The organism is Deinococcus radiotolerans (assembly GCF_014647435.1).
Lineage (GTDB): Bacteria > Deinococcota > Deinococci > Deinococcales > Deinococcaceae > Deinococcus > Deinococcus radiotolerans.
In genome coordinates, this window is sequence record NZ_BMPE01000027.1 from 1 (window position 1) to 44237 (window position 44237).

The following is a 44237-nucleotide window of genomic DNA, read 5'->3' on the forward strand; positions in this document are numbered from 1 at the left end:
TCGCAGAAATACCGTACAGGAGCCGACTTTCTGCTGCCTACTGTGCGTTTTGAAGGGTAGTCAGGTCAAAACGCGTAACGCCCCCTGCGGTCAGCCGAAGCTGAGACAGGAGGCGCGATCGCCTGAGTTGTCCATGCTTTACCCGCCCGGGAAGAGGCGTCTGAAGGCCATCTCGATCAGCAGGGCGGCGAAGGGGCTGTTCAGGAGCATCAGCAGCCACTGCGCGCTGGGTGGGGCGAACTCGCGCACCAGGGACTGCACGACCGCCAGCACGAACGCCGCGCGGGCCGTGCCCGCCAGGACCGGCTTGAGTTCCTGGGCCGCCTGCACCGCGGCTTCGATCAGGGCGCCCACTTCGGTCCAAGTGGCGCCGTCGCGAAGGGCCTGCGCCTTGGTGACGAGGTTGGGCAGGTGCTGGTCCAGCCAGGGCTGCACGATGGCCGTGTTCAGGGGCGCGCCCTGACGGGTGGCGGTGCCGAGGGCGACGAGGGCGGACAGAATCGTGAACTGGTTCATGGGGGACCTCAATGGGCGCGGCCCCCTGTGATGGGGGCCGGTGAGAGGGTGGATTGTCAGCGCCCCATGGGGCACGGCGGGCCTACTCGGTTCGTTCGAGCTGCAGCGCACCGTCCGGGTACAGGCTCAGGCGCGTGCCGTTGTAGATGGTGGGCTTCCCGTCCCACTGCACGTTCTCCCCGCCCGTGCCCCGCAGGAAGATGCGCGGAACGGGCGGGGACTCCGGCAGCGCGGCCAGCGCCCGGCAGTGGTACGCCTCCCGGTCCGGCAGGCCATTCAGCCCCCCGTTGATGCGCCGCGTGATGCCCTCGAAGTCCCCGGCGTCCGCCAGGATGTTCAGCTTCCGCTGATCCCAGTACGCGCAGGCGATCCGCGCGGCCGTGCCGGGATGGGCCGCCAGGTCCGGCTGCGCTTCCAGCGGCAGGCCCAGCAGCGCCCCGTACGTGCGGTAGTTGTGCCGCCCGGTGAGTTGAATCCAGCCGCGGCCCCGGTAGCGGTACCCGTCGCCCGGCTGCGTGTTGCCGAGGTCCGCGCGGCCCTCGTAGCGCCGCTGCGCTGGGGTGGGGCCCCAGAGCTCCTCGAGGTACCGGAATCCGGCCGACTCGTGCGCCAACTGTGCCAGGAACGCGGCCACGCGCGCCCGGGTGGTGATGCCCGCCCGCGCCGCCGGATCGGCGAGAGCAGAGGCCACCTGGGCGGCCTGAGTGGCGGTGAGCGTGGGCACAACGGTTCTGATGAGGTCAGGCGCAATCATATTCTTCCCTCCCTTGGTGAATGAGTCGGGCGCGGCGTTCAGTCATGCCCAGCACCGCCCAGATGCCGTCGAGCAGCGCCCAGATCACCATCAGCAGGCCCGCGCAGTTCCGGTACGTCTCCTCAATCGGGATGAACGGTGGGATGGGCGCGGCGTTCGCATGCCGCCACACGAAAAACACGCCCACCAGGGCGTGCACGAACACCGCGAACAGGCGGCGCAGTCGCTGCTCTGGCCAGGACAAGGCCATCAGGATCAGGCGGACCAGAGCGGACAGGAACCACCCGCCGGCCAGGACCGCCCACATGAGTTTCAGCCAGTACCCTTCGATGATCACGTGACGTCACCTTCCTTCTTCGGGGCCGTCGGACCGCCCGGACTCGTGAGTTCGCCGAGATCGACGTTGTACTTCTGCCCGATGAGCTTCACGGCGGCCCGCAGGGTCCAGAGGGGTGGGATCGCGCCAGCGAGCGTACCGATGGTGGCGCAGACGTAATCATCCAGGCTAGTGAGCTGCGCCAGGAGGACCGTGGTGCTGGCGCTGAACACCAAGGACAGCAGCAGAAAGCCATAGAGCTTGCCTTTGTCCTTGGCCATGTCCATGGCAAGGCTGGTGCCGAGTTGCGCGATCAGGCCCAGCGTGGCGGAGACGGCGGCAAGGAGCCAGAGCGGCGGGACGGCGGGTTTATCCATGAGGCTCCTGAGCATGAAGAACGCCCCAAGCGTGAATGCTGGGGCGGTACAAGAAAACGTGGTGTGCTGATGACCGGGTCAGCGCAGAATGGACGCTGCTATGCCCGATAATCAGTGAGCGGCCCATCATGACGGTGGGCCGCGCGTTCGTTGAAGATCGACTACCAGCATGATGAGCTCCTCAAAAACAGACGAATTGCACGAATGCCGAAAGCAACCATGCGTCATTTGCATTTCTAACAAGATTTCTCGTATAACGACCCTTATGGCCTACATGAAATTGAGTGAACAGGTTCAGAAACTCAGCAACCCCCAGCGGAGCGATGCGTTTATCAAACTGTTCCAGGAAGCGGTGCGATCCGGCAAGATCGACGGTGCGTACCTCCCCGAGCGCTTCACGATGCCCAAGCAGTTCACCCGCCGCGGCAGTGAGGACACGTACCAGAAGGACACGCGTGAGATGATCTTTGATCACACGCCCGCGTTCGATGAGTGGTTCGAGGAAACGAACCGTGATCTGGCGGCCGCACGCCGTGGCGGAACGGTCAAGCCCAGCCTGCAAGCGGTGGAATCCGGCCTGGTGGACTTTCAGGAGCTGGTGGCCCAGACGCGGCAGAAGATGCAGGCCAGTTACGAGAAGGGCCAAGCGTTGGGCAACAGTCGCAAAGCGGCGAGTAAGCCTACGGCCCCAAAACGCAAGACGAAGAAGTAAGAGTTTCAGATTCATTGATCAGTGACTGGGCTTTGAGTGAAGCCGGTTCACTGATTTCTGAGCGCCTCCTTCTCGGCCAGGGAATGGGAACCGCCCCTGGGCGGGGTAAGGTGGACGGCGCGTGGGTCGGATGGAGAGAACTCACCCCGCACTCGAACGCCGCGACCCTGGGGAGGGCAGCGGCGTTCAACATTCCCGCCAGGCGAGCGTCAGTCAGAGAACCTACACTCGGGGCCATGAGCGGCGAGGCCACAACGGATGACCTGATGCTGCTGGACCTGCATTTCTGAGGGCTCCTGCGGGGTGCGTTGGCGGACGAGGTGCAGGCGCGGTTGGAACACGATCCCGTGTTTCTGGCCTTGGCGGAGCAGTACTTGACGGACTGGCACGCGCTGCTGGATCTTCTGGACTCCGGTGGCCTGGTGCCTGACGGTGCTGAGGCGCGGTTGATGGCGCGACTGTCGGCCACTGAAGCCACCTGAATCGCCCCAGGAGCGGGAGGCCAGGACGGAGGCTAGGGAACGTGAACGTCGTCCGGGTCGGGCAGGGTGCAGCCGGTGGGGGGCACGCCGGGCCAGCCGAGATCCCCGGCGCTGCACCCGGCCGCCACGACGGCCTGCGCAACGGCGTCGGCATGCGCCTCGCGGGCCGTGCAGTGCCACGCGGGCTGCACGGCGCAGGGGACGCCTTCCCACTCGCGCATCAGGCGCTTGTGGTGCCAGGTCCAGACGTGCGTGAGTTCGTGGGCGATCAGGAACGTGTTGCTCGCGTGCCGCGCCTCGATCCGCACGCGGTACCCGTCCGCACGGCCGTCGAACGGATTGAGTGACCCGTCCGGCACCACCAGGGCGGTGTAGGGCACGCCCCACGCGCGGGTGGGGGACGAGGGCGGCAGCAGCTGGCCGCACCCGGTGAGGAGTGCGGCCAGCAGGGTCAGGCTCCAGCGCCGGTGTCTCATGCGGGGGGCAGCAGCGTGAGCCGCATCTCGTCGTACTGGCCGCCCGTCTGACTGACCGCGCGGACCTTGTAGGTCTTGGCCGGGTCGAGCGTCCAGGGGCTGGACTTCTCGATGTAGAAGCCGCCCTGCGTGAACGAGTCCACCACGGCGCCGTTCTCCAGCAGCTCGACCAGGAACGTCGCGCCGTTGGTTTCGGACTCCATCTTGACGGTGTGCACGCCCGCCACCTGCGGGTAGATGTCGATGCTGGTGCCCGCGCCCGCGCCCGGGAAGAACGACACCACGTCGTTGCTGACGGAGAGGAACGACGGCGTGGTGTCCATGTGCAGGTATTCGAACAGCACTACGCCTGCGCTGGTGTCCTCGGCCGGGCGGCTGATCTCCAGCTGCATGGTCGAGGCGGGGTTCATCGTGGGATTGCCCCCGTACTGGCGCGGGTAGATGTCGTTGTGGGTTTCCACGCCGTTCTCCAGCAGGCGCACGGTGTACCGCCCGCCGACCCGCGCCTGCACGTTCAGCAGGTAGGGCGCTTCCGTGTCGGGTGCGAGTGTGAACGTCTTCAACGTCTCACCGGGTGCGAAGGTCAGCGAGTACCGGGGGCCCAGATCCAGGGTGGGCGGCTCCGGAGGCGCGGGAATGGGGCGGCCCATCTGCCAGTAGTCCACGCGGGTCTGCCCGCTGATCACGTCCACGCGCAGCGCCTGCAGGAGTGCGCCGGTCAGCCCCCGCATGCCCAGGCCTGGGGTGTACTCCGGAGCGACGGTGGCGTCGAGCAGGCCCATGCGGGCGCTGCCGCTGGCCACGACCACGTCGGCGTGCGTCGCGCCGTCCGGGACGGTCAGCGACTGGGTGTTGCCCGCGTTCAGGATCTGCGGCGGGTACGCCTTGTTCGGACTGACGGCCTCCACCGTCTGCACGGGCAGGGGGTCGTCCACTGAGACAGGCGCGGCCGTGCCGTCCGCGCGGGCCCAGAACAGGAGGGTGACGAGGTGCTCGGCGCGCAGGAAGCTGGTGAGCTGTCGGATGAGGTTGATCATGGATCTCCTTTCCGGCGAAAGGGAAGGCCCCACCGCGCCGGACGACGGTGGGGGCCACGAGGGGTCGGGTTACTCAGCGGTCAGGGAAACGGACCAGAGCGTGCCGTCCCAGCGGCAGAACCGCAGGGTGGGGGCAGCGCTGGTGTCCTCGGGGTCCACGATCTCGAACCCGCTCAGTCCCAGCGCCGTGGGTGAGGCGACCACCCGCATCCCCCCTGCGCTGAGCGCGCCGACGCCTCGCCACTCGGGCAGCACGGCGCTCATGCACGGCCGCCCCGCCTGCAGGCCGGACGAGTCCAGGGCCTGCGTGTTGCTCCAGTTGCGCCCGGCGGTGCTCGTCTGATTGGTGGCCAGCAGCTGGACGTCCGCGCCGAACTCCACTTCCAGGTACCCGCCGCGCGGGATGGTCAGCGGGTACCCGGCCCCAGTCACGTCCAGCGCCGCGCCGCCCGGGTCGGTGGTGACGGCCACGTCCGAGCCGCTCAGGGCGTCCAGCTGCACGTCGTTCAGGTCGAAGATACTCACGCCGTAGATGTCGGCCGTGCTCAGCACCTGCCCGGGCGCAGGGCTGAGGTACACGCCGGTCACGCTCACCGGCTTCCCCGCGGTGCCGACACTCAGGCGGACTTTCCACGCTGTCAGCACCGTACTGTTCGGGCTGGTGAAGCCGGTCTGGGGCTGGGCGCTCAGGCTGATGTACCCGCCTCCGGAGCCTCCCCCAGGGTTCTGCTCGACACCGGTGAGGCGATCGTCGATGCCGTCCACCTTCGCTTCGAGGGCCACGTGCTTGCTTTTCGGGGTCAGAGGTTCAGTCATGTCAGGACGTCCTTTCGAGGGTCACGTACCCCTCGCTGTCGGTGGTGCTGCTGGCGTTGGTGACGGTCAGGTAGCCGTCCGGGTCGGTGGTGGTGGCGGCCTCCGCAAAGACCAGGAAGCCGCCCTCGTCCGGCGTGACGGTGAAGTCGGCGGGGGCATCGGTGACGGGCTGACTGGTGGCGTGCAGGACGCTCACGCCGGACGTGCCGTCCACGCGCTTGAGGCGTAGCGTCAGGCCTGCCGTGAGCGTCAGCGGGTAGGTCACGGGCGTGAAGGTCACGCCGTCACTGCTGCTGGTGACCGTGACGGGCACGCCGGTCACACCGTGCAGCACGTACCCGACCAGTCCGCCCGGGAGCGCGCCCACGATCTCCAGCGGCAGGCCCTCCTCGGGCGTGTCGGCGCCGATCAGCAGCGGCACAGCCACCGCGCCCACGAGCTGCCCGTCTGCGCCCTGCGGCCCGGCTGGACCGACTGGCCCCTGACTGCCCTGCGGACCAGGCGCGCCCAGGAGCTGAAGCATGGACACGTACGTCCCGCCCTGCCTCTGGTAGATGGTGCCGCTGGTGTCGGCCCACACGTCGCCATCACTGCCCACCGCGTCGTCCGGGGCACCCGGGCTGAAGCGCCACTCGCCCCCCAGGCGGATGTTCCCGCCGCTGCTGGTCCCGCTGCTCAGATCGGCCGTGCCATCCCCACTCCGGACCGCGAGATTGTCCACCCAGACGTTGCCCTGCTCGAATGAGTTCCCGCTGCCGCGCTGCGCGTACAGCACCGCCACGCGGCCCTGCGCGCCCATGGCGCTCGACCAGTCGGCTGGCAGCGGGACGTCCACGAGGCCCACGCCGCCGTCCTCCAGCTGGATGCGGCCCTGCGTGGTGTCCACGGTCAGGCGCAGGCGCTGCCACGCGCCGACCGGCACGCTGCGCCCGAGCGTGCCCCACAGCTGCAAGACACTGTTGGTGGTACCCCAGGTGAGCGTCTCACCCGTCCAGCGCAGCGTCTTGGTCTGCCCCACGAGTTCGAGCCCGGCAAGGGGCACCGTGGCGAACGAATTGCTCTGCCAGGTGTAGCGCCAGTCGAGTTGCACCTGCACGTCCGGCGAGTCCCACCTGGTGGTGGCCAGCGCGGCGCTGAGGGTAAAGGGAGTGGTGGTCCCGCTCGGGGCGATGGGGGTCATGGGGCCCAGCCGCAGCTGCTCGCCCTGCAGCGTGACGTTGGTGCCGGGGACCGTGTAATCCGGGCCGATGAAGGTCCGGTTGAACAGGTCCAGCCAGGACCACTGGGTGGGATCAGGTGGGGTCGGCGGGGGTTGCGTCATGGGATCTCCGGGGGTGGGTCAGGCACGAGCACGAGCGTCACCGTGCTGGTGAGCAGGCAGCGCGTCAGGCGGCGGTTGGTGGTGAGCTCCAGCGGGGCGCTGGGCGGGTAGTCGAGGGTCGTGACGATCAGGTACGGGTGCGTGCCGCGGCGCTGCCCCGCGTCATGCCCCAGCGGTCGGGGCGTGACGGCCGCACCGTTGACGCGGACCTCCATCTCGTCGCGGGGGCCGCTGAGGCGGACGTGCAGGACGCACACCGTGCGGAGTTCGATGACCGCCATGTCAGGTGACCCCGAACGTCAGGCGCAGGCGGCCCTGCACGCCGGTGCGGTCGTCGAGCTCCTCGGGCCACTCGGTCGGGGCATAGAGGATGCGTTTGTCCAGCGCGGCCAGTGCGTCCAGGCTGACGACCCAGGTGGCGGCGTCCTCATCCCAGATCTCGACCTGAGCGGGCCGGATCCAGGGCGCGTCGCCCTTGGCGCGGGGTTCGTCTTCGGTGGCCACCAGCAGGTCCGCCAGGGTCACGCCGAGCGGCAGGCGTGGGGCGTCGTCCCGCACGGCGTCCGGGGGCGGCGGTCTGCGCGGGCGGCCGGGCCAGCTCCACCCGTCCAGTTCGGGGGATTCCGGCACCTGCTTCACGCTGTCCCGCCAGGGGTTGTGGGCGACCAGGGCGTGGTCGCTGCCGTCCGCGCAGCGGGCAAAGGCCCACGCTTCTGGCCAACTGTGGAACGTCGCGCCGACGGGGCTGAAGTTCAGGAATGACCCGACCGGGGCGCGCAGGACCTGCGTTTCGAACACGGCGCGCGTGCAGGTCTCCGGTGCCCGCCCGGGCCGCAGCGCCGTGAACGTGCCCCCAGCCTCGTGCAGGACCAGGACCGGACTGAAGTCCCAGACTTGGGCCTCCTCGTCCCAGGTGGGCGTGTCACGCAACGCCGCCCAGCTGCCGCCGCTGAGGGTGGTCTCCCAGGCGGTCAGGCTCCGGCCGGTGAGGTCGGCCGGGTTGGACAGGTCGGGACCCTGCACCACCACCGCCCCGTCCGGGCTGCGGAACACCACACCCGGTTCACGCTCCGGGATGGGCGGCAGGGGGTCCCAGGTCTGGGATTCCAGTGGGAAGTCGGCGTCGCGGTAGGTGACGTCGCCGGGATCGTCGGGCAGCTCTCCAGCGGGCCACTGGTCCTCGAATCGGCCGTCACGGGCCACTTCAAACAGCACCGGCGTCCAGCCGTGGATCCCGGTGCTGTCCTGCGCCTGGAGTTCGTCGATGCGAATCCAGATGATGCGGCCCAGGTCGCCGGTCAGGCGCTCCCAGCGGGTCCGGATGCGCAGTCGGTCGGCCAGGACCCGGGCCGCCCCGGCGTACTCCAGGGCGAGGTCCGCGCGGTAGATGGTGCCGCTCGCACTCACGGACCCGGCGACTCGCTGCGCGGCCGGGCGACCGTCCCAGTACGCCGTGAGGTCCACGATGCTGCTGCTCCGCAGGCCGCGGCCCGGGATCGCCTGGATGTTGATCCAGAGGGCGTCCGGGATCTCAGTCCCGAACCCGTCAGAGAACTTCACCTCCTCCCCAGGCGTGGCGGGGATTGGGGCGGGCGTGCCCCCTGGCGTGTACCCAGGTGTGATGGTCGTGCCGCCGGACGTTCGGGCGGTCAACTCCCGCGCCTGGTGGTCGATGCGGCTGCCGAGGGTCAACCCGGCCAGCGTGCCGTCATCCCGGGCGTAGCGGGCCAGGGTGATCACCTCGGGCCACGCGGCCCGTGCCTCGCCCAGGAAGGCCCCTGCGTCGGTCACGCCGGGCACGTGGGCCGTGCCGAACGCCGCGGACCGTTGTGGGCTGTCCCACGAGGGCGGCGGCGCCACGAAGGCGGGGGCTTCGGTGGCCTGTGGAGGTTGCAGGGCCAGCGGGCGCCCGTGCACGGCGGGCCGGGTGGGCGCCCGGGCCCGGATCGGTTCCTCGTCATGGCAGCAGCACTGGCCCAGCAGCAGTTTGAGGATGGCACGGTCGCGGTCGTTCATTCCAGGCTCTCCTGCCCGTAGTTGCCGGTGGCGGTCGGGCCGTACCGGGGGTCATCCACCCACTCCAGCTCGTCGAGCGGCTTGGGGTACTGGGTGCCCGCGACCTGCACGAACACCGGCTTGAAGATGGGCGTGTTGCCGTTCCACTCGCCGGTGAACGCGTCCACGGTCACGCCGCCCTGCTGGCGGAACAGCACGATGTCCCGGCGGGCCGGGTCGTCCGGCTTGTACGGCACGGCCGTGGTCACGACGGGTTCCGACGAGCGGAGCGTGAGGCTGCTGCTCCCGCCACCCCCGCGTACCTCGAAGCTGGTGGACTGCACCAGGCCGCCCTGGGTGAGCCCACCGTCCGGCGTGACGCGGGCGCCCACGTGGAGATCCGGGACGCTCAGCAGCGTGCGGGTGCTCGTGACGCGCCGCGCGAGGTCCTGCGCCACCCAGCGGCCATACCGGGCGAGCGCAGCGCGGTCCTCGGTCCACGTGACGGTCCGCTCGACGTCCGTACCTTCCCGGCCGCCCTGCACCTCCAGGCGCACGACGTTCGGCACGGCCCGCTTGCGGGTCGCGCAGGGATCCGGGCAGCGGGAGGTCGGTGGTTGGGCGTCCATGGGGACCGAGCCGCTGGTGACGGTGCCGCCCCGGACGCCCATGCGGACGGCTTCGAAGCTGTCCGCGTCGTACACCGGGATCGGTTGCCCGCCGCTCTCGGACCACTCCATCCACCAGGACTGCCCGTCGTAGAAGTACCGCTCCAACCGCAGCCGCTCCACGTACTCGAACGCCTGAAGTGGCCCGCGGTCCTTCAGGGCGCCCTCGGCGTTCACCTGCTTGGTGCTGGTGAGTTTCTTCGTGTAGATCGCGCGGGCCTGAACCCAACCCTCCTCATGCCAGAACTGATCGGTGCGCTGGATCTCGTCGCCGAGCAGGTCCCCGGTCGGGTACACGCTCAGGAAGCCGTAGCGGCCGACGATCTTGCTGGTGGTCTTGGTGCTGGCCGTGTACCCCCATGAGGTCTTGCGGGTTTCCTCGCTCGTCAGCTGGTCCTTGCAGTACGGGTCGTACGTTCTGTCCGTGCTTTCCTCACTGATGAGCACCTTGCCGAAGTCCCTGGTCTCCAGTTTCCCGGCGACCTGCTCGGTCACCGTCAAGTCCTGCACGGCGGTGGTGTACGTCCCGATGATCTGGCCGCCGACCTTGTTGTACCCGGTGGTGGACTCGCCCTCGCCGCCGCTGCTGGGGGTGGTGATGAACCACTGAATGTCGGGGTAGACCTCCCGCTCGAACGTCTGCGGGTTCGGGGCGAGCTGGATGACGTCGGTGAGCGTGGGCAGGTCCACGAGGTGGTCGGCACCCTTGACCGTGACGGTCGCCGGCAACTGGGCGGTTTCGCGGCGGCGGCTGCCGCCGGCCTGCACCTCGAAGGCGCTGACGTCCGCGAGGCCCAGGTCCCCACCGGGCGGCAGCAGGAAGAGGATGTGACTGGCCGCGCCGATGCGCTGAATGACGGGGTGCCAGCCGATGGCGAGGTACGTGTCCTGCAGCACCGCCTGGGGGCTCTTGCCGCGCGTGCTGTACGGCGTGCGCCACTCGGTCCACACCTCACCGGCGAGCGGGTCGGCGTACCGCCCGAAGGAGAGGGTGAGCCCCGCGGCCCGCACGGCCTGCGCCACGACTGAGGACACGGCCTGCGTCTGGGGTCTGGGGCGGGCGCTGCACGGCACGCGCCGGTTCGCCCGGGGGGTGGGGCTGGCCATGAAACCCACCAGCTCGGGCAGGCGGACGCTGCCCAGGCGCGTGGCGGCCCGCGTGAAGCCGCGCACCGTGATGGTCTCCGCGCCGGGCGCGTCCTGAATCTCGTACTGGTCGTCGATGTCCAGGACGCGCCGCGCGCGGCGGGTGCGCACGCGGTAGGGCCGGGTGTTCGGGGCGGTGCCCACCTCGCCTTCCGCGCCGGTCGTCGTGACGTCCAGGGTCAGCGTGGGGCCGCCCGGCAGGGCCGTGCCGGGCAGGGTGACCGTACCGGTCGGGCTGCCCTCGTCGTCCGCGTACGTGACGATCAGGGCCGGTCCGGCGCTGGTCTGCGCGGTGACCGTGACGGGCTGCGCGCCGTAGATGACCTGCACGGGCACGCTGGGGCCGCCGCCGATCCGGGCGACGGCCACGTGGGTGAGGTCCACGGTGCCGATCACGCCGGCCTGCGCGGCGTGCACGAGTTCCGCCACGCCCGCCCAGCCACCCCGGGCGTAGTGCAGGATCTCGGCGATCCGCAGGCTGCTGGCCTGCGCGTGGTGCACCAGCTCGACGGGCCCCTGCGGGGCGATGATGAATGGCATTACTGGTGGTGCTGGATGCGCAGCAGGCCGTGATCCACGCCCGTCTCCGCCACGCCCGCAGGCGTGAGCCAGCTCTCCAGCACCAGGAATGCCTCAGTGGGCGCCAGATCCGGCAGCGCCGTCCAGTCGCCGGTGAGGGCCGTGCCCTGCACCGTCACGCGGTACTCGCCGTTGTCGGCGCTCTCGTTCTCGACGCGGACCCTGATCCCGGACACGGTCTCGTCCCCCGTGTTCACGAGGCGCAGGGAGCGGTTGGGCGCGGCCGTGCCGGGCGGGACACTGCCGAAGTCCGTGGCGGGAGCGGGGGTATCGTCCAGCAGCAGCAGGGCGAGTCGTTTCATGCGGGACCTCCGAGGACCAGGGCTTCGAAGCCGCTGTAGGTGAAGTACTGCTCGACCGGCACGCCGTCCGGTCCGGGCTTCACGGCGTGCAGGGTCGTGTCGAACGGCGCGGTGACGATGGCGTCCACCCAGACCCGGCCAGTGCTGAGCGTGTAGTTTTCCGAGATGGTCACGCGCTGCCCGGGCAGCAGGTTGCGGATGACGTCCGCGACGGCGTTCGGCACGGCGATGTTCGTGCCGCCCGCGACGGTGATGCGGGTGGCCGTGATACCCGGCGGCAGCTGCGCCAGGCTCAGGCCGGCCGCCGAGGCAATCAGGGTGAGGTTGCGTTCCGGTTTCGCCTTCACGAACCCGGTTTCCGGGTCGGGGGCGGCCACACCGAAGTGCGTGCCCCCGACGATCAGGTAGCGGTTCTGCCAGTTCATGTTTTGCAGGGCCCTCCGGCCCAGGCGGCGTTGCGCAGGGCGCCGTTGAGGGCTTCACCCAGGACCTGCTCCGCGATCTGCCGGAACTCCTGCGGGGTGGGCACGGGCTGGCCGTCCACCGTGACGGGGATGTGGAAGGTCGTGGTGTTGGTGATCGTGACGTTCTTGGTGCCCATCTGGGCGTCCGCGGCGTTGCCGGGGGCGGCGGCGCGGTTGCCCGTCCCCCCGGCCCGCTCGGCAGCCACGTAGGCGTCCAGGGCGGCCATGCTGTCGAAGCGTTTGTCCTTGTACGTGTAGGTGATCGGCGCGGCCTGCGGCGCGGGCCGGACGCCGCGGGTGAGTCCGGCGAGCAGGTCCACGCTGCTGTCCCGCATGAGCTTCGCGGCGTCGAGGAACGTGAGGCTGGACTGCGCGTCGAGCGTGGCCGCGTCGAGGCGCTTTTGCACGTTGATGGCCTCGCGGTCGTTCTGGATGCCCAGCGCGTCCACCTGATCGGCGAGCGTCTGCACTTCCTTCTCGCGGGTGAGCCCGACGCTGATGCCGTTCTTCGCGAGCAGGGCCTGCTGGTCCTTGTAGCGTTTCTCCTGGGTAGCCAGCGCCTCGGTCGCGGCGCGAATGGCGTCCTGGTCGCCGCTCGCCAGGGCGCGTTTGAGGGTGTCGATGGCCGCGTCGCGGCGGCGCTGGATGGCGAAGAACCGATCAATTTCGAGCGTCCCGTTGAATGCCGGACCTTTGTCTCCGTACGCGGCGCCTTTGAGCTTGTCGGACGCCTCGCGTACGCCGTCCATGCTGGTCAGGACGCTGCGGTACTGGTCGGCCAGCTTGCTCAGCGCGCCCCGCTGGTCGCTGATCGCGCTGGTCAGGGCTTCCGTGGCCGTTTTCAGGCGCTCGGTGGTCGCCTGGCTGGGGGTCCGGGCCGCGTCCGCCAGGGCCTGCGCGTAACTGCGTTCCGCCTGGGCGAGTTTCACCCGGGCGTCGGCCGCGCCGTTGCTGGCGTCCCGCAGGGCCACAGCGGCAGGGGTGCCCCCCTGCAGGGATCGATTCAGGCCCTCCTGCGCCTGCACGAGCCCTTCGAGCAGGGCCCGGCGGTCCCGCTGGGCCTGTTCGAGCTTGCGTTCCTGCGTTTCCTGCTGGGCGGTGAGGCGCGTGACCTCCAGCTGCGCCTCCCGTTCCTGCTTCGCGGTCAGCGTGCCGGACGCCAGGCGCGCCTGGGCCAGGGTGAGCCGCTGACGGGTGACGTCCAGATCCAGTTCTCCGGTCGCCACGGCGTCCTCTGCGAGCCCCTGGAGCTCCAGGGCAGCGCGACCCTGGGCTTCGAGGTGGTCGAGGGCCTGCACGGCCTGCTGGTCCTGCTCGTCCCGCACGCGCACGATGTTCTGTTCAACGGCGAGCTGGGCATTCGTCACGTCCACCCGGGCTTTCGACACCTCACTGGGCGTGCCGTTCGCCTCCGCGTCATCCAGCGCCGCCTGTTTGAGTTGCAGCTGCTGCCGGGCCGCGGTGAGGCTCTGCTGCGCGGTGGCCAGTGCATCGTCGGCGAGGCCCTGCTGCTGGAGCAGGAGGTTGGCCTGGGCCTGCAGGAGATCCACGCGCTCGGCGTCCGCCTGAAGCGGCGCCTGCGCGATGGCCTTCACCTGGGCGTTGATGCCGGTGACCTTCTGGACCCGCTCCGCCAGGAGGTCGTTGATCTGCGCCTCGGTCAGCCCGCGGGCCTTCGCGGTGGCTAGCTGCGCGTCGAGCTGCGCGAGTTCCAGACGGGACGTCTGAAGCCCCCGTTCCCGGGCGGCCTGCACCTCCTGCTGCGTGCGGGCCTGCGCGGCCAGCTGGGCGTCCTGAGCGGCGCGCAGCTTGACCACGGACGCGTCGAGCGTGTCCTTCCGGGTGAACGTGTCCCCGGTGACGCGCTTGCGTTCCTCGGCGTTGCTGGCCAGGGCCTGCTCCGCCTGGAGCCTGAGCTCCTCGCTGCCCTTCTGGCGGGCGAGGGCGAGTCGTGCGTTCCAGTACTGCCGGTCCTGGTCCAGCCGCGTGAGGTACGGGCCGCTGTCCAGGGTGGTGTCGTACTGGGTCTTGGCGAGTTTCAGGGCGTTGGCCTGGGCCTTGTCCTGCCGCTCGCGTTCGAACTGCTGCTCGGCCGCCAGGACCGCGCCGTTCCGTTCCCGGGAGGCCTGGCTCACGATGCGGGTGAGTTCCGCCTGCTGCCGGAGGTACTGCGCCCGCAGGTCCGGGGTGAGGTCGGTCTTGGACAGCTTGCCTTTCAGGTCGGCCAGGGCCTTCTCGGCATTCCAGATGATCTCGTTGAACGGGGAGGCCGCGCTGCTCCGAGCCTTGCCCAGCGGGGTCTGGTCGATGTCCGCGAGGCGTTTCTGGAGGTCGGCGGCGGTGGTGGCCGCCCCCTTCAGTTCCTCGCGGAACGCGCGGACGTTGTCCGCCTGGATCTCGTTGATGCTGGTCAGGGCCTTGTCGATCGCCGCAACCTTCGCACCCTCCCCGGCAGCGGCGGCGCGGGCGCGTTCGGCGGTCAGGACCCGTTCCAGCTGCCTCAGTTCGGCGGCCGTGGCATCTTTGGCCCCCTGGAGGCGTCGGTCGAGGCCCTGCTGGTAGATCGCGGTGCGCTGTTCCTGCACGCGCGCTTCCTGCTGCACCTGGGCGTCCCCGACTTTCTGCTGGTGGTCAAGTTCCAGGACGCGCAGCCCGTTGAGGTACTGGTCCCGGGCGTTGCGTTCCAGCTCGGCGCGCTGGTCGCCAGCGGTGGCGGCGTCGCGGAGCTGCTGCAGGTACGCCCCGCGCAGGGCGATGCGCTGCCCTTCGGTTTCGAGGTCGATCTGCTGCTGTTTCAGGCGCAGGAGCTGCGGCCCGAAGCGTTGCTCGATGGCCAGCCGGGCGGCGGGCACGTCCCCGGCCAGCTGGATCTCCCGGTCCCGCTGCCCCTCCAGCACGCTGATGGTCGCGGCGCTGACCCGGGCCTGGGACGCCAGGGTCTCCTGCTGCGCCGCGCGGACCTTATCCAGCCGCTCCTGCGCGATCCGTTCGAGGTCCTGATCCCGCTGGCGTTCCAGCGCCACGATCTGCCGGTTCTGAAGCTGCTGGAGCTGCCCCGCCTCGTCCTGGAACTTCCGGCGGTCGGTGCTGGAGATGGTCTTGTTCTGCGCGTTTCTCAGCAGGTCGCGGATCTGCGGTTCGTACGTGGTCTTCAGGTCCTGGATCTGCCCGTCGAGTTCCGCGCGGCGCTGCGCCACAGCGTCTTTGGACAGGGCGATCTCGGCGGCACGGACCTCCCGCTCGTGCCCCAGCCGGACCTCTTTCTGATCGTCCAGCGCGCTGGTCACGAGCGCGGTCTGCTCCCGGGCCTGCTGCGCGCGGATCTGCGCCAGGCCCTTCTGAAGATCCGTGCTGCTCATGTCCCAGTTGAAAGCGGTTTTGAGCTTGATGGCCAGCTCGTCGAACTGGTTGCCGAGCTGCTCGATCTGGCCGCCCAGCTCGGTCATGCCCTTGACCCGCAACTCCAGCGCCCGCCCGGCGAGTTCCTTGCGCAGGTCGCGCAGCGCTTCGGTCTGTTTCTTCAACTGTTCCGGATCGACGACCTTCACCGGAGGCGCGGCGCCGCGGCGGTTCGCTTCAGCCTGGAGGCGCGTGAGTTCCTCACGCAGTTCCTTCACGCGCTGCTGCGCCTTGGCGATCTGCGCGTCGTCGGTCTCGTAGATCCGCTCGCCGAGCAGTGTGGTGCCCTTCAGCGTGCCCTGGTTTGCGTCGGCGAGAGACTGCACGGCCAGCAGGTACTTGGCCTTGGTGTTGTTGAGCTCCCCCCCTTCCTTCGTGAGGCCCCGGACGCGCTTCATGGTGCTCTCGAAGCTGGATTGGTTCGCCGCGTCCATCTGGTCGTAGGTGTTGTTGATCTCGGAGAAGTGATTCTGGATGGCCACGGCCGCTGCGGTCGCGCCGGCAATCACGAGCAGCCAGGGGTTGGCGACCAGGAACGCCGCCGTCGCTTTCGCCGCGCCGATGATGGCGGGGATGTACGACAGCTTGATGACGTTCGCCGCCCCCAGCACGCCCAGCCGGACCGCGTTGAAGATCATGGGTGCGGACGTCCAGGCCTGGATGACGGCCGTTTTGATCATCTCCTGGCGCAGGTAGATGAACGCCAGTCCCACCCCGGCCACCACGATCCCCAGCTGTTTCATCAGGGTCTTGAGGCGCTCGCCGTCGTTCAGGAAACCCCGGGCGCCGTCCACGACGTTCCGGATGCCCTTAATGACACTGGTCAGCGCGGGCAGGAAGGTCAGACCGATCATGGCCGTAAACGACTCCCACTCGGCTTTCAGGACCTTGACCTGGCCGGCGTAGCTGCTCATGCGCTCGCGCGCCACGCGGGCCGCTTCGCCCTGCAGACCCATCGCCTTGATGTTCTCGTCGATGGCCTCGTTGGTGCTGCCGAAGAACACGCGAGCGGCGCGGCTGGCATCGTCCCCGAAGATCTGTTTGATGTAGCCGTTGCGGGCCTGGTCGGTCATCCCGGCGAGCTTGCGGCGTAGCTCCTCGAGGACTTCACCCAGCGGGCGGCTGGCTCCGGCGGCGTCGTAGAACGACACCTTCAGTTCGTTCAGCGCCTTTTTCGCCGTGTCGCTCGGGGCCTGGAGGCTCGTCAGGAACGTCTTGAACGACGTCCCGGCGTCGCTCATCTGTTTGAAGCCGCCCTGCGCGAGCGTGGCGGCGTACCCGGCCACCTGCTCGATGTTCAGCCCGGCGTCTTTCGCGGCGGGGCCCAGCGCACTGAAGAACTGGGAGAGGTCCTGTGCGCCCAGCACGGTGCGGTTGGCGAAGTTGGCGAACACGTCCGCCACCCGGGGCAGGTCCGCGGCGGCCAGTCCGAAGGTGTTCATGCCCGCCACGGCCAGCGCCGCGCCCTCGCCCGCGGTGACGCCTGCGGCGCCGGCGAGGTTCAGCGCCCCGGCGAGGCCGCCCCCGATCGCCTCACTGGCACTCAGGCCTGCCTTGTTCAGCTCCAGGATGGCCAGCGCCGCGTCTTTCGGTCCGACGCCCAGGTCGGTCCCGAGGTTCATCGCGGCGTCTTTCAGCTGGGTGAGTTCAGCGGCGGTGGGCTGCGTGAGGGCTTTGATGTTGACGAGCTGTTCCTCGAACGCCGCGCCGCTGGTGATGGCGGACTTGAATGCCGTGCCGAGCACCAGGATGGCGCTGGCTGTGGTGCCCGCCACGAGGGCCAGGGCTTCGGCACCCAGGGCGAACTTCCCGATCTGCACCGCGCCGTTCGCCGCCTCGCGCGCCACCCCACCGAACGCCCCGCCGCTGGTGCTGAGGCTCTGGCCGAGCTTGGGACCGAAGAACCCCTCAATCCGGCTGCTCAGGTTGCTGCTGGCCGCGTCGCCCAGGTCGCGGGCGGCCTTGGCCACCTGCCCCTGGTTGGACTTCATGCCCAGCGCGAGGCCCTCGGCGATGTTCACGCCAAACGCGGTGGTGACGCGGCTGGGGCTGCGGATCTGGAGGCGGGTCTTCAGACCGTAGATGACGTCGTCGCCGAGGTCCTGCGCGCCGCGCCCCACGGCGGGTTTCCCGGCGAGCATGCCGGTCAGGAGGCCCGCGTTGACCGCGCCGCCCAGTCCGGCGGCGAGCGCGCCGATCGGGCCGCGCACCCGGCTGAGCCCGTCGAGGATGGCGATGCCCGCGTTGTAGGCGAAGCCGCCCTTGGTGGCCTCGCCGCGGGTCTGGTCGAGGAGGCGCTGCGCGTCCGTGGCGACCCTGGTGGCGGCCAGCACGGCGTTCTGGCTGGCGCCCTCGGCCACGGCCAGTTTGAGCAGCTGGTCGCGCAGCTTCAGGGCGCTCTGCCCAGCTTCTTCGTCGGTAAGGATCTGAAGGCGCCACAGGCGGTTCAGTTGCGTGAGCCCCTGCCCGAGGGCCTTGACCTGCTGTTCCTGGGTCTGGAAGCCGGGCGCGCGGCCCGTGGCGTTCAGGGCGGCCTGCACGTCGGTGCTGGTGGTGACGATGCCGGTCATGACGCGGCTCAGGCGGGCTCCAGCCGCGCTGCCCTTGTCCAGGCCTGGGGCGAGCAGCTCGGCCTGCTGCGCGAGGCGGGACAGGCGCGTCTCGATGACCTTCAACTGCTCAGGCGTGGCGTCGTCACCCAGGCGTTTGAGTTCCTGCTGCGCGGTGCGCAGGCGGTTGCTGAGGCGGTCCAAGGCGCTGTCCTGCGCGCGCCGCTCGGGGCGGCTGCCAGCCGGTTCCTGCTGGGTGGGGAGACTGGGGAGTTTGAACTTGAGGGCGGGTGCCTCGCGCTCGCGGAACAGCCGCGTGAGGCGCTGTTCGACCTCTTCGAGGGCCCGAAGAGGCTGCGAGACGTCCAGCAGCATCGTGTCGCGGAGGTCGGCCATGTGATGAGCTCCTGTCAGGCGGAGGGGGTCGGTACCGTGCGGGGCGATGGGGTCAAACGTTCAGTGGGTGCCTAGAGATCAAGAAAAGCCGCCTGGTCGCAATCACCAGGCGGCTTTCCATACGCGTTTAGGTCACGGAGCGCACTTCACGTACTCCAATTTGCAGAAGATGGCTTTGTTCTTCAGGTAGTCAGCGACCGGGTAGGGAGATGAGCCACTGCTCTTCGTGATGGGGAGTCGCTTCGCCATGGCTGTGTCGTAGTCTTTCGTCACGATGGTCAAGCCGTTCCCAATGGATGGGCGCATGTCCCGTTGGAGATACGCTCCCTTGAAGGGACCGCTCGTGATGGCATACAGGTACTGGGTCTCGTCGAATTTCACACCCGTGTCTTTTGCCGTGTAGGCGATGCGGGTGGTAGCCAGGAGCTTGAGGCCAGGCGCCACGGTTTTCAGCGGGTACGCGGTTTCGTTCAGGACCAGTTGCCACTGCTGCGGTTGCTTGGTCAGCCTGGTGAATTGGATGCCGTCGGGCATGATCACGTTGTTCCACGTCCACTGTTCAACGGGGGTGCCGTCGCCGCGAACGCCGGTCTTGTCGGTGGTGGTCGGTTTGGCCTGCGCCGGTGCTTTCACCAGCTGGGCGAGTTGAGTGGGTGTGAATGGAGCGGCGGCCGCCACACCAAGGGTCAGCACGGGAAACATCATCAGCATTCGCATAGGTTGGACTCCAGGTCAGCGGGCGTCGCGGCCCGCCTTCGCGTCCCTACTGTAGGGGGGGCGGCTGCGACGCGCCGCCCCATATGACCGTAACCGCGGCGGACGGTTCGGGCGCGATGGACGCCCGGCGCTGTCCTTGATCAGGCAGGAGGCAGAGGGTCAGCGTTCCACCCAGAGCTCACGGCACTGCCGGGCGACGAACAGCGCGGGGCTGATCAACGGTCCGGGCAACAGGTACGCGCGGCGGCTGCGACTTCTTTGATTGGCTGCGAGAAGTCCAGCAGCGTCGTGCCGCGGAGGTCAGCAATAGGGTGCACGTACAAAGAGAACGGACCCCACCTATGGGGTCCGTTTCGGAACAACCGGTTAACTGTGTTCGAGTCGCCGAGGCGACTGTGACGGTCTCCACACGGCAGCGATGAAGGACAGCACGAGCAGCAGTGTGGACAGCAGGTAAGGCGAAGGTGCCTGTCGGTGGTTGAGGGTTCCGTTGAACACGTAGTAGTCCACGCTGACCAGGTTCAGGCTTCCAAGATGAACGGACCCGCCTTGAGCGAGGGCTTGTGACCACGTGTGCAGGAGCAGCCACTCACCTGCAACGGCGCTCAGTCCAGCCAGCGCTGAGCAGGCCACGGCCACGGGCGACTTCCGGTGAAGGTACATCTGTATGGCCGCGCAGAGGACGAATCCTGCTGCTGGGCTCAAGAGAAGCATGCTCTTTTGCGTTGAATCAACTCGGAGAGTGATCACCTGATGAGCAATTCCTTTCAGCTGCGCGTCACTCACCAGTGAGCCCAGGTAATTCGAAAGGAGGCCCACGATGACGGCAAGGAAGATGAGACTCGCAAGCAGAGTCACGACTTTTGACGTTTGAGAAGTCATAGGTGCCCCCGAAGATAGAGGTCAGGCGGTGAGGGGCATGAGCGGCCGGTCAGCAGTTATACAGCGAGCACGCGTCCGGCGAGTTGCTCCACACCAACGCGGTTCCTGCGGAGTTGAAGACCTTGAGTTTCCCGTACGTCATGTAGTCAACGATCTTGGCTTCAACGACGGTATCGGCGGCCGTGTTGGCCGGATAGTTCAGGCCGATGGTCCGTCCCTGACTGTTGTTGTAGTAGTCCATGTCGCGCGACACGTACGACTTCGCACTGGACGGGGGATTGTCCGCTTCATGCGCGTTGGCGAAATCCGTGGCCCACTGAACGCCGGCCCCACGCGTCATCAGGGCATTCCAGTACGTGTGCCGGTACGCGTCGATTTTGCCGTTCTGTTCACCGTTGCCGTACTTGGTTCGGGCCACGCGCTGCGCTTGATCTTTGTACAGCTTGGTTTTGTAGCAGTTGATGAGGTGCGCGTTGCACAGCGCGCCCTGGGCAGGGCCCAGTCCGGTCCACTCGCCGATGCTCCACTGGGTGGTGAGGTGGCCCGGCGTGTCGTTCAGGACGGTGAGGGCGTGGGCGTTGACGTCTTGGCCAGGGTGGTCCTGAGCCCACTGCTCACCTTCGGCCACCAGCTGCTGGAGTTGGGCTTCACTCAGACGGTTGATGTGGTCAGCCGTTGCGGCGCCGTCGGGCATGGCGGGCGCTGGTTGAGACTGCCCGCAACTGATGAGGCTGATGGTGAGCAGCAGTGTGGGGATAACGTATTTCATGACTCTCCTGTTGTTTGAACGGAACTCGGCACGTTCAAACGTCGCGGAGTGTACTGAGGATCTTGGCGGCGGGGAGAGGCATCTGGGTGATCCTGCCAGAGCCAAGTGTGCTACCGGTCATCACGCCAGAGGTCCTGCATCAGCTGCCGGACCCGCTGGTGCGTGCGCGCCCGGGCGGCGAACAGTGCGGGACCGATGAACGGGCCGGGCAGCAGGTACGCGCGGCCGCTGCGGCCGAACCGCAGCAGGCCGCCCGGGGGCAGCACTTCGAGGTACCCGTTGAGCTGCTCGGGCGTGAGACCCATGGGGCCGCTGCCGTACTCGATGACGCTGGCGTAGGGGGCGTCGGCACCCAACTGAATGCCGATGCTGCTGCCGTTCGCTTCCCCGTGGGCGTAGATGCTCTTGAGCAGGGTGCGGGTGCGGCGGTAGTGCTCGCCGCGCACCGTGTCGTACACGTTGAGCATCAGGCCGCGCCGGGCGTGCAGCTCGGCCGTGCGGGCGCCCTGGGTGGCTAGGGCGGGGAGGTTCTTCCGGAGGGCTTCAGCGCGCTGGCGGAACACGCCGGCGCTGCCGCGCTTGACCTTACCTTTCATCCCAGTCCCCTGTTTCGGCGGCGACGCTGGCGCATGGCGGCCCACTCCTGGTTCGCCAGCGTGATGGGGTCCTGCTGGTCCGGGGTGGGACCGCCCAGCCCCGCGAAGGTCCGCAGGGTGTCCATGTGGTTCTGCCGGACGCTGGTGTCGTACGCCCAGTCCGATTTGGGCGGGGTGCTGTTGCCTTTCCAGACGCCCTTGATGCCGTACTCCGGCGTCTCGACCATGCTCCAGTACCGGCGGGCCGCGTCAGCCCGTGCGGCCGCGGCCCGCAGGTCCTGGAACGAGGTGGCGGGCAGGTGAAGCACGCCCGGCCCGACCGCCACGATCAGGTCGGCGACGTCGTCGAGGTGGGCTCGCCTGGCGTCTCCAGCGCGCTGCTCTCCGCCTGCAGGAGACGCTGGTACAGGCTGAGGGGTTTTGCCGCCACGTCGTCCAGGCGGTTCAGGTCGTGAATCACCTGGAGGAGATTGCCGATGTCCGCAGCGTGGATCTGCGCGCGGTCCGCTTCGCTCTCCACGGCGCCCGTCACGACCCGCTCGATCAGCAGGTCCTGGGGGTGCTCGCCGTCCTCGTTGAAGACGGCGCGCTCGCGGAACGACCGGAGGAGCTTGCGGTACTCGGCGTACCGGGCGGCGAAGTGCAGGTACGGCCAGGGCATGACCGTGACGGTCGTGCCGTTGACGAGGTCGAGGGGGGCGCTGTACGTCATGGGATTCTCCCGGGGTGATGCTAAATGAATGTCCAGGCCAGGGCCCGCAGGCCCCGGCGCGTTTTGGGGGTGAGGCTCAGGCGTAGTACGCGGCGATCAGGTTGTCGATGATGGTGTCTGCGCCGCCGTTGGGGATGTTGAGGATGTCGTAGCCGCCGCTGACCTTCACGCCGGTGAACGCGCCTAGGCTCGCGGGCAGCTGGTAGTCATCCGCAGCGAGGATGGTGTACGCGAACTTCAGCGTGGTTTCGTTCTGCCCGTCGCGGCCGCTGCCGTAGCCGTCGCCGCGCAGGGTGATGTTCGGCGCGACGAAGATCTCGTTGGAAGCGCCGGTGATCGCGCTGGTCGTCACGTCGATGAGCATGCCGGAGAAGCTGGCGTGATTGCGGGGAATCACGATCAGGCCGCTGCCTGCGGGGATGGCCCCCTGGTCGGTGAAGGTCACGGTGCCGCTGGTGTTGGTGGTGCCGTCCGTTTTCCAGCTGACCGGCTCGCTGCCGCTGGTGGTGCCGGCCACAGTGACCTTGTAGTAGTGCCCGTTGGCGACGGGCGGCACCACCAGGTCGTTCAGCGCGTAGTCCGTGTTGGCCGTCCACGTTTCCGCGAGGACGCCGCCGTCCTGGTACACCGCGCTGCCCGCCCACAGCCCGCGCACGCGCAGGTCGCGGACGCTGGCGGTTTCGAACGCACCGGTTTCTTCGACTTTCGTGGTGACCTTCGTGATGGTCCGCATGAGCCCGGTCACGGCGGATTCGATGGGCTTCTCGGTGGGCGTGTACGTCTCGGTCGGGTTGCGGACGTGACCCAGGTTGATGTGCTTGCTGGCCAGGAAGAACGGACCGGTCTTCTCCGGCAGGAACAGGCGGTACCCGCCGACGAGGTCGACGGCGGTGGCTTTCAGGACGTCAGGGTTCTGGGCTTTGCTGAGGTCGTACATGGTCACACTCCGATGGCGCGGGTTTCGAAGGTCAGGACGACGCGCGTATAGCCGTCCTGTTCGTCGGTGAGTTCGTTGACGTAGCGGTACGGGGTGGGCTGCACGGTGCGGCCGCCCAGTCGGTTGCGGATCTGCGCGGCGAGGGCCTGCGCGGCGGGGAGGGTGGCGGCGATCGCCTCGACGTTCACCCGGCCGAGGTCCACGACGTCGGTCGCGTCGAAGACGTCCACGTGCCGCAGCTGCACGTACCCGGCTGGGGCGACGTGCTGGAAGTACGCGCCGAGGCCCTGTTCCCCCTTGGCTTTGCGGCGGCCCTGGTCGTCCCGTTCGGTCCACTCGCCGGGCGTGGTGGCCTCGCCGGGGGTCAGGACGGTCAGGCCGGTGAGGCGGCGCTGGAGGTCGTCGAGGAGCATGGGCGCGTCACCTCCTCAGGACGCAGGTGGCGCGGCTGATGCGGGTGAAGTCGCTCTCCTGCGCCCAGTCGAGGATCTTGATTTCACCTTCGAGTTCGCCGCTGAGGTTCACGTGGTTGGCGGTGGCGCCCACGGCGGGCAGCACCTGGCCGGGTTTGGGCGTGAGGAGGCGCACGTCGCGGTACGGCACCTCGAAGGACCGTGCGGCCGCTTCGGCCGCGGCGATGGCGCGGGGGCCGATCTGCTGCGGGTCGCGCAGCGAGTACTGCAGCTCCCACTCGCTGCCTTCCGCGTCCACGAAGGTCGCGGTGTGCCGGAAGGTCACGTCCGAGGCGCGCTGGATCTCGCGGGTCGCCTCGCGCCGCAGGGACGCCAGTTCCGGGCTGATCCGGCCGGTCATCTGAGGCCCCAGGGGTCCACGGTGGGGTTGGGGTTCGCGTGGCGAGGACCGGGCGAGGTGTCCGGCGGGGCGAGGCCCGCGTCGCGCTCCGCGGCGGTCAGCCAGCCCTGGAAGATGGCCACGCGGCCCAGGATGTCGCGCTCGGTGGTGATGTCCCCTTCAGCTCGGAATTTATCGGCGCGGCGGGTCTGCGCCATGATCAGGGCGGTCAGCGCGAGCGCCTGGGCGTGCGCGGTGCGCTGGGGTTCGGTGGCGGCCTCGCGTTCCGCCGCCAGTTCCTGCCACAGGGCGGCGCGGTCCCGGTACTGATCGCCTTCCAGTTCGAAGTCCTCGGCGGTCAGGCCGTACCGCGCTTCGAGCCGGGCCGTCAGGGAGAGCGCCACGGGTTACTGCCCCTGGAAGTGCGTTTCGACGGCCTGCACGATCTTCCGGGCCTGATCGTCGCTCACGTCGGGCAGCTGGGTGAGCTGCTCGGCGGTGAGGCCCTGCAGGCGCTCGTACGTGGTCAGGCCGAACGCGGCGAGCACCCCGCGGCGGCTGAAGTTGCTGGGCAGGTCCGTGCCGGGCGTGGCGGGGTACAGCGCGGCGTACCCGGCGCTCTGGGCTTTGGCGCTGGCCAGCGCGCGGTCCTTGTCGGCGTGGGCGCTGCGGCTGGTGTCCAGTTCGGTCTTGAGCGAGGCGACGGCCGTGCGCACCTGATCGACGCTGTCCACCTGGCCGAGCAGGGCGTGCAGGGGGCTGAAGTCCACGCTGGCCTGGCGCAGCTGCTCGTTCTCCTGGCGCAGCTTGACCAGTTCATTCTCCTGCTTGCGCGCCTGCTCGCGGGCGTCGTACGCGGCGGGATTCTTGCGGCGCTCGGATTCGGCTTTCGTCACGATGAACGCCTGCTCTCCCCCACTGGCGTACCGCTGCACCTCGCTCTCGCTGATGTCGAGCTCGTCGGGCGGGAAGAGCGTGTTCTCGTGGTAGTAGCGGCCGCCGTGCCACAGGGGTTTCACGACGACGTGGGTGTTCTTGGGTGCGGACATGGATGCCTCCTGGGCGGTGAAGGAACGCAGGCCCGTCCGCGCGGGCGGGCCTGCGGGGTCAGCCGGTCAGGCCGGGGCTGGGGGTCAGCGCTGGCCGCGGACGATGACGACGCCTTCTTTCGCGCGCACCTGGGCGGCGGCGACGTCGCTGACTTTCGTGGAGATGATGTGCTCGCCGAAAGACCCCATGTTGTCGAATTCCACGATGTCGGGGATCTTCGTCAGGAGGCGCGGGCCGGTTTCGAATCCGGCGAGCGTGGCGAACTCGACCGGCTGGAGGGAGCGGTCGGCGACGATCCAGTCGCGGTTGCTCATGCCGCGCGCGACGTCAGCCGCGTCGATCGGCGCCTCGGTGATGATGGCCTCGCTGTGCAGGTCGCCCTTCTGGTAGATGGGGTTGTCGTTGGGCACCTGGGTCACGGCGCCGCTCGCGCCGCCCACGATCTGCACGGTGGGGGCGGTCAGGGCGCGGCGGGCGACGGCGCGGTACGTGCCGGGCACGAACACGTCGGTCATGTTGGCGCTGAACACGCGCCCGTCAATCTGCTGCTCGCCGAGGTAGGCGTCGGCCGCTTCGAGGTTGCTGATGTTCGGCCCGAGGTTCGCGTCGGGCAGGTCCAGGAACGTGCCGCCGCGGCGGATCGCGTCGAGGATCAGCCACGCGCGGGTGCGGGCACCGTTCTGCCCGAGTTCGAACAGGGCGTCCTCGTACTCGCCGAGCTTGTTGTTCAGCACGGCCTCCCAGGTGAGGTCGAAGCCGTCTTCGAGGTTCAGCAGGCTGTACGTGGTGCCGCGTCCCACCCAGCTGTTGCGGGTGTGGGTGGTGCCCTCCGCGCGGATGTTCAGGAAGCGGTGGGCGAGGTTCACGCCGCCACCGGCCGTGATGGGGCTGAGGTCCGTGCGGGTCTTGCGGCGGACCAGCAGGAACAGGTCCGTGTTGAAGGAGGGCAGCGGGTCGAGCCGTTCGAGCTCGCGGGTGGCGCCGATGGCGTACGTGAGGTCGCTGCTGGTCAGGGTTTCCAGGGCGCGCACCTGGCGCTGCAGGCCGGGGAAGTCGCGGGTGTGCTCCGCGTTGCGCTCCAGGGCCGCGTCGTAGGCCTTGGGGTTGCTCAGGCGCAGCTCGGCGCCCTTGCGCAGCTGCTCTTTGAAGCGCGCGCCGTAGAAGCCTTCGTAGAAGCGCTTGGTGCCGCGCATGGCGAGGGTCAGCGCGGTGAGGCGGTCGGTGCTTTCGCCGCGGAGCAGGGGGCTGCTCTTGGCGGCTTCGCGCAGGCCGTAGCGCAGGCTGACAACATCGGTGTTCTGGTGGGACATGTGGGCCCTCCTGGGGCGGTGTGAGAGGCGGGACACGCAGACGCGCCGCCCGGGTGGGGGCGGCGCGTCAGGTCAGCGGGGCGGTTCAGGCGGGCGCGGTGTTGGCGGGAATGCCGACGCCCCAGCCGCTGCGGGGCGCGGCGATGGGCAGGGCGTACCCGACGAAGTCAGCGGTCGCGGTGAGGGTCAGGTCACCGTCCGGTTCGCGGTAGATGGCCTGCCCGCCCGCCACGCCGGCGGGCAGGGTGCCCAGGTCGAGCACCATGGTGATGCCGGGCAGGACGCAGCTGGCCTCGCCGTCTTTCAGGCCCTGCGGGACCTTGCCGACCGCGCGCAGGGCGGCGGTGGCGACGTCGGTCTGGGGCACGACGCGCAGGCCACTGGGGCCGTACGTGGTGGGGATGCCGTTCTGGGCGGTGGTCGGGAGGGGCAGCTTGATCTTCAGGCCTTCTCCGGTTTCTGCGGCGTACACGCGGTTCTTCATGGGTGCCTCCGTGGCGGTGAGGGGCGGTGGGTCGGTGCGGGTGCGGGGGCGTTCAGCCGCGCAGGCCCTGAATCAGGGCGTTTCCGAGCAGCGGGGTGGCGCTCTCGGTGGTGCGCTGCGTGGGGTTGTCGTTGTCACCTGCGGGCAGGCCGGGGCCGGTCGGGGTGGGGTTGCCGGCACTTTCGGTGGTGCGCGCGCCGAGCATGTGCTGGCGGACGCTGACCTGCTGCGCGACGATGCCCTGCGCGGCTTCGTTGCTGGGGGCGGTGGCGGCCGCTTCGACCAGCTGGTCGCGCCACTGTTTGGCGAGGTCGATGCTGGTCGCGCCTTCCTGGTAGGGGGGCAGGGTGGGGAGTTTGGCGGCCGTGATGGCGTCGTCCACCATGCGGGTGCGGCTTTCGCGCACGCCGTTGGCGCGTTCGGTCTGGAGGGCCTGGTTGGCGTTGTCGCGCTCGGTGGTGAGGCTGCTGACCTGGGCCTGCAGGCCGGGCACCTTGGCCGCCTCGGTGGCGGTGGTTTCAGTCTCGGTGGCGATTTCTTCCAGCACCGCCTGGTATTCGGCGGGGTGGTCGGCCTTGACCTGTTCGAGGCTCTTGCCCAGGCGGGTGGTGAGGGCGGTGATCTTGGGGTGCAGTTTCACGGTGGTCTCCTGTGCCGGCGCGGGGGCCGGACTTGGGGTGGGGGCAGGCTGAGGCGCGGGCTGGGGCCTGGTGGGGGGCGGGGCGAACCCGCCGCTCTCGGCCGTGACCTGCCCCACCGCGTTGGCGGGCATGGCGACGAAGTCGATGGTCAGCAGGGTCAGGTCGTCGCCGGTGACGGCGATCTCCATCTCGGGGTCGAGCAGGCCGGTCGGGTCGTCGATGCCGAGGTCCCCGAACCGTTTCCACCTGACGCTGCTGTACCCGTTGGTGCTGATGCCGACGAACACGCCGTCCGCGATCAGCTGCTGGATGAGCTGCCCGCTTTCACTGCGGGTGTACAGGCCCTCGCCCACCACGACGGCGTGCCGGGCGACGGTGCCGCTGCCGGGCGGCCACTCGATGTCCATGTCTTCGATGGAGAGCTTCGTCCAGCGGGCGCCGATGGAGTTCAGGCGGCCCTTCCACCCGTCATCCCAGCCGGGGTGTTCGACCAGGGCGGTGAGCTTCCCGACTTTCATGTCCGCCTCGGCGCGGGTGATGGCGCCCTCGTAGGCGGATCTGGGGTAGAAGCGCCAGTTGAGGTTGATGATGTCGCACACAGCGATGTTCGCCTTGAACGGCACCTGGTCGCTCTCGTCGGCGGCTTCGAGCGTCTGGATCTTGCCGAGGTGCACGGCGCGTTCGTGCAGGCTCACGCCGGTATTGGTCTGCCCGTCCGTCACGCCACGCTCGCGCAGCAGCTCGGGCGTGACGCGGGGCGGAGCGGCCGGGGCGCTCTCCTGCAGGAGGGTCATGCCGGGCGGCACGGGGCGAATGGACGCCGCCGCACCCAGGGCGAGTGCGGCGGTCAGGCAGGGACTGCGGATCTTCATGCGTGGAGGCCTCCTATTCGGTGAGGTGCTGCTGCCCGGGCAGCGTGGGGCTGCGCGTCGTGACGGGCTTCCAGCCGACGTCGACAACGTCGGATGAGCTCAGGTGCGCCCGAACCTGAAAGCCGCGCATGCTGAGGGTGCGGGTGAAGGCGAGCAGCTGCTCCGGGTTGAGATTGAACGGCCGGAGGTTCAGCTGCACGCCGGTCAGACCTGCGGGGCCGCCCGCGGCCTCGCGGATCTGGGCGTCGGCGTAATCCAGCGCGGGTGTGATGGCCTCGCGGTTGCGCTCCGCGTGCCCCTGCTGGGCTTTCGCGGCGAGCTGGGCGGCCTGGGTGGCGGTGAGCGGTTCAGTCATGGGTTACCTCGTGAGGGCAGGGGCTGCGGGCGCGGGGCGGCTCGGGGCGCGTCACGGGGCGCCTGGCCAGTGGGGGCAGCGCACGTCAGTACCTCCGGGTGGCGGGGCTGCGTTCCGGGCGGCGGTCACCCGGGCCCGGCCGCGTGGGCGCAGGTGTGGGCGGCGCCGCGGCGGGTGCCGGTGCGGCCCTGGGGAGGGTGAGGCGGGCCAGGACCTGGTCGATGGACCGCAGCGCGGCGCGCAGCTCGTACACGATCCGTTCCAGCCGGGTGGGCTGCACGCGGGTCAGCCGGTCGCTCTGCGCGGCGCAGCGCTGGCGGCAGCCTGGGCAGCGCCCGGCGGCGCCGCTCGGTTCGGGCAGGAAGGTCAGGGGCGTACCGCAGCCCCACGGGCACGGTCGGGTGGTCAGGGCCATGCTCACTCCTGGGGGGCGGGGACGGGCAGGGGATTGTCCTGCAGGGCCGGTGCGCCGCGTTCTCGCTCTCTGGCGGCGTCGAAGCCGATGTCGCCCGTGAGGGTCTGCGCGCTGGCGTACCCGTGCGTCGCGGCGAACTCCGCGCGCCGGATGATCATTTCCAGGCTTTCCTCGCGGATCTCAGGGAACTCAATGGGGAAGTCGATCAGGTCGATCGGCACGCGGCGCCGGCTGCCCTTGCTGGCCTGCCACTTGCGGTCGCGGCCGCCGCGGCGGACCACTTCGGCGCGGAGCATCCGGACGATGGTGTGCCGGAACGCGGCCTGGCGTTTGTTCGCGAGTCGGATGCTGGGCAGGCCCATCGCCTCGGCGGTCGTGCGGGTCGCGCCGCCGCCCTCGCCGAAGTAATGCTCGGGCATCCCACCGATCGTCAGGGCGACCATGCGCAGGATCAGCTTCATGTCCTGCGCGGCGTCCGACGCGCCCTGCGCGGGCCGGAGGAAGTCGAGGCTTTCGTTCACGCCCTCGTACTTCACGCCTTCTTTGTCGGTGAAGCCGGGCTGGTGGATCAGGGGGATGACGCCGCCCTGCTCGGGCAGCTGCCGGAACGTCATGGCCTTCATCCGCCAGCCGTGCACGCCGCCGTCCGGCACGCCGCCAGCGTCCTGGCCGTTCGGGTCGAGGAACGCCTTGTACACCGCGAGGATGCGCTGCTGCAGCTGGTGGACGTTCAGCCGCATGTTCATCATGTTCACGTAGGCGATGGAGAAGTCCGCGGCGGCCAGCGCGACCGGGAAGCCACGCGGGTCGTTGTAGAACGCGTTGTGGGCGTTCCAGACGAACTCCCCGCGTTCCCAGGTGAGGCGTTGCTGCTCAGCCAGTTCCAGCTGGAGGCGCTCGGCCATGTCGCTGGGCGTCGCGCCGCGCCGGGTGTTCACGTCCAGGGTGAAGCCGCTGAGGTCCACGTCGACCAGCCCGACCAGGGCGGGCAGGTCCGCCGGGGGGGCGTCCGCGCCGGTGGGGAACACCACGGCCTGCTCACCGTCGAGCATCCACTCGTTGATCATGCGGCTGCTGATCACGTGCTCCAGGCTGTTGGCCATCCAGAAGTCGTCGAGGATCTGCTGGAGGCCCTTGTCGGCCAGGGTGCCGTAGCGGATGGCGTCCCCGACGAGGAAGGCGGCGGCGAGCTCCACGGCAACCTGGAACAGGCCGTTGGCGTGGTAGAGGGTGCGGCAGGTCTGCCGGGCGAAGGCGCGGCTGAAGCCGTACCGGCCGTAGATCACGCTGCCGTCCACGTTGGGCGCGCCGTCGCGCCAGCCGGGGTTGAACATGGTCGGGTCGAGCGTGGGGGCCTGCCCGCCGCGGATCTGCACGGCGCGGGCCTCCTGCGAGGGCCGGAGCGGCTGCCCGTCCGGGCCGTAGAGCGTTGTCACGGGTGATCACCTCCTAGTCGAAGCTGCCGGGGCCCAGCTGGGCGGCGGCGGGGCGGGGTTTGGGCGCGGGTGCGGCGGGCGGTGGGGGCGCAAAGGCGTAGATGAGCGCCTCGGCGTGGTTGGGGCTCTTACCGCCCTCCCCTTTCTTGTTGACGGTGAGTTTGTCGCTGGTGCCGACGCGGCTGTACGTCGCCTGGGACAGCTGCGCGACCAGGGTGTTCAGCGCGTCCCCAGCCGGCAGTTGCGCGAGGCTGATGCATTCGTCGTCGGGGTGTTCGATGCCCTGCTCGACGCGCTCCCAGGTTTTCTGGAAGCGCAGGCGCAGGCGCCACCAGCATTCCGTGGCGAAGTTGGCGAAGCGCAGGTCCGCGGGCGTCTGGGAGTCCTCGTACACCGTCTTGCTGGGCACGCCGCCGTTGAACACGCCGCGCACCTCGTAGGCCCGGTCCGTGCGGCGGTCGACGGTCGCAGCGATGGACGCGCCGACGCCGTTGCGGTCGTACTGGAGGAGCGTGACGCGCTCACGCGTGGCGAGCTCGTGTGTGTCCTGGGGCGCCTCGGCGGAGATGAGGGCCTGGATGCGCGTGACGACCGGCCCGCTGCGGCTGGAGTAGACCGTGGCGTCCGGGCCGGTATCGCCCACGTCAAGCCCGGCGGTGGCCGGGGCGGTGGCTTCCAGGCGGAGCTTGAGGGCGGCCTGCACCCACGCGCCGAGAATGATCTGGTTTTTCGTCTCGGCGTCGTAGCTGATGTCGACTTCCTGCTCGAACAGCGCCTGATCGACGCTTTTGGACTTCTCGAACAGGTACCAGGGGCTCACCTGTTCCGTGCCCTTGCCGGTCAGGGCGGGCACGTTCAGCGCGTAGTTCTTGTCCGGGTTGTCGCGCCAGTGGAAGGTGAACACGTCCCACGGGTCGCCGGGGATGAGGTTGTGCGCGATCCGGGCGAACAGATTCGCGCGGCCGTGCGGGGTGCTGCCGTACACGATCACGTCGGTGTTCTGCGAGAGCGCGGCGTGCACGGTGTCGGCGCGGGGCACCTTGGCGTGCTCGTCCACGAAGTAGATGCTGCTGCGGCCCCCGCGGCCGATGTTGTCCCCACCTTCGCCCTTGATGTTGGCGTTGTTGGTGGGGTTGATCAGCAGCGCCTCTTTGCTGTGCAGCTTCTCGCTGAACCCCTGGGGTTTCAGGAACGCCGGGAGCTTCCGGACGATGAAGCGGGCCTTCTCGAACAGGGTGTCGAGGTCGCCGCTCTTATCGACGAGGTCGAGTTTGCGGCTGCCCAGGCCGCCGCTGAAGCCCGCCTCGTGCAGCCACGCCCAGACGTAGTAGCCGATCACGACCCACGTCATGCCCTCGTCGCGGCTTTTCTCCACCAGGCCGTTGCGGCGGTTGCGGCGCAGATCCTGCAGGTACCGGATGAACGCCACCTGCCGGGGCCGCAGCGTGAGGGGCAGCACGGCGGGCAGGCCGCGGCCCGGGTTGCGCGGCTCGTACAGCCACACCCAGTCGTTCAGGAACGTCACCGGGTCCATCCGCGCGGCCGCGGCCGCCACGACCCGCGCTTCGGGGTCCTGCACGCACCGCTGGAGGAGCTTCAGGCGCCGGCGTCCCTCGTTCTCAAAGCGGCGTTTCAGCTGGTCGCTGTACGCCATGACGGCCTCTTTGACCATCAGCGTGCGCTGGGCCTGCACGCTCAGGGCGTCACTCTCAGCGGTCATTTCTGGTCAAGGGTGGCCAGCAGCTTCGAGTACTCGTCCGCGATCTGCTCACCCGTGGCCTTCTCGGGGTTGAACGTCGTCTCAGACTGAATCGGCCCGCCGTTCGGTCCGGTGTGAACGTGATGCTCCCGGAACATCCCCAGCGCCTGCCCGGCCAGCTGGATCACGTCCTTGCGGCTGATCAGTTCAATGCTGCGCCCGTGCTGATTGTTCTTCACGTTCGAGATGAACTTCGATTTGCCCTCCTGGCGCACCTTGTCCAGGTCGATGTACGGCACGGCCTTGAGCACCTGCCGCTCCTCCATCACGGTCGCGCGCTCGTTCTTCCGGACCTGCACCGCCAGGACCGTCTCACGCCGCCGGAGCCTCGCCACTTCACCCTCCAGCACGGCCCGCTCGATGTCGTACGGGTCCGGCTCAGGTTCCGCGTCCCGCCCTCGCCCGCGCCTCGGCTTGTCCGGTGGGGGCGGCAGGTTGCGCAGCATCTCCTCCGCCACTTCCAGTTCCAGGCGAACGTCGGCCAGGACGGTGCTCGCCAGCACTTCCACCCAGTCCGTCACGACCTCATTCACGGAGGACATGACGTCGTCAGGGTCGAAGTCGATCATCTCCCGAATGGCGGCCAGGATGACCTGCGGCGAAAAGCCACGCGCAATCCAGCCCGCCTCGATCGCCGCCACAACGTGAACACGGGTTAACAGGCGCGAGCCCTGTTCCTTCGCCGTTCTGGGGCTGTACTCGGCGTCTTTTGCCGCCTGGGTGTTGCTTTTCCCGTCGAGTTTGGAGAGCACGAACTGCTGCTCCTGGCGGCTGCACAGGTTCAGCTTGTCCATGAACGCCTGTCCGGCGGGCGTGATCTGCGGGGCGGGCGGGGTGGGCGCCGGGGCGGGCGTGGCGCGGGCCTGCCTGGCCTTGGGCTTGGCGCCGGCCTTGGCTGCCGGTTGTGCCGCGGGTGTGGCCTTGGCGTTCCGGGCGGCGGGTTTCTTCGGTGCGGATTTCTTTGGGGCGGGTTTCTGGGGTGCGGCCCGGCCCCGCTTGGCGGGGGGAGCGTCAGTGGGTTTGCGGCGGGGCACGGTTCACCTCCTGGGGTGCGTCAGGTGTCCTGGTTGATGAGCTGGTCGTAGGCGGCCATGACGTCCTCGTACGGGGCGTCGGGCGGCAGCGCGGCCGGGGTGGGCGGGTGGAGGGGCTCGCCGTCTTTGCCGGTGACTTCCACGCGCTGTTTGCCCCACCTCTCGGGGTGGCTGCGTTCCAGGTACCAGGCGTCCGCTTTCCAGTCGCCTTTCTGGCCGCTGACGCGGATGCGGGCGACGCTTTCGATCTCGGCACTGGCGCGCGCTTCGAGCACGGCTGCGCGGAACTCACGGTAGATGGCGTTGCCGTCGCCGGACTTCTCGCCGCGTTTCATCCACTCGTAGTACGTGTCGGGGTTGATGCCGACGTAGTCGCAGCAGGTTTCAATCCAGTTCCCGGCGCGGATGGCGCGCAGGAATTTCGCCTGGACGTCGGCGGTGAGTTTGGTTTTCCGGCCGGGGGTGGCCACGGTGATCACCTCGCAGGGGTGCGGCGCGGCCCGCGCTCCGGGGTGGGAGGCGGGCCGCTGGGAAAGGTCGGGTCAGCTGGTGGTGATCTTCACGATCATGCCGTGCAGGTACCGGTGCTGGTCGGGGCGGATGCGCGGCCTGATGCGGTCGAGGTGGGCGAGCACGCGGTCGTGTTCGGCCTGGGTGAGCCGGATGCCCCGCAGGGCGCGTTCAAGGTCGGACGGGCGGTCCGGAAGGCGTGTGGGGAGGGCCATGTGGTTCTCCTGTGGGGCGCGGTCAGCGCCGGGGGGACCTGAGCTGCCCGAAGGCCCGGGCGGGCGTCCAGCCGTCGTTGGCGAGCGTGACCAGCTGCCGCACCTGCATGGTGCTCAGGCCAGGGTGCTGCTGCAGGTGCTCGCGGATATGCTCGGGCGACCAGGGGGTGCGCTGCTGGAGTTCACGCTGGATGTTGTCGTTCATCGGGCTCCGGGGGTGAGGATGGTGTCGCGCACGTGCTGGGCGATGGCGCACGTCATCAGGGGCGGGACGCCGTAGCCGTCCACCTCGCCGGGGCGCAGGCTGATATGCACCGTGACGGCGGTCCACTGCCCGGCCTGGACGGTGACGCGCTCCGGGGCGGGCTGGCCGTCCGCCTGGGCGATCAGCAGGGCGGCGAGCACGCCATACCCAGCGCGATGCGGCCGCTGGTGTCATCGATCAGGATCGGCCCACCGTACCCGTATTTTCCGAGGGAAGCGGCGATGGCCTCCAGGTCGTGCCGCCTTGGGTTGCGGTCCCACGCGAGCGTGGCGAGGTGCTGGATGTCGTGCTGGTCGAGGCGGTGACTCTGGATCTTGGCGGTCGTTGGCATGGGAACCTCGGGGATAGGGAACCGCCCGCGTGCGGGAGGCACGCGGGCGGCTGGGGGGGCGGGTCACACCCGGCGACGGGCGGTGGCGTAGGGGTCGGATCGTTTGCCGCTCTGGCGGGCACCGATGGTTAGAACGGTAACGGTGCTGCTGGCGCTGTCGATGTCGTACACGATGCGGTAGCGCTTGTTGGCCGCGTGATAACTGAAGAGTCCAGCGAGCGGTTTCTTGAGGGGTTTACCCGCGCTGGGATTGCTGGCCAGCCGCGCCAGGGCTTTGTCGATGTGAGCGCGGGTGGTGGAATCGAGTTTCTTCAAGTCCGCCTGAGCCTCGGGCTCGAAGGCGATGGTGTAAGTGGGCATGTGGCCCTCCTATAGTTCTGGCGGAGGGCCACATTAGGCACCTCCTAGTCGGGAACGGCTTCGGTCGAAGAACGTTCCCGATCAGGGGGCACAGGCTTGGATCGTGCGGAGGGTAACCGTCTTTCGTGCCGGCTGAATGCCAGTACTGATCGTAAATCGAGTCTTGATTAGGTTGTGGAGGAACACGCGCAGGTAAAGCGCGAAGCGCCGCACCACCATTCCGCTGAGCAAACCCGTACGCGCAAGGGCTGCGAGCACGTCGAGGAGGTCACGCGACCACTCAGAAATGAGGTAGTGAGCGTCAACCGCCCAATAGAAGGGACCACCCGCAGGCTCGCCCTTGCCCCTTTTTCGCCTTACAGGGCGACTGAAGAGGTCGGACAGGTATCCGCCGGAATTTTTGTGTGGGTCTGGGTTTAGTGCCAAGCCGAGAATGCGGCGGTGCATGGAACGACTGGCCTCTAGTTTCCGCTGCTCGTCCAGTCGCACAACTTCGAGCATGAACTTGAGGGAGCCATCAAAGAGGTGGAAAGTCTCCCTTGATTCTGCGTACTCGACGCATCGGCGAACCGCGTCAGCTGCTTCTGCGACGTCACTTCCTTGTTCCGCTTCAATGGCCTCGGCCATCCCGAGCTTGAACCATTCGCTGACGGTCACGGCGCACCCTGCCTTTCCCGGCGCCGCTTCAGTCTGTCCAGGATGTCAGGGTGATCATCGAGCACGGCGTTCGTTTCCTCATCATCGGTGTAGGGCACGCCTGCACCGGTCGTCCGCAGGGAGACGGGTTCGGGTTCACCGGTGAACAGGTCGGCCACGCTGACCTTTTCGCCCGTCAGGGCGCTCAGCGCGGCCACGACGTGGTTCAGGTTCTCCAGATCAATGCGCTTAACGCTGTCGCCGCGTGCCATGGCGAAGATACTGCCGCGCGCGACTTTTCCCTCGGTTTCCTTGACGAGCCGGTAAGCCGTCAGGCCGTGGTCGCGCAGGTAGTGGTCGAGGGAGAACCGAATCATAGTGACAGCAATCTAGCACGGTGTCAGATACCCGTCAACTCTCCCCTTTTCGCCTGCGCGAACGTGACGCCGTCCTGGCGGGTGGCAATCATGCCGGTGGCATCCTGCGCGCGGCGGATGATCTGGTCGCAGTAGTGCGGGTCCAGTTCGTTCAGCGCGGCGCGGCGGCCGATCTTGTGCGCGGCGATCAGGGTTGTGCCGCTCCCGCCGAACGGGTCCATCACGACGTCGCCTGGCTGGCTGCTGTTCTCCACGCAGATCTGCACGAGCTGGACAGGTTTCATGGTTGGATGCAGGTCGTTCCGGGTGGGTTTGTCCACGTACACGACCGTGCTGGCGTCGCGGATCTGGGTGAGCAGGTCCACGAGTTCGGCCTTGTTGAGCTTGTTCAGGTCGAGTGAATCGTCGAGCACCGTGGTGTTGGTGAAGTCCTTGCCGAAGTAGTGTGCCGCGCCCAGCTTCCAGCCGTACAGCATGGGCTCGTGCCGCCAGTTGTAGTCCTGGCGGCTCATCACGGCGGCGTTCTTGACCCAGACGATGGTCTGTGAGTACTTCAGTCCGGCCGCGTCGTAGCCCTGCCGGAACGCCACGCCTTCCAGTTCGGCGTACGCGACGTAGATGCACGCGCCGGGCTGCATGACGCTGGCCGTGGCGCTCAGGGCGGCCGCGATGAACTGCCGGAACTGCTCCGGGGTCATCGCGTCGTTCTGGATCTTCAGCCGGTCCTTGGTTTTGCCCTCGTAGTTCACGTTGTACGGCGGATCGGTCCAGACCAGCCGCACCTGGAGGCCCGCGGTCAGCCGCTGGAGCTGGTGCGGGTCGGTGCTGTCCCCGCAGCTGACGCGGTGCTCGCCGATCGTCCAGATGTCGCCGGGGCGGGTGACGGGCGTGGGCTGGAGGGGCGGGACGTCATCCTCGTCGGTGAGGAGTTCGCGCCGCACCTCGCCGTCCAGCTCAGTCAGCAGCGCGTCGTGGTCCGCTTCGGTGTACCCGGTGCCGTCCAGGCCCGGGCCGTCGCGCAGCTGGTCAAGCAGGCGGCGCAGCGCCTCCGGGTCGCGGGTGGCGCGCTCGGCGTAGCGGTTGTCCGCCAGGAGGATGACGCGGGCGCGGTCGTCGTCAACGTCCACCCAGAACACCGGCACGTGCGTGAGCCCGGCGAGGATCGCGCCGCGCCAGCGGTGCTCGCCGACCAGGATCTGCCCGGTGCTGCGCTGCACCGTGACGGTACCCCACCAGCCCGAGGCGCGTATGCTCTCGGCGATCTCCTCGGGATTGTTGCGGTTCGGGTTGAGTGGGTGAGGTTTGAGGTCGTGCACCGGCACGAGTTCGGTCTGGTCGTTCAGCAGGTGGGCGGTCGGGGTCATGGGCTCCAATGGGGACCGCCCCGCCGGCGCGGTGGCGGGCGGGGCGGGCGGGGGGAAGGCTCAGTTGGTGTGCCGGGGGGGCCGGTCGATGAGGCCCGCGACGGTCAGGACTTCGCGCAGGCTGCCCGCGACGGTGCGGGAGTAGGGGTTGTCGCTGCTGCGCTCCAGATCGTCGAGCACGGCCGTGGCGGTGGTGAGGTGCATGTTCATCAGCACCCGGTACTCTCCACTTTCTCTGTTCCAAACGACGTCGATTTCGACGGCCCTCTCGGGGCCGCCGCTGCTGCTATCCTCCACGGTGATTCCTCCAACCTATTTGGAATCCCGAGGCCATCGCTGCCAGGCATCTGGCCTCGGGTGAGGCCATGTTACCGGGCAGACGTGACCGCGTGTGGTCGCGCTTACATGCATGCAGGACAAACCGTAAGCGCGTGAACGTGTGAGCATGAGATCAGGACGACACGCGGTCAGGCGTGCAGAGCAGTGGAACGCTCCGGACAGCAGCACAGGCACGCGCTGGGCGTGCCTGAGAAAAGACTGATGGCAGATTAATGCGAGTGTACGGGAATGTTCGGGCGTGGTCAACGTGACCCCGACAGGCTAACTACTCCTCAAAACGGTTAACTGGCGGCAGGACGCCGGCGTCTGTACGGTGTTTCTGCAATGCAACGGCCACCGTCTATAACGGCTTCAGTCTCCCACTGATGTGGACCCTCCTCACTCACGGGTGAAATTCACGCTGCTGAGATCAAACGCAAGAAACACGGACACCGCACGGTGTCCGTGTTTCGACTCGGGCTCGCTCACATCCAGGTTCTCTTCCTGCATCCGTCGCCGCTCTCATGGCGCAGTTTGACCACCCTGATGCGGTGTCTTGGGCGTCGTCAGACTCCCGTTCTCACAGGACCTTGAGACCGGCTTGTTGGCGTGCTTTTCTTCAACGTCACCAAGACGTACAGACACTGACGCGTCCCCCTCAGCAAGTGTCCCCAGATGCGCCATCCGCATCCCTGCTCTCACTGTTTCAGATCCAGCTCTATGGTGAGGGGGCATGCGACCTCTCGAGGACGAACTCCGTGATGTGTTCACCCAGTCCTGGCGCCCCGAAGACGAAGAAGCAGTGTCCTGGAAGGATGACATCACCGCGTATGCCCCTTTGAATGTGCCACTCCAAGGGCACGTGATCCGTCAGCTCGCGGGCCGGGAACTTCAGGTGTTGCCCTTGCTTCGACAGGACAAGGATGAGGTGTGGACCTATACACAGAGTCGCTGGCTGGTCTACGTTCTTGGGCAGTTCGACGGCGGCGTCCTGGCACTCCAACGCCTGGCCTCCGATGAAGGCGGCCCGTACTGCAATGGCCGGGATGAGGATGCCGCCCACCTCTTAGCAGCCCGCAACGACCGCCAACACTTCCCTTTTTTCCGGTCCCTGGTGCTGAATCGCAGGATTAGCAGTACCGTTCAGAAGATCGCACTCCAGGCATTGGTGAACGCCAACGACACCGATAGCATCAAGGCCCTGCAAACCTTGTCGTGGTGGAGTGACGACATTCCACTCGCCCGGGTGCGGCTTGGTGACATGACCGCCCTGCGCCCATTGATTCAGTCAAGGACCTCGGATAAGGCTCACCAGGCCATAGCGGCGCTGGAAGAGCGTCTGGGTGGGCTGACGCCTCTTCTGAACGAACTGATTTCGGTCAACCCAGAAGCGCTGCAGGAACCCAATGCTGACCCGATGGAACAATTGGCGCATCTGGCCCTCCACGACCCCATGGTGGAGGTGCAGGCCTGGGCCATCCGGCAACTGGCTACCCGTGCCCGGCAGCGGTTCAGTGGGTTGGTGCCCGCCCTGCTGCAACATCGTGCTTGGCAGACCCTCACCGCGCTCAGTGACGTGCTGGCCAGCATTCAACCGCCACCTGCCGAGGAACTGAATGCGATTCTGAAAGCGCGGGAACGTCCGAGATCCATGCGGTTGTGGGCGGCACTGACTTTGCTGCGCGCCAATCTTCAACCCGATCTGTCAGACCTTGAGGACGTCCGCATTGCGCTGCCCCCCGAGGTGCCGCAGGACGCCCGGGACGCGATCGTTCATTACTGGGTTCGTGTCCGAGAGGGAGTGGAGGCGGGGACCGACGTCCGCTGGTTGATCGAAGGATACACTTTTGGATGGGACTGGCCAGATGTGACAGAGGAGCATGAGGCGGTCGTGGCGGCGATACAACGTGAAGGGCTCACGACCACGGCGCCGGTCGAGGCAGGCGTGTGGCATCAACAGGGCAGCGGGAACTACGTGATTCTTGAGGTGGAAGGTCAACCCGTCTGGATCAGTGAGATTGCGCGGTTTGTGTGGACCTCGCATCCGCAGGCCGCGACGTGGGCCGCTCTTCGTCCTCGCCTGGAGCAAGCCCTGGCTCCCATTGGGTGGAAAGTCTTGTCGGAGGAAGCGGCTGGCGTGGTGTTTCCTGGCTTGAATGTCTATTACTTTGCGCGCCGGACGAGTCAACCCCTCCGAAATCTGCTGTTCTACTGGCAGGATTAAGAACGCACCGACTTACGGTCAGAACGCTTGAGCGTTCAGCGCGCCTTGCTCCTATGGCGTCGCTCTGCGATGAATCTTGAGTGTCAACCTCAAAACGATCAGCCGTCTTCTGCACAGCCGTTCGCCTGCGCCTCAGACAGAGGAGCGTTGGACAAGTTGGAAGCAGCGTTTCGAAGGGTAGTTAGCCCTACAGGTCCTCGTCACTGAACCCGACCGGCACGGCCTTCACCGGGTACATCGCTTCGGCCAGTTGCATGACCAGGTCGTCGACGCGGTCGTCCTCCCGCTCGATCGGGTCGCTGATCGCGTCATACACCCACTGCGGCGTTTTGGCCTCCCAGTGGGGGTCGTCCCCTGCTGGCCCCTTGCGTTTCTCCGGCACGGGCGAGAGGGTGCGGCGCAGCGCTTCCAGGGCGTGCACCGCGCGGGGGTAGTGGGCCTTGATGTGGCGGCGCAGGCTCAGGCCTTCCCCGTCGCGGTGCCACACCAGTTCCAGCGGGTCGGGCGCCTTCCCGCTCTTGGCGGGGTCGTCGAAGCGGGTGAGCAGGTCGATCAGCTGCCGCCAGCCGTCCACGCCGACCGGAATGCCGCTGTCCCGCTCGATGTCCGGGCCGTTCAGCACGGTGAGGTTGCGGCTGCCGACCTGCACGCTGCTCTCCCCTGCCCCGGGCCGATCGGTGCGCCCGGGCAGGGTCAGCGCTGTCCCCCACACGGCGAGGAATTCGAACTGGAAGCGCCTGAGGACGGGCGGGGCGGGCGGCTGGCCGGGCGGCACCGGCACGGTGACCGGCAGCCTGATCCAGAACCGCTCCGCGTTGTGCCAGCGGCCCACCTGGGCGTCCGCGCGGCGGGCGCGCTTCACCGCGCGGGCGTGCCCCTGGTACGCCGCGTTGGCCGCCAGGGCGCGCTCGGCGAGGCGCTGCGCATCCGCCATGCGCCCCAGGCTGATCTGCACGCAGGCCTGGACCGCGAGGTTGTGGCCGGTCATGAACGCCTCGACCATCCCGGCGCTGTTCGGGTCCGCGGTGCGGACGGCGGGGCTGGAGCGGCCGCCGTCCGTGAAGGCCTGCCCGGTGATCAGGGCGTGCGCGATCAAGTTGTGCTGCTCCCGGTCCTCCTGACTGGGGCGCACCTTGGCGAGACTCCACTCACCCACGGCGCTGCGGTGCGCTTCGAGCAGCGCGGCGCGCGCACAGGGGCAGGGGAAGGGATGCGCGGCGCGGCTTGCCGTGATCTGAATCTGGTGCGGTTCGAGGTGCTCGGTGCTCTCCCCTGCCCGGCGTACCACGGCGCCGCAGCCGCGAACCGGGCAGTGCAGATGGGTGGGGGTCGGGGTTGATTTCATGCGGGTGCGGGTCATGCGGGCGCCGATGTGTGCAAGAGAGCAGGAACGTGTGTGAGCACGGGAGCATGATAACGGACGTGCATGATCACGCGCGCACAGGTTTGACGTTACTCGGCGTCGCTGTCGCCTGGACGGAACGCGCGTGCTTTCACGACCTCACCGATCCAGACCGAGTCGACCGCCTCGCCGGCCAACTGAGCGAGGCGCTTCTTGGCCACGATCTTGCCCTTGTGCTTGACAATGACCTTGGTGGCGATCAATTCGATTTCGATCCGGATGTCGTACTGGTCAAACAGGGTGTAAGTCTCGGCAAACTGCACGTAGTACCTGCGACCCTTGGCCAGCGTTTCTGCCGTGCTCTCGTTCATGCCGGACTTGAAGCTGAGTGTGAGCAGCGTGCCCACGACGGCCTGCGTGATCACGCGGGCAATAAACGTCAGGTTTTCCTGGTCAGCCTGTGAGAGGGGTTGGTCTTGAGGGATGTCGATTCGACCGTACTGCAATTCCTGCTGGAGGTAGTCTGTGATCGTCAACAGCCGCAGGTGATGCTCCGCCATGAGCAGGGTGCGGACCTTCTCGGGACGGTCTGGAATGCGGACTAGGACCTCACCCGACTCCACGCGCTGAATCAACGCGTCCCCGAGCGCGAGGAGCCGGATGGCCTGCAGGGCGGCCTTGTCCCGCTGTCCGACCGGGGGGTGGCTGCTGCTCCGAGACACTTTCCAATCAAACCGGTCATCGGTCAAAATTAGCTGGAAGGTCAGCCCGTGCAGGTCGACCAGTTCCACGGTCAATCTGCCCGCAGGCTCCACTGTGAGGCGGCCGTTGACTTCTATTTCCTCCAATCCAGAGCGGACGCGCAGGCGCTCAGTCAGCACCAACGGCTTGAGACCAAGCCGGATTTGTCCGGGCCGGTCCAGCTGGAGCAACTCGTCCAGTTCAGGACTCCCGGCGGTGACGGTGATGTCGCTGCGCGCGGACAGGTCAATGGTGATCTCACGTCCCCGGGCCAGATCCTCATGCAGGGCCGCGAGCTTTGCGCGAGCCCGCGCTGGCCCGCTAATTCGCAGGTGGATGTGCCCCTGGATCCGCATGGTGTTGTCCGCCGTGACCTGCACGCGGGCGTCCGCCAGATTCGAGTCGCGCAACATGGCGGAAAGGGTGGCCACCGCCACAGCCGGGTCGCGGCTTCTCAGCCGTTCAGCGTCGAGTTCCCGTTCCAGCCGCTCGACGTTGGCCTGCTTCAGGAACTCCTCCGCCTTCAGGCTCCCTTCGAGGCGGCTGCTGCTGCCCTCGATGATGATCTGCTTGAGGAGAAACGAGACGGCAAGCGTGATCTGGGCAGGAGTGAAGCCCTCATCTTCGAGGTGACGCCGCACGGTGAGTTCAATTTCCCTCACCTCCTGGTCCAGCACGGCGTGAAAGACATTGCTGGACCGCACCGTGGCAGTGATGTGCTGCGCGATGAGATCGGTGACGTGATGGGCGGTGAGGTCGCGTTCCAGGGCGCTCAGCATCCGGGCCTGCACCTTCCGGTCTGTCAGGCGCTTCAGGCCCTTGGCCCCGCTGAACTTCAGGAAATCCCAGGCGGCGTTGGGCATGAGATTGGTCAGCAGGGTGGTGGCGATTTCGAGACCGGGCACGTGTTCATGGTATGCGGCGCTCGCTCCAGCTCAGGCTCATCTGAGCCCCCACTGTTTGCGTGTGAGCACGACATCACGAGAGTGTGCTAGCTCGTACACACGCAAGCAGGCTCACCGCTCACGGGCGAAACTCCAGGATTCCGCGGGCGAGTTGCTCCAGGTCCTGCAGGTCGCCCAGGGTCTGGTGCACGGCCGGGAAGTCAGGATGGGCGGTCCGCATGCTCTCGCGGGCGAGTTCCAGCAGCAGCCACTGCCCGGTGGTTAGGCCGTACGCGGAGTGCGCGTCGCGCGGCCGCTCGGGCAGCGGCGTGGGGATCAGCGAGTCCGGCAGGGGAGGGGGCGGCGCCACGCGGCGCAGCAGGATGTCCATCCGCGCGTCTGGGGAGGTCGGCGCCGGAGTTAGCGGTTGCGCCTTGAGCGGGGTGGAGGGAGTTGGCGGTTGCTCAGACCGGATCCGCGTGTCGGGTGGCGTTTGATCGGTCGGGGCGCGGCCGTTCCACTGCTGGATGTCTCGTTTGGTGGCGCGGCGCTGGGCGCCACTGCGGCGGCCCATCAGCGGCCGACCGAGAGGGAGGTGCGGACTGTGTTCGTGGGATACCTCGGGTAGGGGAGAGGCGGTAGGGCGTGGTGGGGGCGGCGCTGGGCCTGATGGCGTTCCAGATGGCCGCGGCGCGCCTTCGGGCGGGGCGGACAGGTGGCCGAGTTCCTGGAACAGGTCGAACCGGAGGTGCAGCCGCCCGGCGTCGTCGAGGGAGAGGTGATCGCCGGGCCGGGGTGATCGGCGCCAGATCTCTAGCAGGTCCTGGCGCGAGGGCGTGAGCCGGGCCTGCACGCCTGGGCCGTGCTGACGGCGCCGCGCGGCGCGTACGGGGTGGAGCCGGAGGCGCGGGGGCGTCGGGCCGGACGGCGTGGAAGGTCATGACGAGACCGCCGTCCATCACGTCCACGGCGTAGTCCATGCCTCATTCATCCCAGTACACTTCTATGCTCACCTGCTCACGGGATGTCAAGTGGGCTCGCATGGGTGAGTGTATGGGTCCAGGCTGACGAGCATTTTGCCCTCGTCTGCGGTTGCCCAGCGGCTCCGGAGGAAGTCCTGCCCGGGCATGTGCATCAGCCCGGGCAGGGCGCTGTCGCTGATCTCCACCACCTCACACACGCGCCGGCTCGGGATAAGCACAGCGCGCTGATGATCGTCAACCGACGTACCGGCGACCTTCAGAAGATCATGCCCAGGAATGGGAAAGTGAACTGCGAGATACGTTGCGTCAGGTGGAGCACGAGTAGAAACAGGGCCACCTGACCATTCTGGCGCGGACGGCAATTGAGCGACGGCTTGATGCGTTGCTGGAAGAGGCACCTCAGGTGAATCCTGAAGTGCCACCGGTTCTCAGACGACGCGGGCGGTAATCACCTGAGCGGAATCTGGCTGTGCGGTGCTGCGCTTCCTCCGTGACAGGCGCGTGCCATTCGATAACAATCAGGCAGAACGTGATGTGCGCCCGTAGTGCGTGAAACCTGACTACCCTTCAAAACAGGGCATGAGTGTGCTCAAGGTGCGCCAGGATGCGCCGGACGGATGC

Annotated in this window: 50 protein-coding genes and 1 pseudogene; 5 read left to right on the top strand and 46 right to left on the bottom strand. The window is 68.1% G+C overall.

The genetic code is table 11. The features are described from left to right. Positions 1–138: 138 nt before the first annotated feature. From IEY63_RS20520 to IEY63_RS20535, 4 genes are all read right to left on the bottom strand, one after another. Positions 139–516 carry a hypothetical protein gene (locus tag IEY63_RS20520; protein WP_189070867.1) on the bottom strand — a complete coding sequence of 126 codons (378 nt, stop codon included), beginning with the start codon at positions 514–516 and terminating at the stop codon, positions 139–141. Positions 517–598: 82 nt separating this feature from the next. Beyond that, on the bottom strand, positions 599–1270 hold the full coding sequence (locus IEY63_RS20525) for a glycoside hydrolase family 19 protein (RefSeq protein WP_189070868.1): 672 nt from the start codon (positions 1268–1270) through the stop codon (positions 599–601). After that, positions 1257–1607, bottom strand: coding sequence for a hypothetical protein (locus IEY63_RS20530; RefSeq protein ID WP_189070869.1), 351 nt, complete (start codon positions 1605–1607; stop codon positions 1257–1259). The genes IEY63_RS20525 and IEY63_RS20530 overlap by 14 nt, the downstream gene beginning before the upstream one ends. Then, positions 1604–1963: a hypothetical protein gene (locus IEY63_RS20535; RefSeq protein ID WP_189070870.1), complete on the bottom strand. Its 360-nt coding sequence runs from the start codon at positions 1961–1963 to the stop codon at positions 1604–1606. Before IEY63_RS20535 ends, IEY63_RS20530 begins: the two co-directional genes overlap by 4 nt. Positions 1964–2228: 265 nt before the next feature. Here IEY63_RS20535 and IEY63_RS20540 point away from each other — a divergent pair, with 265 nt between their 5' ends. Continuing rightward, on the top strand, positions 2229–2675 hold the full coding sequence (locus IEY63_RS20540) for a hypothetical protein (protein WP_189070871.1): 447 nt from the start codon (positions 2229–2231) through the stop codon (positions 2673–2675). A gap of 308 nt (positions 2676–2983) precedes the next feature. Next, positions 2984–3157: a hypothetical protein gene (locus IEY63_RS20545; RefSeq protein ID WP_189070872.1), complete on the top strand. Its 174-nt coding sequence runs from the start codon at positions 2984–2986 to the stop codon at positions 3155–3157. 32 nt (positions 3158–3189) lie between these two features. On the opposite strand, the gene IEY63_RS20550 is transcribed toward IEY63_RS20545, so the two are convergent. The 39 genes from IEY63_RS20550 to IEY63_RS20740 all read right to left on the bottom strand — a co-directional run bounded on the left by IEY63_RS20550 (position 3190) and on the right by IEY63_RS20740 (position 37334). After that, a complete protein-coding gene (locus tag IEY63_RS20550) occupies positions 3190–3633 on the bottom strand; it encodes a hypothetical protein (RefSeq protein ID WP_189070873.1) in 444 nt (147 codons plus the stop codon). Then, complete coding sequence (locus IEY63_RS20555; RefSeq protein ID WP_189070874.1) at positions 3630–4670, bottom strand: hypothetical protein; 1041 nt, start codon at positions 4668–4670, stop codon at positions 3630–3632. The genes IEY63_RS20550 and IEY63_RS20555 overlap by 4 nt, the downstream gene beginning before the upstream one ends. A gap of 69 nt (positions 4671–4739) precedes the next feature. Next, on the bottom strand, positions 4740–5486 hold the full coding sequence (locus IEY63_RS20560; protein WP_189070875.1) for a hypothetical protein: 747 nt from the start codon (positions 5484–5486) through the stop codon (positions 4740–4742). A 1-nt stretch (position 5487) separates the two neighbouring features. Next, positions 5488–6807 carry a hypothetical protein gene (locus tag IEY63_RS20565; protein WP_189070876.1) on the bottom strand — a complete coding sequence of 440 codons (1320 nt, stop codon included), beginning with the start codon at positions 6805–6807 and terminating at the stop codon, positions 5488–5490. Further along, complete coding sequence (locus IEY63_RS20570) at positions 6804–7088, bottom strand: hypothetical protein (RefSeq protein WP_189070877.1); 285 nt, start codon at positions 7086–7088, stop codon at positions 6804–6806. Before IEY63_RS20570 ends, IEY63_RS20565 begins: the two co-directional genes overlap by 4 nt. A gap of 1 nt (position 7089) precedes the next feature. Continuing rightward, positions 7090–8823 carry a hypothetical protein gene (locus tag IEY63_RS20575; RefSeq protein ID WP_189070878.1) on the bottom strand — a complete coding sequence of 578 codons (1734 nt, stop codon included), beginning with the start codon at positions 8821–8823 and terminating at the stop codon, positions 7090–7092. Then, positions 8820–11156 carry a hypothetical protein gene (locus IEY63_RS20580; protein ID WP_189070879.1) on the bottom strand — a complete coding sequence of 779 codons (2337 nt, stop codon included), beginning with the start codon at positions 11154–11156 and terminating at the stop codon, positions 8820–8822. The genes IEY63_RS20575 and IEY63_RS20580 overlap by 4 nt, the downstream gene beginning before the upstream one ends. Further along, positions 11156–11497, bottom strand: a complete 342-nt coding sequence (locus IEY63_RS20585; protein ID WP_189070880.1) for a hypothetical protein — start codon at positions 11495–11497, stop codon at positions 11156–11158. Before IEY63_RS20585 ends, IEY63_RS20580 begins: the two co-directional genes overlap by 1 nt. Further along, on the bottom strand, positions 11494–11922 hold the full coding sequence (locus IEY63_RS20590; RefSeq protein WP_189070881.1) for a hypothetical protein: 429 nt from the start codon (positions 11920–11922) through the stop codon (positions 11494–11496). The genes IEY63_RS20585 and IEY63_RS20590 overlap by 4 nt, the downstream gene beginning before the upstream one ends. Continuing rightward, a complete protein-coding gene (locus tag IEY63_RS20595; protein WP_189070882.1) occupies positions 11919–18305 on the bottom strand; it encodes a phage tail tape measure protein in 6387 nt (2128 codons plus the stop codon). The genes IEY63_RS20590 and IEY63_RS20595 overlap by 4 nt, the downstream gene beginning before the upstream one ends. A gap of 132 nt (positions 18306–18437) precedes the next feature. Further along, complete coding sequence (locus IEY63_RS20600) at positions 18438–19022, bottom strand: hypothetical protein (protein WP_189070883.1); 585 nt, start codon at positions 19020–19022, stop codon at positions 18438–18440. A gap of 366 nt (positions 19023–19388) precedes the next feature. Further along, entirely contained in the window at positions 19389–19904 is a 516-nt protein-coding gene (locus IEY63_RS20605) for a hypothetical protein (RefSeq protein ID WP_189070884.1), read from the bottom strand. 49 nt (positions 19905–19953) lie between these two features. After that, positions 19954–20673, bottom strand: a complete 720-nt coding sequence (locus tag IEY63_RS20610; RefSeq protein ID WP_189070885.1) for a DUF6973 domain-containing protein — start codon at positions 20671–20673, stop codon at positions 19954–19956. Between the two features lie 110 nt (positions 20674–20783). Further along, positions 20784–21269 carry a hypothetical protein gene (locus tag IEY63_RS20615; RefSeq protein ID WP_189070886.1) on the bottom strand — a complete coding sequence of 162 codons (486 nt, stop codon included), beginning with the start codon at positions 21267–21269 and terminating at the stop codon, positions 20784–20786. Next, entirely contained in the window at positions 21266–21577 is a 312-nt protein-coding gene (locus IEY63_RS20620) for a hypothetical protein (RefSeq protein WP_189070887.1), read from the bottom strand. Before IEY63_RS20620 ends, IEY63_RS20615 begins: the two co-directional genes overlap by 4 nt. Positions 21578–21597: 20 nt before the next feature. Beyond that, positions 21598–21981: a hypothetical protein gene (locus tag IEY63_RS20625; protein ID WP_189070888.1), complete on the bottom strand. Its 384-nt coding sequence runs from the start codon at positions 21979–21981 to the stop codon at positions 21598–21600. Between the two features lie 76 nt (positions 21982–22057). Beyond that, positions 22058–22918: a hypothetical protein gene (locus IEY63_RS20630; protein WP_189070889.1), complete on the bottom strand. Its 861-nt coding sequence runs from the start codon at positions 22916–22918 to the stop codon at positions 22058–22060. Between the two features lie 2 nt (positions 22919–22920). After that, positions 22921–23331: a hypothetical protein gene (locus tag IEY63_RS20635; protein WP_189070890.1), complete on the bottom strand. Its 411-nt coding sequence runs from the start codon at positions 23329–23331 to the stop codon at positions 22921–22923. A 7-nt stretch (positions 23332–23338) separates the two neighbouring features. Continuing rightward, the gene (locus IEY63_RS20640) at positions 23339–23731 is read right to left on the bottom strand and encodes a hypothetical protein (RefSeq protein ID WP_189070891.1); all 393 of its coding nucleotides are present in this window, start codon (positions 23729–23731) and stop codon (positions 23339–23341) included. Further along, complete coding sequence (locus IEY63_RS20645) at positions 23728–24114, bottom strand: hypothetical protein (protein ID WP_189070892.1); 387 nt, start codon at positions 24112–24114, stop codon at positions 23728–23730. The genes IEY63_RS20640 and IEY63_RS20645 overlap by 4 nt, the downstream gene beginning before the upstream one ends. Positions 24115–24117: 3 nt before the next feature. Further along, positions 24118–24759, bottom strand: a complete 642-nt coding sequence (locus tag IEY63_RS20650; protein ID WP_189070893.1) for a hypothetical protein — start codon at positions 24757–24759, stop codon at positions 24118–24120. Positions 24760–24843: 84 nt separating this feature from the next. After that, the gene (locus tag IEY63_RS20655) at positions 24844–26070 is read right to left on the bottom strand and encodes a phage major capsid protein (protein WP_189070894.1); all 1227 of its coding nucleotides are present in this window, start codon (positions 26068–26070) and stop codon (positions 24844–24846) included. An 85-nt stretch (positions 26071–26155) separates the two neighbouring features. Then, a complete protein-coding gene (locus IEY63_RS20660; protein ID WP_189070895.1) occupies positions 26156–26554 on the bottom strand; it encodes a hypothetical protein in 399 nt (132 codons plus the stop codon). A 52-nt stretch (positions 26555–26606) separates the two neighbouring features. After that, entirely contained in the window at positions 26607–28067 is a 1461-nt protein-coding gene (locus IEY63_RS20665) for a hypothetical protein (protein ID WP_189070896.1), read from the bottom strand. A gap of 13 nt (positions 28068–28080) precedes the next feature. Then, positions 28081–28422 carry a hypothetical protein gene (locus tag IEY63_RS20670; RefSeq protein ID WP_189070897.1) on the bottom strand — a complete coding sequence of 114 codons (342 nt, stop codon included), beginning with the start codon at positions 28420–28422 and terminating at the stop codon, positions 28081–28083. A gap of 85 nt (positions 28423–28507) precedes the next feature. Next, positions 28508–28837, bottom strand: a complete 330-nt coding sequence (locus tag IEY63_RS20675) for a hypothetical protein (protein WP_189070898.1) — start codon at positions 28835–28837, stop codon at positions 28508–28510. A 2-nt stretch (positions 28838–28839) separates the two neighbouring features. After that, complete coding sequence (locus IEY63_RS20680; protein WP_189070899.1) at positions 28840–30273, bottom strand: hypothetical protein; 1434 nt, start codon at positions 30271–30273, stop codon at positions 28840–28842. A gap of 13 nt (positions 30274–30286) precedes the next feature. Continuing rightward, entirely contained in the window at positions 30287–31993 is a 1707-nt protein-coding gene (locus IEY63_RS20685; protein ID WP_189070900.1) for a terminase, read from the bottom strand. Beyond that, positions 31990–33066 (bottom strand): terminase small subunit, encoded by a 1077-nt coding sequence (locus tag IEY63_RS20690; RefSeq protein ID WP_189070901.1) that lies wholly within the window; start codon positions 33064–33066, stop codon positions 31990–31992. The genes IEY63_RS20685 and IEY63_RS20690 overlap by 4 nt, the downstream gene beginning before the upstream one ends. A 20-nt stretch (positions 33067–33086) precedes the next feature. Further along, positions 33087–33536 carry a hypothetical protein gene (locus IEY63_RS20695; RefSeq protein ID WP_189070902.1) on the bottom strand — a complete coding sequence of 150 codons (450 nt, stop codon included), beginning with the start codon at positions 33534–33536 and terminating at the stop codon, positions 33087–33089. Between the two features lie 72 nt (positions 33537–33608). After that, complete coding sequence (locus IEY63_RS20700; RefSeq protein WP_189070903.1) at positions 33609–33791, bottom strand: hypothetical protein; 183 nt, start codon at positions 33789–33791, stop codon at positions 33609–33611. Positions 33792–33813: 22 nt separating this feature from the next. Beyond that, on the bottom strand, positions 33814–33996 hold the full coding sequence (locus IEY63_RS20705; protein ID WP_189070904.1) for a DUF4132 domain-containing protein: 183 nt from the start codon (positions 33994–33996) through the stop codon (positions 33814–33816). After that, the gene (locus tag IEY63_RS20710; protein ID WP_189070905.1) at positions 33993–34196 is read right to left on the bottom strand and encodes a hypothetical protein; all 204 of its coding nucleotides are present in this window, start codon (positions 34194–34196) and stop codon (positions 33993–33995) included. The genes IEY63_RS20705 and IEY63_RS20710 overlap by 4 nt, the downstream gene beginning before the upstream one ends. Next, positions 34178–34387: a ParB N-terminal domain-containing protein gene (locus IEY63_RS20715; RefSeq protein WP_189070906.1), complete on the bottom strand. Its 210-nt coding sequence runs from the start codon at positions 34385–34387 to the stop codon at positions 34178–34180. The genes IEY63_RS20710 and IEY63_RS20715 overlap by 19 nt, the downstream gene beginning before the upstream one ends. 63 nt (positions 34388–34450) lie before the next feature. Next, positions 34451–34747: a type II toxin-antitoxin system RelE family toxin gene (locus IEY63_RS20720; RefSeq protein WP_189070907.1), complete on the bottom strand. Its 297-nt coding sequence runs from the start codon at positions 34745–34747 to the stop codon at positions 34451–34453. An 81-nt stretch (positions 34748–34828) separates the two neighbouring features. Further along, a complete protein-coding gene (locus tag IEY63_RS20725; protein ID WP_189070908.1) occupies positions 34829–35404 on the bottom strand; it encodes a hypothetical protein in 576 nt (191 codons plus the stop codon). Beyond that, a complete protein-coding gene (locus tag IEY63_RS20730; RefSeq protein WP_189070909.1) occupies positions 35401–35760 on the bottom strand; it encodes a hypothetical protein in 360 nt (119 codons plus the stop codon). Before IEY63_RS20730 ends, IEY63_RS20725 begins: the two co-directional genes overlap by 4 nt. 23 nt (positions 35761–35783) lie before the next feature. Beyond that, complete coding sequence (locus tag IEY63_RS20735; protein WP_189070910.1) at positions 35784–37124, bottom strand: DNA methyltransferase; 1341 nt, start codon at positions 37122–37124, stop codon at positions 35784–35786. A gap of 60 nt (positions 37125–37184) precedes the next feature. Further along, on the bottom strand, positions 37185–37334 hold the full coding sequence (locus tag IEY63_RS20740; protein WP_189070911.1) for a hypothetical protein: 150 nt from the start codon (positions 37332–37334) through the stop codon (positions 37185–37187). A 510-nt stretch (positions 37335–37844) separates the two neighbouring features. Here IEY63_RS20740 and IEY63_RS22660 point away from each other — a divergent pair. Together IEY63_RS22660 and IEY63_RS20745 are read left to right on the top strand one after the other, a co-directional pair. Beyond that, positions 37845–38036, top strand: a pseudogene (locus IEY63_RS22660) (hypothetical protein); the annotation flags it as partial. Positions 38037–38175: 139 nt separating this feature from the next. Then, complete coding sequence (locus tag IEY63_RS20745; protein WP_189070912.1) at positions 38176–39666, top strand: hypothetical protein; 1491 nt, start codon at positions 38176–38178, stop codon at positions 39664–39666. A gap of 187 nt (positions 39667–39853) precedes the next feature. On the opposite strand, the gene IEY63_RS20750 is transcribed toward IEY63_RS20745, so the two are convergent. The 3 genes from IEY63_RS20750 to IEY63_RS20760 form a co-directional block, all read right to left on the bottom strand. Beyond that, positions 39854–41026 carry a hypothetical protein gene (locus IEY63_RS20750; protein ID WP_189070913.1) on the bottom strand — a complete coding sequence of 391 codons (1173 nt, stop codon included), beginning with the start codon at positions 41024–41026 and terminating at the stop codon, positions 39854–39856. A 92-nt stretch (positions 41027–41118) separates the two neighbouring features. Further along, positions 41119–42654 carry a hypothetical protein gene (locus IEY63_RS20755; RefSeq protein WP_189070914.1) on the bottom strand — a complete coding sequence of 512 codons (1536 nt, stop codon included), beginning with the start codon at positions 42652–42654 and terminating at the stop codon, positions 41119–41121. A gap of 118 nt (positions 42655–42772) precedes the next feature. Next, positions 42773–43024 carry a hypothetical protein gene (locus tag IEY63_RS20760; protein WP_189070915.1) on the bottom strand — a complete coding sequence of 84 codons (252 nt, stop codon included), beginning with the start codon at positions 43022–43024 and terminating at the stop codon, positions 42773–42775. A 1066-nt stretch (positions 43025–44090) separates the two neighbouring features. Here IEY63_RS20760 and IEY63_RS22665 point away from each other — a divergent pair. After that, complete coding sequence (locus IEY63_RS22665) at positions 44091–44162, top strand: IS66 family transposase (protein WP_189070916.1); 72 nt, start codon at positions 44091–44093, stop codon at positions 44160–44162. The last annotated feature ends 75 nt before the right edge of the window (positions 44163–44237 follow it).

Excerpts from the sequence above, each read along its gene's own strand:
- IEY63_RS20520 (WP_189070867.1), bottom strand. The coding sequence starts at position 516 with ATGAACCAGTTCACGATTCTGTCCGCCCTCGTCGCCCTCGGCACCGCC.
- IEY63_RS20525 (WP_189070868.1), bottom strand. The coding sequence starts at position 1,270 with ATGATTGCGCCTGACCTCATCAGAACCGTTGTGCCCACGCTCACCGCC.
- IEY63_RS20535 (WP_189070870.1), bottom strand. The coding sequence starts at position 1,963 with ATGGATAAACCCGCCGTCCCGCCGCTCTGGCTCCTTGCCGCCGTCTCC.
- IEY63_RS20540 (WP_189070871.1), top strand. The coding sequence starts at position 2,229 with ATGGCCTACATGAAATTGAGTGAACAGGTTCAGAAACTCAGCAACCCC.
- IEY63_RS20550 (WP_189070873.1), bottom strand. The coding sequence starts at position 3,633 with ATGAGACACCGGCGCTGGAGCCTGACCCTGCTGGCCGCACTCCTCACC.
- IEY63_RS20555 (WP_189070874.1), bottom strand. The coding sequence starts at position 4,670 with ATGATCAACCTCATCCGACAGCTCACCAGCTTCCTGCGCGCCGAGCAC.
- IEY63_RS20560 (WP_189070875.1), bottom strand. The coding sequence starts at position 5,486 with ATGACTGAACCTCTGACCCCGAAAAGCAAGCACGTGGCCCTCGAAGCG.
- IEY63_RS20565 (WP_189070876.1), bottom strand. The coding sequence starts at position 6,807 with ATGACGCAACCCCCGCCGACCCCACCTGATCCCACCCAGTGGTCCTGG.
- IEY63_RS20570 (WP_189070877.1), bottom strand. The coding sequence starts at position 7,088 with ATGGCGGTCATCGAACTCCGCACGGTGTGCGTCCTGCACGTCCGCCTC.
- IEY63_RS20575 (WP_189070878.1), bottom strand. The coding sequence starts at position 8,823 with ATGAACGACCGCGACCGTGCCATCCTCAAACTGCTGCTGGGCCAGTGC.
- IEY63_RS20580 (WP_189070879.1), bottom strand. The coding sequence starts at position 11,156 with ATGCCATTCATCATCGCCCCGCAGGGGCCCGTCGAGCTGGTGCACCAC.
- IEY63_RS20585 (WP_189070880.1), bottom strand. The coding sequence starts at position 11,497 with ATGAAACGACTCGCCCTGCTGCTGCTGGACGATACCCCCGCTCCCGCC.
- IEY63_RS20590 (WP_189070881.1), bottom strand. The coding sequence starts at position 11,922 with ATGAACTGGCAGAACCGCTACCTGATCGTCGGGGGCACGCACTTCGGT.
- IEY63_RS20595 (WP_189070882.1), bottom strand. The coding sequence starts at position 18,305 with ATGGCCGACCTCCGCGACACGATGCTGCTGGACGTCTCGCAGCCTCTT.
- IEY63_RS20600 (WP_189070883.1), bottom strand. The coding sequence starts at position 19,022 with ATGCGAATGCTGATGATGTTTCCCGTGCTGACCCTTGGTGTGGCGGCC.
- IEY63_RS20605 (WP_189070884.1), bottom strand. The coding sequence starts at position 19,904 with ATGACTTCTCAAACGTCAAAAGTCGTGACTCTGCTTGCGAGTCTCATC.
- IEY63_RS20610 (WP_189070885.1), bottom strand. The coding sequence starts at position 20,673 with ATGAAATACGTTATCCCCACACTGCTGCTCACCATCAGCCTCATCAGT.
- IEY63_RS20615 (WP_189070886.1), bottom strand. The coding sequence starts at position 21,269 with ATGAAAGGTAAGGTCAAGCGCGGCAGCGCCGGCGTGTTCCGCCAGCGC.
- IEY63_RS20625 (WP_189070888.1), bottom strand. The coding sequence starts at position 21,981 with ATGACGTACAGCGCCCCCCTCGACCTCGTCAACGGCACGACCGTCACG.
- IEY63_RS20630 (WP_189070889.1), bottom strand. The coding sequence starts at position 22,918 with ATGTACGACCTCAGCAAAGCCCAGAACCCTGACGTCCTGAAAGCCACC.
- IEY63_RS20635 (WP_189070890.1), bottom strand. The coding sequence starts at position 23,331 with ATGCTCCTCGACGACCTCCAGCGCCGCCTCACCGGCCTGACCGTCCTG.
- IEY63_RS20640 (WP_189070891.1), bottom strand. The coding sequence starts at position 23,731 with ATGACCGGCCGGATCAGCCCGGAACTGGCGTCCCTGCGGCGCGAGGCG.
- IEY63_RS20650 (WP_189070893.1), bottom strand. The coding sequence starts at position 24,759 with ATGTCCGCACCCAAGAACACCCACGTCGTCGTGAAACCCCTGTGGCAC.
- IEY63_RS20655 (WP_189070894.1), bottom strand. The coding sequence starts at position 26,070 with ATGTCCCACCAGAACACCGATGTTGTCAGCCTGCGCTACGGCCTGCGC.
- IEY63_RS20660 (WP_189070895.1), bottom strand. The coding sequence starts at position 26,554 with ATGAAGAACCGCGTGTACGCCGCAGAAACCGGAGAAGGCCTGAAGATC.
- IEY63_RS20665 (WP_189070896.1), bottom strand. The coding sequence starts at position 28,067 with ATGAAGATCCGCAGTCCCTGCCTGACCGCCGCACTCGCCCTGGGTGCG.
- IEY63_RS20670 (WP_189070897.1), bottom strand. The coding sequence starts at position 28,422 with ATGACTGAACCGCTCACCGCCACCCAGGCCGCCCAGCTCGCCGCGAAA.
- IEY63_RS20675 (WP_189070898.1), bottom strand. The coding sequence starts at position 28,837 with ATGGCCCTGACCACCCGACCGTGCCCGTGGGGCTGCGGTACGCCCCTG.
- IEY63_RS20685 (WP_189070900.1), bottom strand. The coding sequence starts at position 31,993 with ATGACCGCTGAGAGTGACGCCCTGAGCGTGCAGGCCCAGCGCACGCTG.
- IEY63_RS20700 (WP_189070903.1), bottom strand. The coding sequence starts at position 33,791 with ATGGCCCTCCCCACACGCCTTCCGGACCGCCCGTCCGACCTTGAACGC.
- IEY63_RS20705 (WP_189070904.1), bottom strand. The coding sequence starts at position 33,996 with ATGAACGACAACATCCAGCGTGAACTCCAGCAGCGCACCCCCTGGTCG.
- IEY63_RS20715 (WP_189070906.1), bottom strand. The coding sequence starts at position 34,387 with ATGCCAACGACCGCCAAGATCCAGAGTCACCGCCTCGACCAGCACGAC.
- IEY63_RS20720 (WP_189070907.1), bottom strand. The coding sequence starts at position 34,747 with ATGCCCACTTACACCATCGCCTTCGAGCCCGAGGCTCAGGCGGACTTG.
- IEY63_RS20730 (WP_189070909.1), bottom strand. The coding sequence starts at position 35,760 with ATGATTCGGTTCTCCCTCGACCACTACCTGCGCGACCACGGCCTGACG.
- IEY63_RS20735 (WP_189070910.1), bottom strand. The coding sequence starts at position 37,124 with ATGACCCCGACCGCCCACCTGCTGAACGACCAGACCGAACTCGTGCCG.
- IEY63_RS20740 (WP_189070911.1), bottom strand. The coding sequence starts at position 37,334 with ATGAACATGCACCTCACCACCGCCACGGCCGTGCTCGACGATCTGGAG.
- IEY63_RS20745 (WP_189070912.1), top strand. The coding sequence starts at position 38,176 with ATGCGACCTCTCGAGGACGAACTCCGTGATGTGTTCACCCAGTCCTGG.
- IEY63_RS20750 (WP_189070913.1), bottom strand. The coding sequence starts at position 41,026 with ATGACCCGCACCCGCATGAAATCAACCCCGACCCCCACCCATCTGCAC.
- IEY63_RS20760 (WP_189070915.1), bottom strand. The coding sequence starts at position 43,024 with ATGGACATCCTGCTGCGCCGCGTGGCGCCGCCCCCTCCCCTGCCGGAC.